The 50,869-nt window shown below is 71.8% G+C and carries 56 protein-coding genes and 1 pseudogene (1 of these 57 only partly in view); 29 read left to right on the forward strand and 28 right to left on the reverse strand.

The window, feature by feature from the left end:
* Positions 1-594: the 5' portion of an MFS transporter gene (locus ABD285_RS12575; protein WP_344202843.1), read on the reverse strand. It extends 687 nt beyond the left edge of the window; only the first 594 of its 1,281 coding nucleotides appear in the window; the start codon lies at positions 592-594; its stop codon lies beyond the left edge, outside the window.
* A 60-nt stretch (positions 595-654) separates the two neighbouring features.
* Between ABD285_RS12575 and ABD285_RS12580 the strand changes: the two genes are divergently transcribed.
* Complete coding sequence (locus tag ABD285_RS12580) at positions 655-978, forward strand: ArsR/SmtB family transcription factor (RefSeq protein ID WP_284255250.1); 324 nt, start codon at positions 655-657, stop codon at positions 976-978.
* Here ABD285_RS12580 and ABD285_RS12585 read toward each other — a convergent pair.
* The 6 genes from ABD285_RS12585 to ABD285_RS12610 all read right to left on the reverse strand — a co-directional run bounded on the left by ABD285_RS12585 (position 975) and on the right by ABD285_RS12610 (position 5,465).
* The gene (locus ABD285_RS12585; protein WP_344202846.1) at positions 975-1,319 is read right to left on the reverse strand and encodes an iron chaperone; all 345 of its coding nucleotides are present in this window, start codon (positions 1,317-1,319) and stop codon (positions 975-977) included. The genes ABD285_RS12580 and ABD285_RS12585 overlap by 4 nt on opposite strands.
* 120 nt (positions 1,320-1,439) lie before the next feature.
* On the reverse strand, positions 1,440-1,655 hold the full coding sequence (locus ABD285_RS12590; RefSeq protein WP_284255248.1) for a hypothetical protein: 216 nt from the start codon (positions 1,653-1,655) through the stop codon (positions 1,440-1,442).
* A 169-nt stretch (positions 1,656-1,824) separates the two neighbouring features.
* The gene (rpsO, locus tag ABD285_RS12595; protein ID WP_284255247.1) at positions 1,825-2,094 is read right to left on the reverse strand and encodes a 30S ribosomal protein S15; all 270 of its coding nucleotides are present in this window, start codon (positions 2,092-2,094) and stop codon (positions 1,825-1,827) included.
* A gap of 134 nt (positions 2,095-2,228) precedes the next feature.
* Positions 2,229-4,502, reverse strand: a complete 2,274-nt coding sequence (locus ABD285_RS12600) for an LLM class flavin-dependent oxidoreductase (protein WP_344202849.1) — start codon at positions 4,500-4,502, stop codon at positions 2,229-2,231.
* Positions 4,503-4,545: 43 nt separating this feature from the next.
* Positions 4,546-4,935 carry a winged helix-turn-helix transcriptional regulator gene (locus tag ABD285_RS12605; protein WP_284255246.1) on the reverse strand — a complete coding sequence of 130 codons (390 nt, stop codon included), beginning with the start codon at positions 4,933-4,935 and terminating at the stop codon, positions 4,546-4,548.
* Positions 4,936-5,003: 68 nt separating this feature from the next.
* Complete coding sequence (locus tag ABD285_RS12610; protein ID WP_284255245.1) at positions 5,004-5,465, reverse strand: VanZ family protein; 462 nt, start codon at positions 5,463-5,465, stop codon at positions 5,004-5,006.
* Between the two features lie 124 nt (positions 5,466-5,589).
* On the opposite strand from ABD285_RS12610, the gene ABD285_RS12615 reads away from it, so the two are divergent.
* The 6 genes from ABD285_RS12615 to ABD285_RS12640 all read left to right on the forward strand — a co-directional run bounded on the left by ABD285_RS12615 (position 5,590) and on the right by ABD285_RS12640 (position 12,510).
* The gene (locus tag ABD285_RS12615; protein WP_344202852.1) at positions 5,590-7,239 is read left to right on the forward strand and encodes an APC family permease; all 1,650 of its coding nucleotides are present in this window, start codon (positions 5,590-5,592) and stop codon (positions 7,237-7,239) included.
* Positions 7,240-7,314: 75 nt separating this feature from the next.
* The gene (locus tag ABD285_RS12620) at positions 7,315-9,006 is read left to right on the forward strand and encodes an APC family permease (protein WP_344202854.1); all 1,692 of its coding nucleotides are present in this window, start codon (positions 7,315-7,317) and stop codon (positions 9,004-9,006) included.
* A gap of 109 nt (positions 9,007-9,115) precedes the next feature.
* The gene (locus ABD285_RS12625) at positions 9,116-9,502 is read left to right on the forward strand and encodes a YciI family protein (RefSeq protein WP_284255242.1); all 387 of its coding nucleotides are present in this window, start codon (positions 9,116-9,118) and stop codon (positions 9,500-9,502) included.
* Between the two features lie 3 nt (positions 9,503-9,505).
* On the forward strand, positions 9,506-10,801 hold the full coding sequence (locus tag ABD285_RS12630) for an RNA polymerase sigma factor (protein WP_344202856.1): 1,296 nt from the start codon (positions 9,506-9,508) through the stop codon (positions 10,799-10,801).
* Between the two features lie 4 nt (positions 10,802-10,805).
* Positions 10,806-11,984, forward strand: a complete 1,179-nt coding sequence (locus ABD285_RS12635; protein WP_284255239.1) for a MarP family serine protease — start codon at positions 10,806-10,808, stop codon at positions 11,982-11,984.
* 4 nt (positions 11,985-11,988) lie between these two features.
* Positions 11,989-12,510, forward strand: a complete 522-nt coding sequence (locus tag ABD285_RS12640; RefSeq protein WP_284255238.1) for an O-acetyl-ADP-ribose deacetylase — start codon at positions 11,989-11,991, stop codon at positions 12,508-12,510.
* A 10-nt stretch (positions 12,511-12,520) separates the two neighbouring features.
* On the opposite strand, the gene ABD285_RS12645 is transcribed toward ABD285_RS12640, so the two are convergent.
* The 4 genes from ABD285_RS12645 to ABD285_RS12660 all read right to left on the reverse strand — a co-directional run bounded on the left by ABD285_RS12645 (position 12,521) and on the right by ABD285_RS12660 (position 15,643).
* Positions 12,521-12,853, reverse strand: a complete 333-nt coding sequence (locus tag ABD285_RS12645) for a hypothetical protein (protein ID WP_284255237.1) — start codon at positions 12,851-12,853, stop codon at positions 12,521-12,523.
* Positions 12,854-13,040: 187 nt separating this feature from the next.
* Positions 13,041-14,285, reverse strand: coding sequence for a S1C family serine protease (locus ABD285_RS12650; RefSeq protein ID WP_284255236.1), 1,245 nt, complete (start codon positions 14,283-14,285; stop codon positions 13,041-13,043).
* 33 nt (positions 14,286-14,318) lie between these two features.
* A complete protein-coding gene (locus tag ABD285_RS12655) occupies positions 14,319-14,705 on the reverse strand; it encodes a nuclear transport factor 2 family protein (RefSeq protein WP_284255235.1) in 387 nt (128 codons plus the stop codon).
* The gene (locus ABD285_RS12660) at positions 14,702-15,643 is read right to left on the reverse strand and encodes an NADP-dependent oxidoreductase (protein ID WP_284255234.1); all 942 of its coding nucleotides are present in this window, start codon (positions 15,641-15,643) and stop codon (positions 14,702-14,704) included. The genes ABD285_RS12655 and ABD285_RS12660 overlap by 4 nt, the downstream gene beginning before the upstream one ends.
* A gap of 145 nt (positions 15,644-15,788) precedes the next feature.
* On the opposite strand from ABD285_RS12660, the gene ABD285_RS12665 reads away from it, so the two are divergent.
* On the forward strand, positions 15,789-16,850 hold the full coding sequence (locus ABD285_RS12665) for a hypothetical protein (RefSeq protein ID WP_344202859.1): 1,062 nt from the start codon (positions 15,789-15,791) through the stop codon (positions 16,848-16,850).
* 14 nt (positions 16,851-16,864) lie between these two features.
* Here ABD285_RS12665 and ABD285_RS12670 read toward each other — a convergent pair whose 3' ends face one another.
* The 4 genes from ABD285_RS12670 to ABD285_RS12685 all read right to left on the reverse strand — a co-directional run bounded on the left by ABD285_RS12670 (position 16,865) and on the right by ABD285_RS12685 (position 20,646).
* The gene (locus ABD285_RS12670) at positions 16,865-18,088 is read right to left on the reverse strand and encodes a PrsW family intramembrane metalloprotease (RefSeq protein WP_344202861.1); all 1,224 of its coding nucleotides are present in this window, start codon (positions 18,086-18,088) and stop codon (positions 16,865-16,867) included.
* Positions 18,089-18,158: 70 nt separating this feature from the next.
* Positions 18,159-18,506 carry a hypothetical protein gene (locus ABD285_RS12675; protein ID WP_284255231.1) on the reverse strand — a complete coding sequence of 116 codons (348 nt, stop codon included), beginning with the start codon at positions 18,504-18,506 and terminating at the stop codon, positions 18,159-18,161.
* A 32-nt stretch (positions 18,507-18,538) separates the two neighbouring features.
* Positions 18,539-19,165: an MDR/zinc-dependent alcohol dehydrogenase-like family protein gene (locus ABD285_RS12680; protein ID WP_284255230.1), complete on the reverse strand. Its 627-nt coding sequence runs from the start codon at positions 19,163-19,165 to the stop codon at positions 18,539-18,541.
* Between the two features lie 74 nt (positions 19,166-19,239).
* Complete coding sequence (locus ABD285_RS12685; protein ID WP_284255229.1) at positions 19,240-20,646, reverse strand: FAD-binding oxidoreductase; 1,407 nt, start codon at positions 20,644-20,646, stop codon at positions 19,240-19,242.
* Between the two features lie 77 nt (positions 20,647-20,723).
* Between ABD285_RS12685 and ABD285_RS12690 the strand changes: the two genes are divergently transcribed.
* Positions 20,724-22,214, forward strand: coding sequence for a DNA-3-methyladenine glycosylase 2 family protein (locus ABD285_RS12690; RefSeq protein WP_344202864.1), 1,491 nt, complete (start codon positions 20,724-20,726; stop codon positions 22,212-22,214).
* A gap of 330 nt (positions 22,215-22,544) precedes the next feature.
* A complete protein-coding gene (locus ABD285_RS12695; RefSeq protein WP_284255228.1) occupies positions 22,545-23,363 on the forward strand; it encodes a glycosyltransferase family 2 protein in 819 nt (272 codons plus the stop codon).
* Here ABD285_RS12695 and ABD285_RS12700 read toward each other — a convergent pair.
* Together ABD285_RS12700 and ABD285_RS12705 are read right to left on the reverse strand one after the other, a co-directional pair.
* A complete protein-coding gene (locus ABD285_RS12700; protein ID WP_284255227.1) occupies positions 23,348-24,211 on the reverse strand; it encodes an alpha/beta fold hydrolase in 864 nt (287 codons plus the stop codon). The two genes, ABD285_RS12695 and ABD285_RS12700, sit on opposite strands and share 16 nt — an antisense overlap.
* Before the next feature lie 17 nt (positions 24,212-24,228).
* Complete coding sequence (locus ABD285_RS12705; protein WP_284255226.1) at positions 24,229-24,570, reverse strand: DUF7882 family protein; 342 nt, start codon at positions 24,568-24,570, stop codon at positions 24,229-24,231.
* A 98-nt stretch (positions 24,571-24,668) separates the two neighbouring features.
* Between ABD285_RS12705 and ABD285_RS12710 the strand changes: the two genes are divergently transcribed.
* Positions 24,669-24,938, forward strand: coding sequence for a DUF7218 family protein (locus tag ABD285_RS12710; protein WP_284255225.1), 270 nt, complete (start codon positions 24,669-24,671; stop codon positions 24,936-24,938).
* A gap of 73 nt (positions 24,939-25,011) precedes the next feature.
* Here ABD285_RS12710 and ku read toward each other — a convergent pair whose 3' ends face one another.
* The gene (gene ku / locus ABD285_RS12715; RefSeq protein WP_284255224.1) at positions 25,012-25,839 is read right to left on the reverse strand and encodes a non-homologous end joining protein Ku; all 828 of its coding nucleotides are present in this window, start codon (positions 25,837-25,839) and stop codon (positions 25,012-25,014) included.
* 58 nt (positions 25,840-25,897) lie between these two features.
* Between ku and ABD285_RS12720 the strand changes: the two genes are divergently transcribed.
* Complete coding sequence (locus ABD285_RS12720) at positions 25,898-28,390, forward strand: ATP-dependent DNA ligase (protein ID WP_344202867.1); 2,493 nt, start codon at positions 25,898-25,900, stop codon at positions 28,388-28,390.
* On the opposite strand, the gene ABD285_RS12725 is transcribed toward ABD285_RS12720, so the two are convergent.
* From ABD285_RS12725 to ABD285_RS12740, 4 genes are all read right to left on the reverse strand, one after another.
* On the reverse strand, positions 28,366-29,523 hold the full coding sequence (locus tag ABD285_RS12725) for a hypothetical protein (RefSeq protein ID WP_284255223.1): 1,158 nt from the start codon (positions 29,521-29,523) through the stop codon (positions 28,366-28,368). The genes ABD285_RS12720 and ABD285_RS12725 overlap by 25 nt on opposite strands.
* Positions 29,524-29,525: 2 nt before the next feature.
* Positions 29,526-31,001 (reverse strand): aspartate ammonia-lyase, encoded by a 1,476-nt coding sequence (locus ABD285_RS12730; protein WP_284255222.1) that lies wholly within the window; start codon positions 30,999-31,001, stop codon positions 29,526-29,528.
* Between the two features lie 69 nt (positions 31,002-31,070).
* Positions 31,071-31,283: a hypothetical protein gene (locus ABD285_RS12735; RefSeq protein ID WP_284255221.1), complete on the reverse strand. Its 213-nt coding sequence runs from the start codon at positions 31,281-31,283 to the stop codon at positions 31,071-31,073.
* Positions 31,280-32,431 carry an inorganic phosphate transporter gene (locus ABD285_RS12740; protein WP_344202869.1) on the reverse strand — a complete coding sequence of 384 codons (1,152 nt, stop codon included), beginning with the start codon at positions 32,429-32,431 and terminating at the stop codon, positions 31,280-31,282. Before ABD285_RS12740 ends, ABD285_RS12735 begins: the two co-directional genes overlap by 4 nt.
* Before the next feature lie 156 nt (positions 32,432-32,587).
* Here ABD285_RS12740 and ABD285_RS12745 point away from each other — a divergent pair, with 156 nt between their 5' ends.
* Positions 32,588-32,875, forward strand: coding sequence for a hypothetical protein (locus tag ABD285_RS12745; RefSeq protein ID WP_284255220.1), 288 nt, complete (start codon positions 32,588-32,590; stop codon positions 32,873-32,875).
* A gap of 136 nt (positions 32,876-33,011) precedes the next feature.
* On the opposite strand, the gene ABD285_RS12750 is transcribed toward ABD285_RS12745, so the two are convergent.
* On the reverse strand, positions 33,012-35,519 hold the full coding sequence (locus ABD285_RS12750) for a DEAD/DEAH box helicase (protein ID WP_284255219.1): 2,508 nt from the start codon (positions 35,517-35,519) through the stop codon (positions 33,012-33,014).
* 115 nt (positions 35,520-35,634) lie between these two features.
* On the opposite strand from ABD285_RS12750, the gene ABD285_RS12755 reads away from it, so the two are divergent.
* The 4 genes from ABD285_RS12755 (at position 35,635) to ABD285_RS12770 (ending at position 38,879) form a co-directional block, all read left to right on the forward strand.
* Complete coding sequence (locus ABD285_RS12755; RefSeq protein WP_344202871.1) at positions 35,635-36,864, forward strand: DUF2510 domain-containing protein; 1,230 nt, start codon at positions 35,635-35,637, stop codon at positions 36,862-36,864.
* Between the two features lie 79 nt (positions 36,865-36,943).
* Positions 36,944-37,843, forward strand: a complete 900-nt coding sequence (locus tag ABD285_RS12760; RefSeq protein WP_284255217.1) for a DUF2510 domain-containing protein — start codon at positions 36,944-36,946, stop codon at positions 37,841-37,843.
* 52 nt (positions 37,844-37,895) lie between these two features.
* A complete protein-coding gene (locus ABD285_RS12765) occupies positions 37,896-38,150 on the forward strand; it encodes a hypothetical protein (protein ID WP_284255215.1) in 255 nt (84 codons plus the stop codon).
* 45 nt (positions 38,151-38,195) lie between these two features.
* Complete coding sequence (locus ABD285_RS12770) at positions 38,196-38,879, forward strand: histidine phosphatase family protein (protein WP_284255748.1); 684 nt, start codon at positions 38,196-38,198, stop codon at positions 38,877-38,879.
* Between the two features lie 12 nt (positions 38,880-38,891).
* On the opposite strand, the gene ABD285_RS12775 is transcribed toward ABD285_RS12770, so the two are convergent.
* Positions 38,892-40,466, reverse strand: a complete 1,575-nt coding sequence (locus ABD285_RS12775; protein WP_344202874.1) for an AMP-binding protein — start codon at positions 40,464-40,466, stop codon at positions 38,892-38,894.
* A 123-nt stretch (positions 40,467-40,589) separates the two neighbouring features.
* On the opposite strand from ABD285_RS12775, the gene ABD285_RS12780 reads away from it, so the two are divergent.
* Genes ABD285_RS12780 through ABD285_RS12795 form a run of 4 tightly spaced genes read left to right on the forward strand, consistent with a single transcriptional unit; the run spans position 40,590 to position 41,605 of the window.
* Positions 40,590-40,772 carry a hypothetical protein gene (locus ABD285_RS12780; RefSeq protein WP_284255214.1) on the forward strand — a complete coding sequence of 61 codons (183 nt, stop codon included), beginning with the start codon at positions 40,590-40,592 and terminating at the stop codon, positions 40,770-40,772.
* A complete protein-coding gene (locus ABD285_RS12785) occupies positions 40,772-41,065 on the forward strand; it encodes a hypothetical protein (RefSeq protein ID WP_344202876.1) in 294 nt (97 codons plus the stop codon). The genes ABD285_RS12780 and ABD285_RS12785 overlap by 1 nt, the downstream gene beginning before the upstream one ends.
* A gap of 47 nt (positions 41,066-41,112) precedes the next feature.
* Positions 41,113-41,337: a hypothetical protein gene (locus ABD285_RS12790; protein ID WP_284255213.1), complete on the forward strand. Its 225-nt coding sequence runs from the start codon at positions 41,113-41,115 to the stop codon at positions 41,335-41,337.
* A gap of 40 nt (positions 41,338-41,377) precedes the next feature.
* The gene (locus ABD285_RS12795) at positions 41,378-41,605 is read left to right on the forward strand and encodes a hypothetical protein (protein ID WP_284255212.1); all 228 of its coding nucleotides are present in this window, start codon (positions 41,378-41,380) and stop codon (positions 41,603-41,605) included.
* Between the two features lie 15 nt (positions 41,606-41,620).
* Here ABD285_RS12795 and ABD285_RS12800 read toward each other — a convergent pair whose 3' ends face one another.
* On the reverse strand, positions 41,621-42,385 hold the full coding sequence (locus ABD285_RS12800; protein ID WP_284255211.1) for a DarT ssDNA thymidine ADP-ribosyltransferase family protein: 765 nt from the start codon (positions 42,383-42,385) through the stop codon (positions 41,621-41,623).
* Positions 42,386-42,436: 51 nt separating this feature from the next.
* The gene (locus ABD285_RS12805) at positions 42,437-42,979 is read right to left on the reverse strand and encodes a TetR/AcrR family transcriptional regulator (protein WP_284255210.1); all 543 of its coding nucleotides are present in this window, start codon (positions 42,977-42,979) and stop codon (positions 42,437-42,439) included.
* 71 nt (positions 42,980-43,050) lie between these two features.
* On the opposite strand from ABD285_RS12805, the gene ABD285_RS12810 reads away from it, so the two are divergent.
* Positions 43,051-43,974, forward strand: coding sequence for an aldo/keto reductase (locus tag ABD285_RS12810; RefSeq protein WP_344202879.1), 924 nt, complete (start codon positions 43,051-43,053; stop codon positions 43,972-43,974).
* Position 43,975: 1 nt separating this feature from the next.
* On the opposite strand, the gene ABD285_RS12815 is transcribed toward ABD285_RS12810, so the two are convergent.
* Entirely contained in the window at positions 43,976-45,175 is a 1,200-nt protein-coding gene (locus ABD285_RS12815) for an MFS transporter (RefSeq protein ID WP_344202881.1), read from the reverse strand.
* A gap of 5 nt (positions 45,176-45,180) precedes the next feature.
* On the reverse strand, positions 45,181-46,011 hold the full coding sequence (locus tag ABD285_RS12820; protein ID WP_344202883.1) for a potassium channel family protein: 831 nt from the start codon (positions 46,009-46,011) through the stop codon (positions 45,181-45,183).
* Positions 46,012-46,096: 85 nt separating this feature from the next.
* Between ABD285_RS12820 and ABD285_RS12825 the strand changes: the two genes are divergently transcribed.
* From ABD285_RS12825 to ABD285_RS12855, 7 genes and pseudogenes are all read left to right on the forward strand, one after another.
* On the forward strand, positions 46,097-46,492 hold the full coding sequence (locus ABD285_RS12825) for a VOC family protein (protein WP_284255746.1): 396 nt from the start codon (positions 46,097-46,099) through the stop codon (positions 46,490-46,492).
* A gap of 9 nt (positions 46,493-46,501) precedes the next feature.
* Entirely contained in the window at positions 46,502-47,095 is a 594-nt protein-coding gene (locus tag ABD285_RS12830) for a GNAT family N-acetyltransferase (protein WP_284255203.1), read from the forward strand.
* A gap of 44 nt (positions 47,096-47,139) precedes the next feature.
* Entirely contained in the window at positions 47,140-47,658 is a 519-nt protein-coding gene (locus ABD285_RS12835; RefSeq protein ID WP_284255202.1) for a PadR family transcriptional regulator, read from the forward strand.
* Between the two features lie 4 nt (positions 47,659-47,662).
* The gene (locus tag ABD285_RS12840) at positions 47,663-49,375 is read left to right on the forward strand and encodes an ABC1 kinase family protein (RefSeq protein WP_344202885.1); all 1,713 of its coding nucleotides are present in this window, start codon (positions 47,663-47,665) and stop codon (positions 49,373-49,375) included.
* Between the two features lie 76 nt (positions 49,376-49,451).
* Positions 49,452-50,078: a nucleotidyltransferase family protein gene (locus tag ABD285_RS12845; RefSeq protein WP_284255201.1), complete on the forward strand. Its 627-nt coding sequence runs from the start codon at positions 49,452-49,454 to the stop codon at positions 50,076-50,078.
* Positions 50,071-50,478: a hypothetical protein gene (locus tag ABD285_RS12850; RefSeq protein ID WP_284255200.1), complete on the forward strand. Its 408-nt coding sequence runs from the start codon at positions 50,071-50,073 to the stop codon at positions 50,476-50,478. Before ABD285_RS12845 ends, ABD285_RS12850 begins: the two co-directional genes overlap by 8 nt.
* Positions 50,479-50,585: 107 nt before the next feature.
* Positions 50,586-50,869, forward strand: a pseudogene (locus ABD285_RS12855) (transglycosylase domain-containing protein); the annotation flags it as partial.

Raw genomic sequence — 50,869 nt, forward strand, 5'->3', positions numbered from 1 at the left:
CGGCGCGCCGAGCGGCACGCGACGCACGCCGAAGGCGAGCAGCGGCATGGTGAGCGCGGCGAGAGCCGCGACGATGAGCATCGCGGCGCGCCAGCCGATCACGGCGGACAGCGCGGTGCCGAGTGGAGCGCCGACCGCGCTGGCGAGGGTGAATCCGATGCCGACGACGGCGATCGCCTGCCCGCGGCGCTCGGGCGACGTGATGGCCGCTGCCGCCGCGGTGGCGGTCGGCACGAGCGCCGCTCCGCCGACAGCGGCGACGACCCGGCCGATCGCGAAGATCGCGTAGTCGGGCGCGATGCCGGCGATGACGACGCCGACGAGGAAGGCGGCGAGCCCCGCGACCATGAGGGTGGTGCGCGAGAGATGCGCGAGAGTGACGGCGGCCGCGGGAGCGAGCACCGCCACGACGAGGGCGTACGCGGTGATCGTGAAGCCGATGTCGGTGGTGCGCACCTGCAGGTCGTGGGCGATCTGCGGCAGGACGCCCGCGATGACGAAGCTGTTGGTGCCCATCAGGAACAAGGCGAAGGCGAGGATCGCCCATCGCATCATGAGCCCCGAGCGGGAGTAGGATTGTTCGACGTTCGTCATACTGTCAACCTAGCGCGATAGTTCGATGTTCGTCAAACTATTTTACCCAGGAGGGCCGACATGGGCGACGACGCCCCTCACCTGCCGCCGGATCCGCCGGCCGCCGAGGACATGCAGCTCACCGACGTGCTGCAGGCGATGGCCGACCCGAACAGGCTGCAGATGCTGACCGTGCTCGGGGACGATCAGTGGCATTCCTGCGGATTGGACAACTGGGGTCTCGACCTGCAGAAGTCGACGGTGTCGCATCATCTCCGGACCCTGCGCGAGGCGGGCCTCGTCGAGTACCGCCTCCGCGGCCGCAACAAGGACGCGCGACTGCGTCGCGACATCGTCGAGTCGCGGTTCCCCGGACTGCTCGACGGGGTGCTGAACAGCGCCTAGCGAGGCGTCGCCGCGAGGTGCTTCGCGAGATCGCCCAGCACCTCGAACGGCACCTCCTTGCGGTACGCGAACTGCAGCACGTCGCCGTCGCGGTACTCCCCCAGCTCCCGCTCGAGCGCCGACGGCAGGCCCGCGGTGTCGTGGATGTCGAAGCGCTTCTTGGAGGCCGTCCACTGGATGGCCGGGCGGCCCTCGACCATGACGGTCGGCATCCCGTTCACCATCGTCTCCACGCCGTTCGGCACGGCCTGGCGGATCGTCTCGCGCAGCCGGAGCAGCAGCACCCTGACCTCGGGAGGAAATCCTCCGATGTACTGCTCGACGGTGCTCGCTGCGGCCATGCTCCGAGGGTATCGCGCGCAGCGTCAGCACCGGCGCGCGCTGAGGCCGCCTTCATCGAGCTGACGCGAATGCCCGGTGTGCGGAGCCTGCACAGGGCATTCGCGTCAGATGGATCGGCGTCAGCGCCGTCGCGCGCGCTGAATGCGCACGAGGAGCGGCCAGAGGTAGCTGACGGCGAAGGCGAGCACCCCGAGGAACAGGATGCCGCGGAACAGGTAGCGGAAGATCCCGAAGAAGGGGTCGAACGCGAGGAAGGCGAGCATGACGACGCCGGCGAACATCACCGTGCGCAGGATGCTGATCCGCCGCAGCGGAGGGCGGCGCTCGTCGGTCACCCTCCGAGCGTAGGTGCTCGCGTGCAATCCCTCGCCGAGAACGACGAACGGGCCGCCCTCCCGCAGGAGAACGGCCCGTCGAAGAAGGTCGCGGTATCGATCGACTATCGACGCATCGAATCGGCCGTGGCCGATTCGATCAGACAGCGCTGCCCGACGGTCTTCGCCGCTAGCGGCGAAGACCCAGCCGCTCGATCAGCGAGCGGTAGCGCTCGATGTCGATGTCCTGCAGGTAGCCCAGCAGGCGGCGGCGCTGTCCCACGAGGAGGAGCAGACCACGACGCGAGTGGTGGTCGTGCTTGTGCTCCTTGAGGTGCTCGGTCAGGTCCTTGATGCGCTTGGTGAGCATCGCGACCTGGACCTCCGGGGATCCGGTGTCGCCCGGCGTGGTCGCGTACTCGTCGATGATCGCCTTCTTGGTCTCAGAATCGAGTGCCATAGATGGGATCCCCTTCCTCTCGTTGCGCGGTGCCTGCCCCCGGGTGGGGCGGCTCTCTCATTCCGCGGCCGTCGTGACGGCAACCTTGCGAGAATAGCAGAGCACACGAGGGTGCCGCGTGGCCCGACCCGGCCTCAGCGCAGCGCGAAGTTGTCGCGGAACACTCCCTGCGGGTCCCACTCGCCCTTGAGGGTCCGCAGCCGCGCGAGCGTCGCCGCCGGCCAGGCGCGCTCGATGCGCGCGACATCGCGGCTCGTCTCGAACGAGATGTACATGCCGTCGTAGAGGGGCAGCAGCTCCGCATCCCAGTACTCGTCGAGCCCCCGGCCCGGCGCTCCCAGGGCGACCACCGAGAAGTTGGCGGAGCGGGTCGAGTAGGCCGTCGCGTCCTGCGGTACGTCGGCGACGGCGCCGCCCACCGACCGCAGCTGGAAGAAGTAGCTGAGGCCGCGATCCAGCAGCTCGGTCGCGCGCTGCGCCCAGTCGGCGCTCAGGTGCTCGATGAGGCCGGAGCGAGCGTGCGGTTCACCCTGCCCCTGGTGCGGCGCCGGCGAGACATTCTGCGACATCACCGAGGCGTACGGTGCGATCTGCACTGACTGCTGAACGAGCGGTCCCAGCTCGGCGAAAGGTCGGAGCCGGGCCACGACGGTGTCGGGGTCGTCGCTGTGCACGACCCCGAAGACCTGGACGATCCGCTGCTCGCTGCCGGACCGCCCGCCGGTCAGCAACGACAGCGTCGTGTCGCGCGGCGCCGCCTCCATGAGGCGACCGAAGGTCTCGAGCACGCCCGCCGGTCCCCCGGGCGCCGCCGATGCGTCGAAGGCCAGCTGCGCCCAGCCCACGTCGCCGCCCTCGTGGGCCTCGAACTCGAACGACGTCGCGATCCCGAAGTTGGCGCCCGCTCCGCGCATCGCCCAGAAGAGATCGGGATTCTCGTCCTCAGACGCACCGAGCAGACGCCCGTCGGCGGTCACGAGCTCCACGCGCCGCAGGCGGTCGATCGTGAGCCCGTGCTCTCGTGCGAACCAGCCGATCCCTCCCGCGGTGGCGAGACCCCCCACCCCGACCCCGCCGTAGTCGCCGCTCGTGAGCGCCCAGCCGTGCGGCTCGAGGGCGGCCGCGACATCCATCCAGCGCGCACCGGCACCGACGCGCACGCGCCGCGTCGCCTCGTCGAGCACCTCGATCGCGTTGAGCGCCGAGACGTCGATCACGATGCCCCCGTCATTGGTCGAGCGGCCGCTGATGCCATGCCCGCCGCTGCGCAGGCTCAGCGGTCCCGCCTGGGCTCGCGCGAAGCCGAGCGCCTCGGCGGCCTGCTCCGCGTCGCGCACGGGCAGCACGAGACCCGGACTGCCGCCGCGCAGGTAGGTGTTGCGCACGGTGGCGTAGCGGACGTCGCCCGGTTCGATCGCGGCCTCGGCGAGCGATGCCGGCACCGCGTCGTAGTCGATGCCCGAGCGACGCCGCGCGAGCGCCGCCGCCGGGCGGACGCGGCCGGTGCTCGTGCCGGCGCCGGCACGAGCCTCCTCCACGGCGTCGCGCAGCAGCGGGATCACATCGAGCGCGAAGTTCTGGATCGTCGACGGGTCGTCGCTCGCGAGGATGAACGTCGAGACGCCGTCCTCCACGACCAGCGGGAGCAGGTCGTGGACCCATGACGAAGGCGGGCCCTGCAGTGTGTCACGGCGCTCGGGAAGGAAGGAGCCGCCGATATTGAGCAGGCGCCGCACCTCCCGCGGGTCGCGCCCTGCACCCGCTGCGGCGGCGTCGATGATCTCGTTGCCGCGCGCCAGGTCGCCGGGCTGCAGGTAGAGGTACGTCGGCAGCCAGCCGTCCGCCTTGCGCCCGATGAGGCGCTGCATCCGTGGCTTCATCGCGCCGAGCCAGATCGGGATGTCATGGGCGGGTGCCGGCCCGCGCTTGGCGCCGTCCACGTGGTGGTACTCCCCCGCGATGCGCAGCGGTCTGCGCTCGGAGACGTCCCAGATGCCGCGGATGATGTCGATCGCCTCGTCGAGTGCCGACACGGCCTCGCCCGCGGTGCGCAGCGGCATACCCATGGCGGCGACGGCGTCGGAGAAGCCCCCCGCGCCGAGGCCGAGCTCGAAGCGGCCATGGCTCAACAGGTCGAGACTCGCCGCGCTCCGTGCGAGCATGGCGGGCTGGCGCATCTGCCCGTTGAGGACGTTGCCCGACACGTGGATCGTCTCGGTCTCGGCCAGGACCCAGCTGATGAGCGTCCAGGTGTCGAGGAACGCGGGCTGGTAGGGGTGGTCCTGGAACGTCGCGAGGTCGTAGCCGAGGCTCTCGCTCAGCTGCGCGAGGGCGACCGGCTGCTCGGGCGCGGCGTTGGTGGGGGTCAGGAAGGTTCCGAAGCGCAGAGGGTGACCGTAGTCGGGCATGCCTTCAGCGTCGACCCGACCCACCGCCGGGTCAAACGGAGCGTTAGCCGCTTACCTCATGTAAGCGAGGACGCTCCGCGTCGGTCTCGTCGATGCCCCATCGCACGATCGGCTGCAAGACCCGCATGAGCGACCGACCGCGCTCGGTCAGGCGGTACCGCACCTGCACGGGCGTGGTCGGCACGATCGTGCGCACGATGAGGCCCTCGCGCTGCAGCTCGGTCAGGCGCTGGGCCAGGAGACGGTCGGAAATGCCCGTCACCATCGCACGGTATTCGCTGAACCGCGTCGCCCCCCGCGCCCCGGCCAGCAGGATCGCCGAATTCCATCGACGGCCCACGACCTCGAGATGCGCCTGGAAGGCACGGCAGAGCGCGTCGTCGATCTGTTCGAAACCGGGATCGGGCGCGGCATCCGCCGGGAGAGAAGTCACTTACGCATCGTAAGGCGCGTCGCACTCGGACGCCCGATGCCCCTCGACCCCGACCGATGGGTCGCCCCTCAGGCGAGCCGGACCTCTCCGGTCCGCGGCCGCGACGCCCGCCGGCGGCGCAGAGCAGCCGGCAGGGTGATGACGAGCGCGAGGAGCACCCCGAGCGCCGTGCCGAGCGAGTTGGCCACGAGATCCCGGATGTCGCTGACCCGCCCCGGGAGGAACAGCTGGGCCGCCTCGATCGCGACGCTCAGCACGAAGCCGGTCAGGATCGCGGCCCACCAGCCCCGGCGCCCCATCAGCAGCAGGAGCAGCACCCCCACGGGCAGGAACATCGCCACGTTCGCGCTGAACTCGATGAGCGCGTAGGTGATCCACGACAGCGACGGGTGCTCGCGCACGAACCCGAGCAGCTGCCAGACCCCCGCGGCGCGCACCAGGCCGGTCGGCTGCGGTCCGAGGGTGACCCAGCCGACGACCGCGAGGTAGAGCGCGGTCGCGGTCGTGAGGAGGGGATGCTGGCGGATCACGGCATCCACTCTTCACGGCGCACCTTATCGGCCGCGTATCGAACGCCCCACTCCGGCTGGGAAGCATCTCGGAGCCATCCTCGACACGGGCGGCGACCCGCCACTGTCGCAGCGGAGGATCCCCATGACGACAGCCGCCCGCCCCCACCACCGTCTGCGCCGCGACGTCGGTGGGCTCGGCCTGCTGTTCGCCTCGGTGGGCTGGATCATCGGATCGGGCTGGCTGTTCGGCGCCTACACGGCATCCACGATCGCCGGACCCGCCGCCGTCTTCTCGTGGCTGATCGCGGCGGTCATGATCATGCTGCTCGGGCTCACCTACGCCGAGCTCGGGCCGATGTTCCCGATCTCGGGCGGTGTCATCCGGTTCCCCGACATGGTGTGGGGGCAGTTCACGAGCTACTCGCTCGGCTTCATCACCTGGATCGGCACGGTCACCGTGCCCGCCGTGGAGACCGAGGGGGCGCTCACCTATGCCACCCGCTTCCTGCCCTTCACCGTGCAGGCCAAGGGCGGCGGCACCGCCGAGCACGTGCTGACGCCGCTCGGGTACGTCACGGCGGTCGTGCGGCTGGCCGTCTTCGTCGTGCTCAACTACTTCGGCGTCAAGCTGTTCGCGCGGGTGAACAACGTGCTCGTGTGGTGGAAGCTCGCGATCATCGCGCTCATCATCGTCGTCTTCCTCATCACGGCGCTCGGCACCACCAGCATGGGCAGCCCGGCGAACTTCACGAGCCACGGATTCGCGCCCGAGGGGGTCGGGGGCGTCTTCGTCGCGATCTCGACCGCGGGCATCGTCTTCTCCTACGGCGGGTTCCGGCAGAGCATCGAGCTGGCCGGCGAGTCGCGCAACCCGAAGCGCAACGTGCCGCTCGCGGTCATCGGCTCGATCACCATCACGGCCGTCATCTACGCCCTCCTGCAGCTCGCGTTCACGCTCGGCGTGCCCCAGCACCTGCTCGGCCACGGCGGCTGGGAGAAGCTCACCTTCGCCAACGACGCCGGACCGCTCGCCGCCATCGCCACGATCGCCGGGCTCGGCTGGCTCGCGTTCCTCCTCTACCTGGATGCGGTGGTTTCCCCGCTCGACACGGCGCTCATCACGACGGCGGCCACCGCGCGCGTGTCGTACGCCCTCGCCCGCAACCGGAACGCCCCCGAGGTGCTCGCGCGCACCAACCGCCACGGGGTGCCGTGGGTGGGTCTCGTCGTCACCTTCGTCGGCGGCCTCGTGCTGCTGCTGCCGTTCCCGAGCTGGCAGCAGCTCGCGGGCTTCATCACGAGCTCCACCGTGATCTCGTTCGGGGTCGGCCCGCTCGCCGTCGGGGCGCTGCGGCGGGCCGAGCCGAAGCGCGAGCGGCCGTTCCGGCTGCCGTTGGGCGACGTCATCCCGGTGCTCGCCTTCTACGCGGCGAACATGATCGTGTACTGGGCCGGCTGGGAGACCAACTCGAAGCTGTTCGTCATCGTGCTCATCGGGCACGTGCTGCTCGTCGTGCTGCGGATCGTCGGACGCGTCCGCGGCACGAATCAGCACCTCGACCTCCGGGTGGGTGCTGTCTGGCTGCTGCCGTGGCTGGCCGCGATGGCGCTCATCAGCCGGCTGTGTGATCCGACCACCCATCCGGAGCTGTTCGGCTGGGTCTTCCTGATCAACATCGCCGTGACGGTGGGGATCTACTTCCTCGCGATGCGCTTCCGGCTGCCGAAGGAGAGCATCGACGAGCACATCGCCGTCGCCGTGAAGGAGGCCGGCGACACCGACGCTGCCTGAGCCCCTGCTGGCAGTCCGGTGCGACGCTCCCCCACGGGAGCAACGTCGAGAGCGAGACCGGAGGGGAACTCGACGATGACGACCGCACACCACCGCCCGACGTACGACGTGACCGGCACCGGGGGCGGCCCCAAGCTCAAACGGGACATCGGCGCTCTCGGGCTGCTGTTCGCCTCCATCGGCTGGATCATCGGGTCGGGCTGGCTGTTCGGCGCGTTCAACGCGTCGAAGATCGCGGGGCCGGCCGCGATCTTCTCCTGGCTGATCGGCGGGGTGCTGATCCTGCTGCTCGCGCTCACGTACGCCGAGCTCGGGCCGATGTTCCCGGTGTCGGGGGGCGTCATCCGGTACCCGCATCTCGTCTGGGGCTCGTTCACGAGCTTCTCGCTGGGCTTCGTGACGTGGGTCGCGACCGTGACGGTGCCGGCGATCGAGACGGAGGGCGCGCTCACCTACGCGACCAGGTTCCTGCCGTTCACGACCGCGGCGACGGCCGGCGGCGAGGTGCAGCACGTGCTCACGCCGCTCGGCTACGCGACCGCCGTGGTGCTGCTCGCGGTGTTCGTGCTGCTGAACTACTTCGGCGTCAAGCTCTTCGCGCAGATCAACAACGTGCTCGTCTGGTGGAAGCTCGCGATCATCGTGCTGGTCATCGTCGTCTTCCTGATCACCGCGCTCGGCACGACGCAGATGGGCAGCCCCGCGAACTTCACGAGCCACGGGTTCGCGCCCGGCGGCGTCCCGGGCGTCTTCGTCGCGATCTCGACCGCGGGCATCGTGTTCTCGTTCGTCGGGTTCCGGCAGGGCATCGAACTCGCGGGCGAGACGCGCAACCCGAAGCGCAACATCCCGATCGCGGTGATCGGCTCGGTCGGCATCACGGCGATCATCTACGCGGCGCTGCAGGTCGCGTTCACGCTGGGGGTGCCCGAGAAGCTGCTCGGCCACGGCGGCTGGGAGAAGCTGAGCTTCACCAACGACGCCGGCCCGCTCGCCGCCATCGCGACGATCGCCGGCCTCGGCTGGCTGGCCTTCCTGCTCTATGTGGATGCCGTCATCTCCCCCGCCGACACCGGCCTGATCACGACCGCGGTCTCCTCGCGCGTGAGCTACGCCCTGGCCCGCAACGGCAACGCGCCCGCGTTCCTGGCCCGGCGGAACCGGCACGGCGTTCCCTGGATCGGGCTCCTCGTGACGTTCGTCGCGGGGCTGATCGTGCTGCTGCCGTTCCCCAGCTGGCAGCAGCTCGTCGGCTTCATCACGAGCGCCACCGTGATCTCGTTCGGGGTGGGCCCGCTCGCGGTGGGCGCGCTGCGGCGCGTGGAGCCGCAGCGCGAGCGGCCGTTCCGGCTGCCGGGCAAGGACGTCATCCCGCTCCTCGGCTTCTACGCCGCGAACATGATCGTGTACTGGGCGGGCTGGCAGACCAACCAGAAACTGTTCGCGACGATCCTCCTGGGGTACCTGATCCTGCTGATCTGGCAGCTCGTCGGCCGGGCGCGCGGCTCCCGCCCGACGCTCGACTTCCGGTCCGGTGCCGTGTGGCTGCTGCCCTGGTTCGCGGCGATGGCGCTCATCAGCTGGCTGTGCGATCCGGAGGCGCATCCGGAGCTGTTCGGCTGGGTCTTCCTGATCAACGCCGTCGTGACCGTCGTCATCTACGTGCTCGCGCTACGGTTCCGGATGCCGAGGGCGCGCACCGACGAGCTGATCGCCGAAGCGGAGGAGGAGGGTGCGGAGGAGGCCACTTCCTCGCCCACGAGCTAGGCCGAGTGGACTAGAAAAAGATCGTCGGCATCCTGTCGATTCCGCGTCGGCGGTGCGTCATCCCTGCGAGAGGCGGGAGGATCCCGCCGACGACCGAAAGGAAACGCACATGGAGTACATGCTCATCCTCGCCGCCGACGCCGAGGCGAACGCCAAGATGTCGGTGCCGGGTCAGCCCGGGTTCGAGGAGCAGATCGCCGGCTGGGTCGCCTTCAACAAGAGCCTCATCGCCGACGGCAGCTTCATCGCCGGCGGGCGCCTGCAGGGAGTCGAGACGGCGACGACCGTCACCTTCTCGGACGGCGCGACCTCGCTCACCGACGGTCCGTTCGCGGAGACGAAGGAGCTGTTCGGCGGGTACTACGTGATCCGCGCAGACGACCTCGACGCGGCGCTGGCCGTCGCGAAGCGGGTGCCGTTCGTCGACGGCGTCGTCGAGGTGCGGCCGCTGCTCGCGCGCACGGCGGACGACGGCGCGATCAGCCCGTCCGTCTGACGCGTGGCGACGTCGGACGCCGGCATCCGGCTGCGGGTCAGCCGCCTCGCTCGTGAGGAGGGCGGTCGCGTCATCGCCCTCCTCGCGGCGCGGTTCGGCGACCTCGATCTCGCCGACGAGAGCGTGCAGGACGCGCTCGTGCGGGCGATCGAGACCTGGGAGGACGACGGCGCCCCCGACAATCCCGCCGCCTGGTTGTACCGGGTCGCGCACAACATCGCCGTCGACCGGCTGCGTCGCGCCGCGAGCGCCGCGCGGCGGCTCGAGCGAGCGGCGCCCGACCTGCTGCGCGAGCCCGATGTTCCGGAGGAGGTGCCGATCGTGGAGCAGACCCCCGTCGGCGACGAGCAGCTGCGGCTGATGCTGCTGTGCTGCCATCCGGCCCTCGACCGCGACACGCAGATCGCGCTCACGTTGCGACTCGTGGGCGGCCTCACGACCGACGAGATCGCCGCCGCCTTCCTCGTGCCCGAGGCGACGCTCGCCCAGCGCATCGTGCGGGCCAAGCGCAAGATCCGCGACGCGCGCATCCCGCTCACGATCCCCGCCGATCTCGGAGAACGCGTCGGTGTGCTGCTGGCCGTGCTGTACCTCATCTTCAACGAGGGCTACCTCGCGCGCGGGTCCGCGGGCTCCGCGGGAGACGCCGTGCGCCTCGACCTCGCCGACGAGGCGATCCGCCTGACCGCCACGGCGGCCGACCTGCTGGGGGGCGACCCGGAGGCCGGCGGACTGCTCGCGCTGGAGCTCTACCATCGGGCTCGGATGGACACCCGGCTCGACGCATCCGGCGAGCTCGTGCTGCTCGAGCAGCAGGACCGCACCCGGTGGGACCTCGCGACCGTCGCCCGCGCCGACCGAGCGCTGGAACAGGCCCTCGAGGGTGCGGAGCCGCCGGGGCCGTATCGGCTGCAGGCGCTCATCGCGGCCGCGCACGCCCACGCGCGCACCGCCGACGAGACCGATTGGCCGCAGATCGTGCGGCTGTACGAACTGCTCCTGCGGCGCTCACCGACCCCCGTCGTCGCGCTCAACCGCGCCGTCGCGATCGCGATGGCCGACGGACCACGCGCGGGTCTCGCGGCGCTCGACGAGGTCCAGGGCCTCGACGCCTACCACCTGCGACACGCGACCGAGGGCGAGCTGCTGCTGCGTGCGGGTGAGCCCGCCGCGGCCCTCGCGGCACTCGAACGCGCGCTGCCGCTCACCGTGAACGCGGCCGAGCGCCGTCATCTCGAGCGACGGATCGCCGAGGCCCGCGCGCGGGCAGGAACGGCCCAGCCCGGTACGGCACACTGAGCGCATGCTCGCCGCCCGCCTGCTCGACGTGCTGCTGATCCTGGTCCTGCTGGTGTACCTCGGCGAGGGCGTGCGCAACGGCTTCGCCCGCAGCGTCAGCGCGATCCTGGGGGTCATCGCGGGCGGCGCGATCGCCTTCTTCCTCATCCCCCTGCTCGCCGGCATCGTGCCCGATCCGTTCTGGCGCACCTTCCTCGTCGTCGCCAGTTCGGCCGCCCTGCTCCTGGGCGGGCATGCCCTCGGCGCCGCCGTCGGGCGGTCGCTGCGCGGGCGCCGGAACCACCTGAATCCACTCGACCGCTTCTTCGGCGGCCTCGCGAACTTCGTGGTCGCCGCGCTCGTCGTCGGGATGATCGCGGGCGGGATCGGCGCGCTCGGCATCCCGCTGCTGTCCCGCGCCGTCGCGAACTCGTATGTGCTCAGGGGGATCTCGGCGGTCACACCGGACCCGGTGGAGGCCGCGCTCGCGCAACTGCGCTCGACCGTGCTCTCCGAGGGCCTGCCGAGCCTGCCCGACCCCGGCGGCGTCACGGCTCCCCCGACGGCTCCGACCGGGCCGACCGACACCACGGCGCTGCAGCGCGCGGCGCAGTCGGTCGTGCGGATCAGCGGCACCGCCTACGCGTGCGGGCAGAACCAGTCCGGATCCGGCTTCGTCGTCTCGACCGGCAGGGTCGTGACGAACGCCCACGTCGTCGCCGGCGTGACCCAGCCCGTCGTCGAGGCGCCGAACGGGCAGGCCATCGAGGCGAGCGTCGTGTACTTCGACCCGCACCACGACCTGGCGGTGCTCGCCGTCCGCGGGCTCGACGTCGCGCCGATCGCGATGGGCGATGTGCTCGGCACCGGCGACCACGCGGTCGTCGACGGCTACCCGTACGGCGGACCCTTCACGACCGGCCCCGCGCGCGTGCTGGCCGTCACGCGCTCGAGCATCGACGACGTCGGCGACGACGGCCAGACGGTGCGCGAGATCTACTCGCTTTCGGCCGACGTGAAGCCCGGCAACTCGGGCGGCCCGTTGCTGGCCGTCGACGGCCGGATCGCCGGGATCGTGTTCGCGCGCAGCTCCGACCAGGCGAACCTCGGCTACGCCATGACCGACGATGAGCTCGCCCCGGTGGTGCAGCGTGCGCCGGCGCTGAGCTCGTCCGTCTCCTCGGGCGCCTGCACGAGGGGATGACCGGATGACGCACCTCCAGACCCGGCGCGGCGACATCACGACCGTCGCGGTCGACGCGATCGTGAACGCCGCCAACAGCTCGCTGCTCGGCGGCGGCGGGGTGGATGGCGCCATCCACCGGGCGGGCGGCCCCGAGATCCTGGCGGCGTGCCGTGAGCTCCGAGCCACCACGCTGCCGGACGGACTGCCGGCCGGGCGGGCGGTCGCCACGACGGCGGGTCGGCTGCCGGCGCGCTGGGTGATCCACACGGTCGGCCCCGTGTACTCCCGCGCCGAGAACCGGTCCGCGACCCTGGCCTCCTGCTATCGCGAGTCGTTGCGCGTCGCCGATGACCTCGGCGCCCGGACGGTCGCCTTCCCGGCGGTGAGCGCGGGCGTCTACGGATGGCCGATGGACGACGCCGCGCGCATCGCCGTGCGCACCGTCGTCGATGCGGCGACTGACGTCGAGACGGTCGTCTTCGTGCTCTTCGGCGACGGCGCGAAAGCCGCCTTCGATCAGGCGCTGAGCGAGCTCGCGCGCTGACGCGTCCGCGCTAGAGGGCCCCGAGGTACATCGTCAGGACCGCCGCGAACGAGAGCACGAGCGTGAGCAGCACGAGCGCGGCGAGCACGATGCCGATCACGCCCCAGACGCTCATCCGCGTTCGGCCGTCGCGGGTCAGACGCACCGCCCGGATGCCGAATCGGAGCGTCTGGGCCGCCAGCGCTCCCACGACGATCACGTGCAGGGCCTCCAGCACCATGGCGGCGAACAGCAGCCGCGATGCGTCGGAGACGGCGTACACGACGCCGAAGCCGGCGGCGCCGACGACGATGTTGGCCAGGATGGTCAGCGCGCCGAACTGGATGGTGCGACGCGTCGCCACATCCAGGGGCGCGACGACCCGATCCGCCGCTAGGGCGGTTCCGCACGCTGAGCAGAAACGGGAGTCGGCAGCAGCCCCCCAGCCGCATCGCGCACAGCTCGAGCGCAGCGGGACAGTGAGTGTCGCTGCGGTCATCCCCACATCCTAGGAAGCCTGTACCCCCGAAACGGGGGGGGTTGGCTGGGAATCAGGCCGCCGGCCCGGCGATGAGCGCGACGGTCGCCTGGTGCGCGGCGCCGGTCGCGTCGGTCCAGGCGATCTCCACCCGGTCGCCGACGCGGTGCGCCGCGATGGCCCCGGCGAGCGAGGTCCCGTCGACCTCGGTGCCGTCCACCGCGGTGATGATCGAGCCCGCGCCGATGCCCGAGGCCGCGGCGGGGGTGCCGGCGACAACGCCCGCGATCAGCGCGCCCGTCGCGGGCTGCTCGGTCGCGACCTCGACGCCGAGGAAGGCCGGGAGGCCGATCACGACTCGGTCGCTCGCGTCGCCCGCGACGATCCGCTCGGCGACCGACAGGGCGGTCGAGATCGGGATGGCGTACCCGGTGACCTCGGCGCTGCCGCTCGAGGCGGCCGTGGCGATCCCGGTGACCTCGCCCTGGGCATCCAGCACGGGTCCGCCGGAGTCGCCCGCGACGACGTCGGCGTCGAGTTCGATCAGCCCGCTCAGTGTCTTCGGGCGACCCGTCGTGTCGTCGGTGACCTGGATGCCCTGATCCAGGGCCGCCACCGTGCCGTTCGCGGCGACCAGGTTGCCGGTGCCCTTGGCGTTGCCCACGTCCGTGATGGCATCGCCCACCGCCAGCCGGTCGCGGTCGATGCGGGCGGGCGTCAGGCCGGTCACGTTCGCACCGGTGCCCGTGACCAGCTGGAGCACGGCGATGTCGTCCGTCGCGTCGGTGCCGACGACCTCGGCGCGGTACGTGACGTTCGTGCTCTCCACCGTCACCTCGATCGCGGTGGAGCCCTCGACGACGTGGTTGTTGGTCAGCATCCGACCGTGCGAGGTCAGGATGACGCCCGTGCCGGCGGCCTCCTCCCGGCCGTCGAACCCGATCTTCGAGACCACCGTGACCACACCCGCCTTCTGCGCGGCGATCGCCGGCGTGGCGCCGGCGGGCGCGCGGTCACCCTGCCGGAAGCCGTAGCCGCCGAATCCGCCGCGTGAGCCGTCGCCCCCGCCCGCGCCGCCGTCGCCACCGTCGCCCTGCCGGTAGAGGCCCGGCAGCGTGGAGGGCGAGGCACCCGGGTTGTCCGGTTGGCGGCCGATGGCACCCGCGAAGAGGGCGACGCCGATGCCCGTGCAGCCGATCCCGACCGCGAGCGCCGCAACGCCGGCGATGAGCATCGCGCGGGCGCGCCGGCCCGAAGCGTGCTGCGGGGGCTGCGGGGGCTGGGACTGCTGATCGAGGCCGGGGGTGCTGTCATCCATGAGCCCATGTCAGCGCCGGCACCTCGGTGAACCCTATGACGTGGCTGCGTCCTGTACGGGAGGTCGCTTCATGAACCATTCGGTGAAGGTGCGCGCCCGCCCGTCGTCGGCGAACTGGATCACCCAGAGGTTGTCGTACACCCTGGCCAGGCGCAGGTAGTCGGTCACGCCCTGCACGAAGCCCGTGTCGCCGTCGACGTGCACGGCCCGCACCTCCCACGTGGTCGTCTCCGGCTCGTCGCGGTTCTCGAGCCAGCTCGCGAGGATCGCGTCGATGCCGACGACCGGTTCGTCGTCGTACGGGTGGTATCGATACGCGGCGTCGTCGGTGAACAGGGCCCGGATGTCGGCCTCGGCGTTCGACTCCCAGGCCCGGCGGTAGCCGGCGACCCAGTCCTGCACATGCTGTCGGTCGGTCATGGCTCCGGTGTAGCGAGCGCCACCGACACCGGCGCGTCGCCGGTGATCACGACCTTGCCGCGCAGGTGGCCGGTCTCCAGGCGCTCGAACGCCTCCCGCACCCGCTCGAACGGGTACGACGCCGCGATCGGCAGCTCGATCCGGCCGCTCACGACCAGTGCGGCGAGGGCGCCGAGGGTGTCGAGGTCGGTCGGGCCACGGCCGACCCGCCGGATGCCGAACGGGCCGGGATCGGTCGCGTTCGTGTTGATGCGCTCCGGCGCGATGCCCAGCTCGAGGAACTGCCGGATCGCCTCGGGGCCGTGCAGGTCGAAGGCGGCCGTCGCGCCGTCGGGCGCCCGTTCGCGCACCGCGGCCACGAATCCGTCGCCGTACTCGACGGGCTCGACGCCCCGCGACGCCAGCCAGGCGTGATTGCCCCGCGACGCGCTGCCGATCACCCGGATGCCGCGGTGCACCGCGAGCTGACCGAGGACGACGCCGACGCCGCCCGCCGCCGCGCTCACGAGGATCGTGTCGCCCGCGTGCAGGTTCTGCGATCCGAGCGCGTCCCACGCCGTCTGACCGGCGAGGGCGAGTCCCCCGGCGACCTCCCACGACATGTCCTCGGGCTTGCGGGCGAAGAAGGTCTCGGACTGCACGAGGCGCTCGGCGAAGGCGCCGTCGGGCACCGAGCCGAACACCTGGTCGCCCGCGACGAGCCGTTGCACGCGGGGGCCGGTCGCCTCGACGACGCCTGCGAGCTCGCGGCCGATGCCGGAGGGGAAGCTCACGTCGTACGCTCCCGGTGCGCTCCGACGCTTGGCGTCGGCGGGATTCAGGCCCGCGGCGCGGAGGGCGATCCGCACCTCTCCCTCGCCGGGTTCGGCATCCGGCTCATCGACGACCCGCAGCACGTCGGGGCCGCCGAACCGATCGAAACGGACGACGCGACTCATGCTCCGATCGTACGCAGGGGTTGACGCTCGTCCCCGACGGTCGCATCCTGGTCGTAGGTCAACTGATCGCCCAGAAGAGCCGGAGTCTTCGACCCGCCACTGGGCGATCAGTCTTTAACCGCCCCGCGTCGGCTTGGATGGCTCCATGCCCGCCCCGCTCGACCTCGCTCCGCTCACGGCACCGATGCCGCCCTCGGCCGTGCAGGCCTGGCGGGCTCGGGCCCGCGCGTCTCGCGCTCCGTGGGCCACGATGGGCGCGCAGCAGATCGTCGCGATCGTCATCGCGGTGCTCGTCGGCGGCTTCTTCGTGCTGACCTTCGGCGGCGTGATCGGCGGTGTCCTGGCCGACGCGGCGCACGGCGGGGCCTCGTTCCCCGTCGGGGGCCTCGTCTTCATCGGGGGGATCGCCGTGGCCGCCGTGTTCGTCGTCCGCGCGATCTTCCGCAGCACCGGCCGCTGGGGTCGCTGGGCCCGTATCGATGCATTCGCCCGCGCGAACGGCTTCGCGTTCTCGCCCCAGGACCTCCCGCCCGCCTATCCCGGGCTGATCTTCGGCCTGGGCTCGTCGCGGCAGGTCCGGGAGCACGTCATGTCGACCAGCGGCCGGTTCTTCGACATGGGCGGCTACGTCTACACCACGGGCTCCGGCAAGAATCGCTCGACGCATCACTGGAGCTTCCTCGCGGTCCGGCTCGACCGGCGGATGCCCAACATCGTGCTCGACTCGCGCGCCAATAACGGCATCATCGGTTCGAACCTTCCGGTCGCCCTCGCGCGCGACCAGGTGCTGCACCTCGAGGGCGACTTCGACCGGTACTTCACGCTGTACTGCCCGAAGGACTACGCGACCGACGCCCTGTACGTCTTCACGCCGGACCTGATGGCGTTGCTGATCGACGAGGCGGCGCCCTTCGACGTGGAGCTCGTCGACGACTGGTTCTTCGCCTACTCGTCGCGCCGGCTCGACATGAGCGCCCCCGGCACGTACCAGCGGCTGTTCCGGATCATCGACACGGTCGGGGCGAAGACGCTGCACCAGACCGAGCACTACCGCGACGATCGCGTCGCGAACTCGATCACGGCGAACGTCGTGGCACCCCAGGGGGCCCGGCTCCGGCATGGCGTGTCGGTCGGCGCCGTCATCGGCGTCGTCGTGGTCGCGGGATGGGTCGGATGGTGGATCGTGTCGGGATTCCTCGACCTCTGACGCGCCGCGACCCGCTAGCCCGCCGCCCGCGCAGCCCGGTCGCCCGCGGCCGCCGCGCCGATCCGCCCCCGCTCGGCGCTGAGCCGGGTGAGCAGGGCTGCCTCGTCGAGTTGCGCGGCCGCGCGGTTGCGCCCGATGACGATGCGGTTGCGGGTGAGGGCGAGCCGCGTCGCGTCGCGGATGTAGCGCTTCATGACGGGGCGCAGACGGTGCTGCGCGGCCCAGGTGAGCGCCTGGCGACGTCCGCCCGGGGTGGCCAGCGACACGATCTCGCCCGCATGGAACCAGCCCGCGGCGACGTAGTCGCCGAGCCGCAGCTGGGTGAGCCGGATCTCGCGCCGGCGCAGCAGCACGACCATGACGACCGCGAGCACGAACAGCGGCACCTGCACGACCACGTAGTAGCCGAAGAAGTCGGAGACGAACGACAGGCTCCCGTTCCAGAAGGCGTGCAGCAGCGCCGCCGGCACCCAGCCGATGATCGCGAAGAGCACGCCGAGCCAGCGGCCTCCGCGCAGCGCCGCCAGGCCGATGAAGAATCCGGTCAGCGACGTGAACATCGCGTGGGCGAACGGGGAGAGCAGCCCGCGCAGGATGAAGAGCTGCACCACCTCCCCGCTGGTCGCGTGCGGGTCCGCCAGCTCGAGGCCGAAGTACTGGATGTTCTCGCTGAACGCGAATCCCGCCGCGACGGTGACGGCGAAGACGATGCCGTCGACCGGCCCGTCGAAGTACTTGTTGGCCACCAGGAAGATCAGCAGCACGCCGAGCCCCTTCGCGCCCTCCTCGACCATCGGCGCCTGCACCACGGCCTGGAACAGGTCGGTCGCACCATTGGCTCCCCCGTGCGCCTTGACGAAGATCTGCACCGCCGAGTCCACGACGAGCGCGATGACGATCGACGACCCCGCGCCCCACAGGAACGCGAAGATCCGGATGCCGATCGGCTCCGGCTCCCACCGGTCGATCCAGTGCGCCCCCAGCAGCACGATCGCGAGCGGCACGAGCGCCATGAGGCCGGCGACGAAGAACGCGGGCGGTCCGAGCACGATCCCGAGATAGGCGATCACGAGCAGGAGGGCGACGCCGACCACGAGGAAGCCGACGATGCCGCCGACCAGGATCCCGACGCTGCGGGGACGGCGCGGAGGCGGTGTCAGCGGGTGCCGCGTGCTCGCGCGCACCTCGTCCGGGGCGGTCTGCGGGGCGGTGGTCGCGGGCTCGGTCGGGCTCGTCATGCGCACACGATATCCGCGCCGCGCGACCGTGTCGGCCGACGGGACACGGAAGGCTCCGGCGTTCCCGGGCTCAGGGGTGCTCGACGTCGGCGCAGCGCCCGCGGATCGTGCCGGCGTAGTCGGCGAGCAATTCGCGCAGGCGGGGCTGGAAGGTCTCGGCGACGCGCGCATCGAGCTCCGGCCGGTCGGCCCGCCTGCCCGCACCGAGCTGCCGGCCCCAGTCGATCAGCAGACGCTCGGCCTCGGTCACCTGGGGCTCGAGCGGGTCGTCGCCGGAGTCCTCGATCTCGCGGCGCAACGGCGTCGCGACCTCGTCGCACGGGTAGCCATCGGCGACGGCGAAGGCGAACATCGTCACCGCGCGTTCGCCGAGGAACGGCACGAGCTCGTCGCGCAGCTCCTCGCCCTGCTCGGCCATGCGCTCAGCCTACGGCGAGCGGCCGACGCGGGTCAGGCCGCGATGCGCGAGTCGGCCTCGCCGAGCGTCGTGACGCCCTCGAACACCCCGCGACGGATGGCCTGGAACACCTCGACCGCGGCCTGGGCGAGGCGCCCGTGGCTGCCGAAGCCGGCGCGACGCGAACGCACGTCGTCCTCGATGGCCACCGCCGCCGAGGCGGCCGGCTCGACGACGCGCGCCCCGAGCGAGCGCGCCCAGGCGCCCGTCATCTCGGCCACGAGCGGATCGGTGGAGACGACGCGCACGTCCTCTCCCCGGGCGAACGGGCGGGTGCGCACGAGAGCGCGGGCGATGAGGCCGGGCCCGAGGTAGCTGACGACCTGCTCGTCGGTGATCCATGACGGCACGCCCAGGACGTCGTCCTGGTCCATCAGCAGCAGCTCGGGCAGCTCCTCACCGCGATCGCGCCAGGCGACCCGGTCGCGCGGGGCGAATCCGTTGGTGTCGGGCCCCGCGGCATCCACGATGCCGACGATGAAGCCGCGACCGCGCCGGGTCGGGCGCAGGCGCAGACGCCCGATGGACGGACGCGGCACGACCAGGTGCGTGCCGGCGTGCGACGACGCCGGCACGGCCGTCAGGGTGCCGGTTCGCGGGCTCGAAGTGGTTCGGTGCATGTTCATCTGATTCGTTGTGGTCACGTCATTCAGGTGCAACCGGTTCATGCGGACCGGTATTCCACGGCGTGCACTCAGATGGCCTTGCCCGGATTGAGGATGCCGAGCGGGTCGAACACGGCCTTCAGCCGCCGTTGCAGGTCCATGACGTCGTCGCCGAGCTCGTCGCGCAGCCAGCGGCGCTTGAGGATGCCGACCCCGTGCTCCCCTGTGAGCGTGCCGCCGAGCCGCAGGCAGGCCTGGAACAGCGCGTCTGCGGCATCCCAGACGTGGTCGGGCACCTCGACGAATCCGTCGACCGTGTCGGCCTCGAACACGAAATTGGGGTGCAGGTTGCCGTCGCCCGCGTGCGCGACGGTCGGGATCAGGATGCCGTACTCGGCCTGCACCCGTTCGATCGCCGCGAACATGGCCGGCAGCGCGCTGCGCGGCACGGCGACGTCCTCGATGAGCACCGCGCCGCGCGCCTCGTTCGACGAGTGGAACGCGCGGCGGATCTCGAACAGCCGCTCCGCGTCCGCGGCATCCGCGCTGCGTTCGGGGCGGCCGCCGAGCGAGCGGATGACGGCCTCGGCATCCGAGGCCTCCCGCTCGGACGCATCGCCGTCGGTCTGCACGAGCAGCTGGGCACCGCGACCGCCGAGGTCGATGCCGAGGTGCGCGCTGAGACCCTCCAGCGCGGTCGCGTCGAGCAGTTCGAGGATCGCGGGCCGGATGCCGCTGGCCACCATCACCGATGCGGCGCGCGCCGCCTGCTCCACCGAGTCGAACGCGGCCGAGATGGTCACCTTCTCGCCCCGCGGCAGCGGGCGCAGACGCAGGGTCGCCTCGGTGATGACGCCGAGCGTGCCCTCCGACCCGATCATCAGGGCCGTGAGGTCGTAGCCGGTGACGCCCTTGACGGTGCGATGCCCGACCCGCACAGCGCGCCCGTCGGCGAGCACCACCTCGAGTCCGAGCACGGCCTCGCGCGTGACGCCGTACTTGACGCAGTGCAGGCCGCCGGCGTTGGTGGCGATGTTGCCGCCGACCGTGGAGATCGCGCGGCTCGCGGGATCGGGCGCCCAGAACAGGCCGTGGCCCGCGAGGCGCTCGTTCAGATCGGCGTTGATGACGCCCGGCTCGACGACGGCGAGCTCGTCGTCGCGGGACACCTCGAGCACGCGCGTCATCGCCGCCGTCGAGACGACGAGCTCCCCGCCGCCGGCCTGCGCCGCGCCCGCGAGGCCCGTTCCGGCGCCGCGCGGGACGACCGGGATGCGGTGCTCCGTCGCGAAGCGCAGGGCCGCCTGCACGTCGCCGGTGCTACGCGCCTCGACGACGGCGAGCGGCACCGTGGCGGAGACCTGACCCGAGCGGTCGCCCTGCGCGGCGCGGAGCGCCGCCGGGTCCGTGCGCACCACCTCGTCGCCGAGCGCCCGGCGCAGGGCCTGCTGCAGCTCGGGCGCTGGCGGGGTGACGGGCGCAGCCTCGGTGCTCATCCGTTCAGGCTATCCACGGCATCCTGATGTCCGATTCCCGCCAGGTGATGTCGGTGGCCACTGTCAGGCTTGGGGGCATGACGGCACGGGACGCGTCGAGCGCGCGAGGCTTCGACGAGATGTACGGCGCGCTCGCGTCGCGCGATGCCCGCTTCGACGGGCAGTTCATCGCCGGCGTGCACTCCACCGGCATCTATTGCCGCCCGAGCTGCCCGGCGGTCACGCCGAAGCCCGGCAACGTCAGCTTCTACCGCACGGCCGCCGCCGCCCACGAGGCGGGGCTGCGCGCCTGCAAGCGCTGCCAGCCGGATGCCGTGCCCGGCTCCCCCGACTGGAACCTCCGCGACGACCTCGCCTCGCGCGCGATGCGGCTCGTGCAGGACGGTGTCGTCGAACGCGAGGGGGTCGGGGGTCTCGCGCGCCGACTCGGCTACACGAGCCGGCACCTGACGCGGGTGCTGACGACCGAGCTCGGAGCCGGCCCGCTCGCCCTCGCGCGCGCCCACCGCGCCCAGACCGCCCGCGCGCTCCTCGCCTCGACCGACCTGCCGGTGAGCGACATCGCGTTCGCGGCCGGATTCGGCAGCCTCCGCCAGTTCAACGACACCATGGCCGAGGTGTACCGCGCGACGCCGACCGAGCTTCGGGCCATCACCCGTCGGGGACCGCGAGGTTCCGCGGTCGCCCACCCGGCCGGCGGGAGCGCCTCGATCTCCCTGCGCCTGCCGGCACGGCCGCCCTTCGACGGCGCGGGTGTCCTGCGCTTCTTCGCCGACCACGCCATCCCGGGACTCGAGAGCGGCGACGAGACCGCCTTCGAACGCACCCTCGCCCTGCCCCACGGGCCGGCCGCCGTGCGCGTCGCGCTCGACCCGGACCAGCCGGGCGTGCTCGTGCAGGCGCGGCTCGCCGATCTCGCCGACGTGCCGGCACTCTCCGCGCGCGTCCGGCGCATGTTCGACCTCGACGCCGACTCCGTCGCCATCGACGAGGCGCTCGGCGCCGACCCCGCGCTGCGGCCGCTCGTCGCGGCGGTGCCCGGCATCCGGATCGCCGGGGTCGCCGACGGCGAGGAGGCGCTGTTCCGCACGCTCGTCGGGCAGCAGATCTCGGTCGCGGCGGCCCGCACCGTGCTCGGGCGGCTCGTCGCCGACCTCGGCGGCGGCGCCTTCCCGTCCGCCGCCGCGATCGCCGAGCGCGGCCCCGAGGTGCTGCGCGGGCCCGCGACCCGGATCGCGACGATCATCGGCGCGGCCGAGGCCGTCGTGCGCGGCGACCTCCGGCTCGACGTCGAGACCCCCGCGGTCGAACTGCGGGAGCGGCTGCTCGCGCTGCCCGGCATCGGGCCCTGGACCGCGGACTATCTCGCGATGCGCGCGCTCGGCAATCCCGACACGCTCCCGGCCAGCGACCTCGTGATCCGGCAGAGCGCCGGAGCGCTCGGGCTGCCCGACGGCGTGCGCCCCCTCGCCCGGCGGGCAGCCGCCTGGGCGCCGTGGCGCTCCTACGCGGCGCTGCACCTCTGGCGAGCACGTCCGGCGCGGATCGCGCGCCGCGACGCGGCCTGACCCCACGGCATCCTGCGCCCTGGCGGCCTGTCCCCCTCCCCCTCCCCCGCCCCCTCCCCCCTCCCCCGCCCCCCGTCAAAAGTTCAGGAGTTCGGCGGCGCGTCGTCGCGTGATCCGTCGGGACAGGCGCCGGGCTCCTGAAGTTTTGACGGGCGGCGTCCCGGTGGCGCGCCGGCGGCGCTACCGCGGCGTCTCGGCGGCGCGCCGGCAGCGTCCCGGCGGCGCGACCGCGGCGTCCGGGTCCCAGCGGCGGCGCATGCGTGACGCGACGGGGCCTGACCCGACGGCATCCCGAGCACTGCTCGACGTGCGCGTAGGCTGTCGTCGCTCATGTTCGTGTCCGTCGTCATCCCGGTCCGCAACGACGGCCCGATGCTCCGCCGTGCGCTCGACGCGCTCGCCGCGCAGACCCGTCGCGCGGACGAGATCGTGGTCGTCGACAACGGGTCGACCGACGACTCCGCGGCGATCGCCGCCGCCGCCGGCGCCCGCATCGTCACCGAGCCGATCGCCGGCATCCCGCGCGCGTCCGCCGTCGGGTACGACGCCGCCCGGGGCGACATCATCGCGCGCATCGACGCCGACACGGTCGTCCCGCCGACCTGGCTCGAGCATGCCCTCACCGACTTCGACGACGCGCAGGTCGACCTGCTGACGGGTCACGCCACGTTCTACGGCGCCGGAGCGGTCACCCGCCGCCTCGGACGCGCCTGGTGGGTCGGCGGCATGTACTGGTCGATGAGCATCTACCTCGGGCATCCGCCGGTCTTCGGATCGAACTTCGCGATGCGCCGCCAGGTCTGGACGCAGTTGGGTGACGAGGTGCACCGCTACGGCCTCGGCATCCACGACGACCTCGACCTCAGCCTGCACGTGAAGCCGTGGATGACGGTGCGCCACGACCCGAGCTGGACGGCCGAGATCTCCGCGCGTCCGTTCGCCACCGTGCGGGGGCTCGCCCGGCGGCTGCGCTGGGTCATCCCGACCCTGCGCGGACACGGCTCGCCGTGGCGCCGCAAGGCGCTCTGGCGGCGCTGGCACGAGGAGGGCACCTGGGGCCCCATCTCCGCGGGGGCCGCACCGGACTGGGCGGTCGACGGCTGGGCCGGCGACGACGCCGAGCCCGGCGAGGGTCACGCCATCGCGTAGAGCTCGAGCAGGTCGCGCGTGAGCTGGTGGGGCGCGGTCTCGCTCGGCGAATGCCCCGTGTCGTAGCCCGCGAATCGTGCGCCGATGCGTTCGGCGAGGGCCTGCGAGCGCTCCACCGGCCACAGGTCGTGGATGCCGACCACGACGAGCTTGGGGATCGGGAGCTCCCGCAGCTCGGCCTCCACATCGGGCGCGTGCATCATCAGGTCGATGATGTCGTCGACGCTGCGCCGCGAGGTGAGCGCGAACCGGGAGCGCACGAACGCGTGCCTGCCGGGGTCGACCTTGGTGGCGTTCAGCTTGACGCCGTTGACCATGAAGAAGGCGCCCACCCGTGCGCCGGCGACGCGGGCCAGCCACCCGACCCGCTTCATGCGGGCGAAGCCGTTGCCCGGGTCGGGCGGCGTCGCGAGCAGCGTGAGTGAGCGCACCAGGTCGGGTCGGCGGACGGCGACGAGCTGCGCCACCGTGCCGGCGAAGGAGTAGCCGAGAAGGTGCGCCGGGGTCGGGCCGGCCTCGAGGAGGGCGACCATGTCGTCCACGAACAACGTGTAGGTGTACCGCGCACCGGGCGGCGGGCCCGCGCTGCCCGACTCGTACTGGCCGGCGATGTCGACGGCCTGCACATGGAAGCCGGCCTCGGCGAGCGCCGGCATGATGAGGATGAAGTCCTCTTTCGACCCCGTGACCCCCGGCGCCATGAGGATCCGCGGATGGCTCGGGTCGCCGAGCGAGATCATCGCGATCTCGCCGCTGGGCGCGACGAAACGCGAGGCGATGGCGCCGGGTGGGAGCACCGACCAGTCGATGTCGGGCAGGGCGGCGTCGAGTCGCGCCGCGTCATCCACCCGCTCAGGCTAGCGAGTCAGGCAGGCGCTCCGTGACCATCGCTCACCGTCGGTGTGGGCGTCGTGGGGGTCGGCTCGGCGCCCAGTTGAAGGCCCCCGTTGCTGTTCGCCCCCATGGTCATCACCTCGAGCCAGTGCCGGTTCAGTTCGAGGTTGCGGCCGCCGTCGTACTCGAAGAACAGCGGGATGTCGGGAGCGATCCAGGCGGCGCTGTGGGCGTCGTCGGAGCCGCCTTTCCAGTTGAGGAAGAACCCTTCGCCACGGCGCAGCTTATTCGCGATGACCGCCTGCAGGTGGGCCATGGCGCGATCGTCCAGCTCGATCGGCGTGCCGTGGCCGCCGTAGAGGATCCTGCCCACGCGATGACTGTACTGGGCGCCCCGCGCGCGGCGGCCGAGGCGCTGGGCATTGACTGGAGGTGCGGCCCGGCTCGGGCATCCCGGAGTAGGCCGGGAGCATGCCAGGACAACGCAACCGGGCGCTCAAGAAGCCCGACATGTATGAGGAACTCCGCAAGGAGGGCAACAGCAAGGAGAAGGCCGCGCGCATCTCCAACGCCGCCGCCCGCGACGGCAAGAAGGCCGTGGGGCGCCGCGGCGGCGAGTCAGGGTCGTACGACGACTGGACCGTGCCGGAGCTGCGCAAGCGCGCCAAGGAGCTCGGCCGCCACGGCTACTCCGGCAAGCCCAAGAAGGAGCTCATCTCCCTCCTCCGCGACGGCGACTGAGTTCGCGAGTGACCAAAATGGGCGGGCGCGAACTGTTCGCACCCGCCCATTTTGGTCACTCGCGATTCGGCGCCTAGGCGGACTTCTTCTTCGCGGCCGGCTTCTTCTTCAGGGCCGGCTTGGCGCGCTTCTCGTCGACGGAGCGGCGAAGCGCCTCCATGAGGTCGAGCACCTCGCCGCCGCCCTCGGTCTCGCGCCCGAAGGTCGCCTCGGTGTCGATCGTGTCGCCCTGCTCGAGCTTCGCCTCCACGAGGGTGCGCAGCTGCTCCTGGTAGTCGTCGGTGAACTTCTCGGGCTGGAAGTCGCTCGCGAAGCTGTCGACGAGCTGGCGCGACATCTTCATCTCGGCGTCGGTGATCCGCGGGGTCTCGTCGAGCTCGGGGAATCGCGCCTCGCGCACCTCGTCGTCCCAGAGCAGCGTCTGCATGGTGAGCACGCCATCCCGCACCCGGAGCGCCGCGAGCCGCGTGCGCTGGCGCAGCGCGAACTGCACGATCGCGGTGCGGTCGGTGTCCTCGAGGGTGCGCATGAGCAGCACGTACGCCTTGTTCGACTTCGAGTCGGGCGCGAGGTAGTAGCTCTTCTCGAACATGATCGGGTCGATCTGATCGGTGGGCACGAACTCGACGACGTCGATGTCCTTCGACCGCTCGGCGGGCAGCGACTTCAGGTCGTCGTCGGTCAGGATCACCGTGTCGTCGCCGTCGACGTACGCCTTGGCGATGTGCTCGTAGTCGACCGTCTCGCCGTCGATCTCGCACACGCGCTTGTACCGGATGCGGCCGCCGTCCTTGTCGTGCACCTGGTGCAACGGCACGTCGTGGTCTTCGATCGCGGAATACAGCTTCACCGGCACGTTCACGAGCCCGAAGCTCAGCGAGCCCTTCCAGATCGACCTCATGCTGAGCATTCTCCCCGGCGATGTGGACGGTGTACACCCCTGTGGTTAGCGTCAACTCATGGCGAAGGACTCCGAACAGTTCGTCTCGGTCGGCGGGCACCGTCTGCGCCTGACCAACCTCGACAAGGTCATGTACCCCGAGACGGGCACGACCAAGGGCGAGGTCATCGACTACTACTCGCGCGTCGCCGAGTACCTCATCCCGCACGCGGCCGACCGGCCCGCGACCCGCAAGCGCTGGGTGAGCGGCGTCGACGGTCCGATGTTCTTCGAGAAGAACATGCCGGATGGCGCACCCGACTGGGTGAAGGTGCGCAGCATCCAGCACAAGGACCACGTCAACGAGTACCCGATCGTCAACGACCTCGCCACCCTGGTGTGGATCGCGCAGCAGGCAGCGCTCGAGATCCACGTGCCGCAGTGGCGGTTCGGCCGCAACGGCGCCCGCAAGAACCCGGATCGCATGGTGCTCGACCTCGACCCCGGCGAGGGCGCGGGCCTGCCCGAGTGCGTCGAGGTCGCGAAGCTCGTGCGCGGCATCCTGAAGGGCATGGGGCTGGATCCGATGCCGGTCACGAGCGGCAGCAAGGGCATCCACCTCTATGCCGCCCTCGACGGATTGCAGTCCAGCGACCAGGTGAGCGCGGTCGCGAAGGAGCTCGCGCGGGCGCTGGAGGCCGACCACCCCGACCTCGTCGTGAGCGACATGAAGAAGGCCGTGCGCGGCGGCAAGGTGCTGCTCGACTGGAGCCAGAACAACGGGTCTAAGACCACGATCGTGCCGTATTCGCTGCGCGGGCGGGCGCATCCGACCGTCGCGGCGCCGCGCACGTGGGCGGAGCTGAGCCGCCCGGAACTGCGGCATCTCGAGTTCCACGAAGTGCTCGAGCGGCTGAAGAAACGCGGCGACCCGCTCGCCGACTTATCGGTGGGCAGCCTCGACGAGTCGCTCGGGCAGTACCGCTCGATGCGCAACAGGAGCGTCACGCCGGAGCCGTTCGGCGACGTGCCCGGCAGCGACCCGAGCTGGAAGCCGGACCCCGCGAACCCGCACTTCGTCATCCAGGAGCATCACGCCAGCCGACTCCACTACGACTTCCGCCTGGAGCGCGACGGCGTGCTCGTGAGCTGGGCGGTGCCGAAGGGCGTGCCGACCGACCCGAAGCAGAACCACCTCGCGGTGCACGTCGAGGACCACCCCTTCGACTACGGCACCTTCGAGGGAAGCATTCCGAAAGGGGAATACGGCGCGGGCGAGGTCGCGATCTGGGACCGCGGCCGGTACAGCCTCGAGAAGTGGCGCGACGGCACCGAGGGCGATGGCAAGGGCCAGGGCCAGAAGGCAGAGCAGGGCGAGGTGATCCTCACCATCCACGGCGAGAAGCACGGCTCGCACCGGCTCGCGCTCATCCAGACCAGCACCGGCGACGACGCCAAGAACTGGATGCTGCACCTCATGAAGGACCAGGATCCGGTCGACTGGGATGCCGAGGGCGGCCCCGAGAACGTGCGCACCGGGGAGAAGTGGCACGGCCACCGCTCCGTGCCGTCCGGCCGCAAGGGACTCACGCGCGGCAAGACGGTCATCGGCGGCCGCTCGAGTGCGAACACCATCGCGCCCATGCTCGCGACCCTCGGCTCGGCGCAGGAGTTCCAGGGCGGGCGCGACTGGACGTACGAGATGAAGTGGGACGGCATCCGGGCGGTCGCCACGATCCAGGGCGACGAGGTGACGCTGCGCACCCGCAACGGCCTCGACGTGACCGGCAGCTACCCGGAGCTCGCCGAGACGCTGCGCGAGGCCGTGCACGGCGCCGCGACGCTCGACGGCGAGATCGTCGCGCTCGACGCGAAGGGACGGCCGAGCTTCGGCCTGCTCCAGCAGCGCATGGGACTCAGCAAACCGGGCGACGTCGAGCGCGCTCGCGGGCGCACGCCGGTGAAGTACTTCGTCTTCGACGTGCTCGACGACCCGAAGCAGCCATACGCCGAGCGCCGGGCGCGCCTGGAGCGGGAGGTGCACGACACCGGTCCGATCGTCGTGCCCCCGGATGCCGGCACCGACCTGAAGAAGGCCCTCGCAACGAGCGCCAAGCTCGGCCTCGAGGGCATCATGGCCAAGCGCCTGGACAGCCCGTACCGGGTCGGCAAACGCAGCCGCGACTGGATCAAGCTCAAGCACCACAAGACCCAGGAGGTCGTCATCGGCGGCTGGCGCCCCGGCAACGGCGCCCGCGCGAGCACGGTCGGCTCGCTGCTGCTCGGCGTCAAGGACGGCGACACGTTCCGGTACGTCGGCCGGGTCGGCACGGGCTTCGCCGACCGCGAGCTGCAGCAGCTGCGGGCGCGCCTGGATCGGATCGAGCGCAAGACCAGCCCGCTCGAGGGCGTGCCCGCCGCCGACGCGCGCGACGTGCACTGGGTCACGCCGAGCCTCGTCGGCGAGGTGGAGTACGCCGAACTCACCACCGACGGCCGGCTGCGGCAGCCGAGCTGGCGCGGGTGGCGCACCGACAAGGATCCGGATCAGGTGGTGCGCGAGTTCGCCTGATGCCGGCTCCGCGACCGCAGGGCGACGCTCGTCCCGCGCCAGAGCAGCACGGCGAGCACGGCCCCGCCGAGCGCCACCAGCACGACGAGGGCAACCGGGAAGGCGGGTCCGATCGGTGCCGCCGGATGCGCGCTCACGGTGAGCGGAAGCCGGGCGATCGCGATACCGGCCTCCAGGATCGTGAGGGTCGCGGGCCCGGACCTCACGAGCGGCATGGCGAAGACGAGTCGCTGCGGCGTGGAGGCGGTGTCGAGGCCCACCGGCCGCGATCCGACGCGCACGACGAGCCCGCGCAGGTCGCGATCCGTGAGGCCCTGCGCGGCGATGACCGTGCGTTGCCCGACCACCGCGTGCGGATCGGTCAGACGGAAGGCCGCGCCGGTGGCGACGACCGAACCGCGCAGCTGGATCCATCCGGTCGAGACGCCCGGCGCACGCAGCATGAGCGCCCGCCGGTATTCGGCGGCGAGCGATGCGACCGGCCGGGGTCCGGTGATGGAGCAGGCGATCGAGTCCCCCGGCTCGACGATCCCGTCGCGGCATGATCCGTGCACCTGCACCGGCAGGTCCCCGACGTTGCGCATGACGTAACGGACGCTGCTGAGCGTGGTGGCCGGGAGCCGGAACCGACCCCCGTCGGGGATCCGCTGCCAGCTGCCGGCGGCATCCCGAGCCTCCAGTCCGGTGCTGAAGCGGAACACGCCCCCGGTGATCCACCCCTGCTCGACGTACGGGCGCTCACCGGGCCGGTCGACCGTGAGCGTCAGCGCGTTGACGCCGCTGCCGACCGCCAGGCGGAAGATGCAGTTGATCGGGTCGGGCGTGGTCTCCGCGACGCAGGCCGCGGGCTGCTGCCCGCCGACGGCCTGCGCATCGACGAGGGTCGCCGTGAATGGCTCCGGCGCGTTGCTGCGCAGGTCGATGAGCGCATTGATCGTGGTCGACGGCTGCTCGGGACCGATCTGCGCGTACCCGGGTCGGTTGGGGTCGGTCAGCGAGACCGCCTCGCCCCAGTTGTTGACCCACAGTCGCACCGTCGCGCCGGCCGCCGTCGGTGTATCGGGAAGCGCCGGCCCGGCGCCCGCCGAGAGCGCCGCGAGCGCGAACAGGAGCACCGCGGCGATCGGGAGCATGGTCAGGGCGTGGGCAGATGGATGACCCCGGTCATCGCCTCGAGCCCGCTCAGCCGCTCGGGCGAGAGCACCTTGCGCACCTGCTCCTGCGACATGAGACCGGAGTCGACGACGAGGTCGGCGATCGAGGCGTTCGTCGTCAGGGCGGTGTGCGCGAGCGACGCGGCGGCGGCGTAGCCGATGTAGGGCGTGAGGGCCGTGACGACGCCCACGCTCGTCTCGACCTCGCGCGCTAGCCGCGCCGTGTTGGCGGTGATGCCGTCGATGCAGTTGACGCGCAGTGTGCGGCACGCGTTCGTCATCCACGACAGCGACTGCAGGATGCTGTGCGCGATGACCGGCTCGAACGCGTTCAACTGCAGCTGGCCGGCCTCCGCGGCGGCGGTGACGGTCGCATCCGCCCCGATGACGCTGAAGGCGACCTGGTTCACGACCTCCGGGATCACCGGATTCACCTTGCCCGGCATGATGCTCGACCCCGCCTGCCGCGCCGGCAGCGAGATCTCGCCGAGACCGGCCTGCGGGCCGGAGGAGAGCAGTCGCAGGTCGTTGCAGATCTTGCTGAGCTTGACGGCGGCGCGCTTGAGCGTGCCGCTCAGGGTCATGAAGATGCCCGCGTCGCTCGTGGCCTCGATCAGGTCGGGCGCGGTCTCCTGCGGGATGCCGCTGAGGTCCTCGAGGTGACGCCGCACGGCCTCGGCGTAGCGCGGGTCGGCGGTGATGCCGGTGCCGATCGCGGTGGCACCGAGGTTGATCTCGTTGAGCCACGGGATCACCTCCGACAGCCGGTCGAAGTCCTCCTGCAGCGTGTGCGAGAACCCGCTGAACTCCTGGCCGAGCGTCATCGGCACGGCGTCCTGCAGCTGGGTTCGGCCGACCTTGAGCACGGCGGCGAACTCGGCGCCCTTGCGCGCGAAGCTCGTCGTCAGCAGCGCGTGCTCCTCGAGCAGCCGCTGCAGTCCGAGCACCATCGCGAGCTTGATGGCCGTCGGGTACACGTCGTTGGTCGACTGGCTGCGGTTGACGTCGTCGATCGGATGCAGCGCCGAGTACGTGCCGAACGGCAGCCCCATCGCCTCGAGCCCCGCGTTGGCGATGACCTCGTTCGTGTTCATGTTGGTGCTGGTGCCCGCGCCGCCCTGGATGGCGCCGACGACGAACTGGTCGTGCAGCTCCCCCGCGACGATCCGCTCGCACACGGCGTCGATCACGTCGGCCTTCGCCGCCTCGAGCACGCCCAGGTCGCGGTTCGCGCGCACGGCCGCCTGCTTGACCAGGGCCAACCCCCGCACGAGGTCGGGATAGTTGCTGATGGAGCGTCGCGTGATCGGGAAGTTCACGAGCGCGCGCGCGGTGTGGATGCCCCAGTAGACCCCGGCGGGGATCTCCATGGAGCCGAGGGAGTCGGTCTCGGTCCTTGTGGGGCCGTCGCCGTTCAGCAGGTCGGACGCTTCGTCGGGTCCGGTGGTGGTCACCATGCCCCTACTTCACCACGTCGCGCCGTGCCGCGGCGCCGCAGAGCGGATGAACGTTGCGGATGCGGTGGATCAGAGTCCGGGATGCAGGACGGGCACGACGAGCCAGATGCCCCCGAGCACGAGCACACCGCAGAGCACGAACATGAGCACCGCCAACGGCCGGCGCCAGCGCTCCTTGCCGTCGTTCAGGCGCAGGCCCACGGAGAACAGCGTCATGAGCGCCGCGGCTGTCACGAGCGCCGCGACCACGACGGTGACGAAGGCGAGCCAGTTGATGCTCACGCGGCGGCCGCCTTCTTCTTGCGGCGCTTGGGCTTGACGAAGACGCCGGGGTCGGGTGCCGAGAACTGGGCCGCGTGGATGCGGTTGCGGCGCGCGAGCAGGAAGATCACGAGCACGATGGCCCCGCCGACGACCACGTCGATCGCGACGCCGATCGGTCCGAGCCCGGCCAGGAAGGCGGCGAGCGCGCCGATCACGCCGGCGACCGGGATGGTCACGACCCAGCCCAGCGCGATCCGGCCCGCCGTGCGCCAGCGCACCGAGGCTCCCTTGCGGCCGATCCCGGTGCCGATCACGGAGCCCGACGCGACCTGCGTCGTGGAGAGGGCGAAACCGAGGTGCGTGGAGGCGAGGATCGTCGCCGTCGTCGCGGCCTCCGCGGCGAACCCCTGCGCGGGCTCGATGTCGGTGATGTCGCGGCCGAGCGTCTTGATGATCCGCCAGCCGCCGCTGTAGGTGCCCGCGGCGATCGCGACCGCGCAGGCGCAGATGACCCACAGCTCCGGGCCGCTGCCGACCGGCTGGAACCCGCCGGCGATGAGCGCGAGCGTGATGACGCCCATCGTCTTCTGGGCGTCGTTCGTGCCGTGGGCGAGCGACACGAGCGACGACGTGAAGATCTGGCCGACCTTGAATCCGTCGCGCTCGCGCTTGCGGGTGACCCCGAACGCGATCTTGGTGGCGATGTACGACACGAGTCCCGCCGTGAACGGTGCGAGCACCGCCGGGATCAGCACCTTCGTGATGAGCACGCCGCCGTCGACGGCGCCGAACCCGGCTCCGACGATCGCGGCGCCGATGAGCCCGCCGAACAGGGCGTGGCTGGACGACGAGGGCAAGCCGAGCAACCAGGTCACGAGGTTCCACAGGATCGCGCCGATGAGCCCCGCGAGGATGAACACCGGCGTGATCTGCACCCCGCCGTGCCCCTCGCGGATCAGCCCTCCCGAGATGGTCTGCGCCACGGTGGTGCTGAGGAACGCCCCGACCAGGTTGAGCACCGCGGCGATCGCCACGGCGACCTTGGGCGAGAGCGCCCCCGTCGCGATGGGGGTCGCCATGGCGTTGGCCGTGTCGTGGAATCCGTTGGTGAAATCGAAGAAGAGCGCCAGCGCGATGACCAGCACGACGGTGAGGGTGACGTCCACTGCGCGCGAGTCTAAGCGCCCCGCGGCCCTCGTCGGAATGCCTCCCGTCGTTCCGCGGCCCGGCCCGTGGACGAGCGCCCCCAGCACGGGGGAATGTCGCCTCGTCACCACCGGCCCGTAGCGTGAGCGCGGGGGTATGACATGCACTCATATCGGGTGCTGGGAATCATCGCGCTGGGTGCGATCGTGTTGGCGGCGATCTGCTTCACCGCCGTGGACATCACGATCGACAGCGCCAATGGATGCCTCGGCGTGCGACGGATCTGCAGCGAGCATCAGGTGCCGTCGACCGCGGTCGGCTACGCGGCCCTCGGCGTGCTCTCTCTGCTGATCTCGACCCTGTTCGCGGCCGGCTGGCTGATCGGGATGCTGCGCCATCCCGAGCCGGACGAGCCGCTCCCGCGCGTCCGGCTGCTGCCCCGGGTGGTCGAGGAGGAGCTGTGACGATCGTCACCGGGACCCCCGGCGGCGCGCACTGCGCAGGCGTCGGCTGCGAGCACGATCCGTACGCCGTGGCCGTGCCGGCTCCCCTCGACGCACCGCGGCATCGTCGCGCCGACCTGGCGCGGCACCTGCCGGCTCAGCCGCCGAGCCGGCCGACCTCGAGCACCCGGAGGACCGGCACGCCCTGATCGGCGGAGGCCTCCAGGTCGACGGATGCCGTGATCCCCCAGTCGTGATCGCCCGCCGGGTCGGCGAGCACCTGCCGCACCCGCCAGGTTCCGGGCTCGCCCTCGGGGTGCTCGTCGACCTGCACCATCCGCGCGCTCCGCGCGTCGGCGTCGGTGCGCAGGTCGTCGTGCTCGGCGTAGTAGCCGTCGAGCGCCTCGGGCCATCCGGCGTCAGGGTCGAGCGCGACGAGCTCGTCGTCGCGCTGCAGCGCCGCGAGGCGCACCCGGCGCCACAGCTCGTTGCGCACCAAGATGGCGAACGCCCTGGGGTTGAACCCGTCGAGACCAGCCACGTCGGAGGCGCCGCGCGACGGGGCGGCAGGCTCGCCCAGCGGGTTGCTCAGCGCCTCCCACTCCTCCAGCAGCGACGAGTCGGTCTGCCGCACGAGCTCGCCGAGCCAGTCGATCAGGTCCTGCAGCTCGGGGGTGCGGGCATCCTCCGGGATCGTCTGCCGCGCCGCGCGGTACGCGTCGGAGAGGTAGCGCAGCACGAGCCCCTCGCTGCGCCCGAGCTGGTAGTAGGCGACGAACTCGGGGAAGGTGAACGCCTTCTCCCACAGGTCGCGCACGACCGACTTGGGCGAGAGCTCGAAGTCGTGTACCCAGGGCTGACTCGCGGCGAACGTCTCGAACGTCTGCTCCAGGAGGTCGGCGAGCGGCTTCGGCCAGGTCACGTCCTCGAGCAGCTCCATGCGCTGGTCGTACTCGATGCCCTCGGCCTTCATCGCGGCCACGGCCTCGCCGCGCGCCCGGAACTGCTGCTGGGCGAGCACCGGCCGCGGATCGTCGAGGGTCGCCTCGAGCACGGAGATCATGTCGAGCGGGTACTCGGACGACGCCGGGTCGAGCAGCTCGAACGCGGCGAGCGCGAACGGCGAGAGCGGCTGATTGAGGGCGAAGTCCTCGGGCAGGTCGACCGCGAGCGAGATGACGGCCGTGCCGTCGAATCCGCCGCCCTGCTGCTGCACGACACCGGCGGTGCGCAGCGTGCGATACAGCTGGATCGCGCGGCGGGCGAGCTCGCGCCGGCGCGGCACCGGTTCGTGGTTGTCGAACACGAGGGCGCGCACGTCGGTGAACGGGTCGCCGTGCCGACGGCCGATGACGTTGATCATCATCGCCGCCGTCATGCGCATCGACGGGGCGAGCGTCTCCGGCACGGCCGCGATGAGCCGCTCGAACGACGCCGGCCCCCACGAGACGAAACCCTCGGGGGCGCGCTTCTTCGGCCCCTGCTTCTTGTTGCGGGCCTCCGCCTTCGCGGCCGCGATGGCGTTCTCGATCTCGTGCTCCGGCGCCTCGGCCACGACCTCGCCCTCGGTGTCGAAGCCGGCGCGACCCGCCCGCCCCGCCACCTGATGGAACTCGCGGGCGGTGAGCTGCCGCATCCGGGTGCCGTCGAACTTGGTGAGCCCGGTCAGCAGCACGGTGCGGATCGGCACGTTGATGCCGACGCCGAGCGTGTCGGTGCCGCAGATCACACGCAGCAGGCCGCGCTGCGCGAGCTGCTCGACGAGCCGGCGGTACTTGGGGAGCATGCCGGCGTGGTGCACGCCGATGCCGGCCCGGATGAGCCGCGACAGCACGTTGCCGAAGCCGGGGGCGAACCGGAATCCGGCGATCTCGTCGGCGATCCGGTCGCGCTGCTCGCGCGTGGCGACCTTCGCGGAGAGCAGCGCCTGCGCCCGCTCGACGGCGGCGGCCTGCGAGAAGTGCACGACGTACACCGGCGCGAGCCCGTCGCGCAGCAGCTCGTCGATGGTCTCGTGGATGGGCGTGATCACGTAGCGGTAGCGCAGCGGCACCGGCCGCTCGACCCCGGTCACCTGCGCCACCTCGAGGCCGGTGCGGCGCTCGAGGTCGTCCGCAATCGCCGTGACGTCGCCGAGGGTGGCCGACATGAGCACGAACCGCGCGCGGTTCAGCTGCAGCAGCGGCACCTGCCAGGCCCAGCCGCGATCCGGGTCGGCGTAGAAGTGGAACTCGTCCATGACGACGACCTCGTCGACGTGCCCCTCCTCGCCGTGCCGCAGGGCACGGTTGGCGAGGATCTCGGCCGTGCAGCACAGGATGGGCGCCTCGGGGTTGACCGACGAGTCGCCCGTGATCATGCCGACGTTGGCCGGGCCGAAGATGTCGACGAGCTGGAAGAACTTCTCGCTGACGAGCGCCTTGATCGGCGCCGTGTACCAGGATCGCCGACCCTGGGCGAGCGCCGCCGCGTGCGCCGCGACCGCCACGAGCGACTTGCCGGTGCCGGTGGGCGTCGAGAGCACCAGATGCCGGTCGAGCACGAGCTCGAGCACCGCCTCCTCCTGCGCGGGGTACAGCGGCAGGCCCTGCTCGCGGGCCCAGTCGTCGAACGCGCCGACGAAGGCATCCGGATCCCACGGGTCCGGCAGCACGTCGATCAGCATCCGAGAAGTCTCTCGTGCTCGCGCCTCAGCCCGTGAAAGGGGGCGGACAGAACGGGTATCTTACGTCGCGCCGTCCCCGTAGAATCCGTGAGGACGCCGAGTCTCGGCGTGTCGCGTGTCGAGCAACGAGGAGGCGTTCGTGGCCGACGACGACGTCCGCGTGCCCGCGGGCTGGTATCCCGATCCTCTCGGGCTGCCCCAGCTGCGCTGGTGGGACAACCACGCCTGGACCGAGCACGTCTCCGACGCCCGGCAGCCGATGGTCGTGCCCGAGACCGCGGCCCCGACGGCCACCGCGACGTCGCTGCCCTACGCCGATCCGGCGGACGAGCCCGACGAGGCGGCCGACGAGCGGACCGTCCAACTCAGCCGGCGCGCGCGCCGCGAGCGCGAGCGGCTCGCCGACGAGCCCGACGACCGCCTGCCGCGCGACGGGCTCGCGTTCGGCGACCCGTCGCTCGAGCTGGAGGCGGCCGAGCGCGGTCAGATGTCGGTCAGCGAGCCCTCGCCCGCCGCGCGGCTCGCCGCCACGGGCCTCGCCCAGGAGGCGCCCTCCGGGGTCTCCTACGACCTCGGCAGCCGATTCGACGATCTGCTCGGCGAGCCGGCGTCGCCGCGTTCCGCGTTCGCGCATGCGGGCGCGTCGGCGGCGGCGTTCGTGCCGGAGAGCGCTCCGGAACCGGATGCCGCCCCGCTGCGAGCGCGCAGCGCCCACCGGGCCGAGTCCGACGTCCGGCTCGGCACCGCGGCCGTGTGGATCATGACGCTGCTGCCGCTGTACATGCTCATGGTCGGCCTCGTGCTGCTGCTCGCCGGGGGCAGCACCGACCAGTCGATCGTCGCCCTCGCCGCGATGTTCGGGGTGACCTGGGTCGCCGGGCTGGTGCTCGCGATCCTCGACTACGCGCTCCTGCGCCGCCAGGGTCTGCAGGCGCCGGCGAGCTGGGCGTGGGCGCTGCCCGGGGTGCTCGTCTACCTCGTCGCCCGCCTGATGCGCACGGTGCGCGAGACCGGCACCGGCTTCGGCCCGCTGCTGACGTTCCTCGTGCTCGGCGGATTCCTGATCGGCGGCGTGCTCGCGGTGCCCGGGCTCGTGATGCAGCTCGCGCCCACGACGTTCTCGCAGCAGGCCGAGCTGGCGGTCGAGGGCGACGCGTCGGTCATCGGGGCCGACGTGCGGGTGGACTGCCCGACGGTGCCGCCGCTGCTCGTGCAGCAGACGATGGTGTGCGACGCGCAGAAGTCCGGGGGCTCGGGGCAGCGCTTCCAGGTGACGGTGAGCCTGCAGCGTCAGAACGGCTGGATCGACTGGCGGGTCGACGACTGGGGCGTCTTCACCAGCTGACCGACACCCCGAACGGGGACGGCGGCGCCACGCGCGCGGATCCGTAGACTCACAGCGCACCGAGGGGAAGGGACGGCGGATGACCGATCAGGCGATCCGCGTGACGCCCGCCGGGTGGTACGAGGATCCCGCGGACGCCGCGCTGGTGCGCTGGTGGAACGGCGTCGCCTGGACCGAGCACACGAATCCGAAGCCGGGGCTCGATCCGTCAGCGTCGGGGTCGACCGCGGCGGTCGCGCCCGCCGTCGTGGCCGAGCCGGTGTCGGCGGCCGAACCCGTGTCGGCGGCGGAACCCGTGTCGGCGGCCGAGGTCGCGCCGACGGCCCAGACCCCGCCCCCGCTCACCCGCCGCGAGGCGATCGCCGCCGAGGGCGGACGGCAGGCGCCGGATGCCGGCCGCAGCGCGACCGGGGTGGCCTGGCTGATCGCACTCCTGCCGGTCATCACGTTCGTGATCGTGATCGCCGGCCTGTACGTGTTCGCGTATGTGGCCCCGAGCCCGTGGGTCGCGCTCGCGGCGGCGCTGCCTTACCTCCTGGGACTGCTCTGGGCGGTCTCCGACAGCCGCCAGCTCGCGGCCCGCCGCTTCACCCCGCCGAGCGCGCTGTGGGCGCTGCTCACGCCGCTCGGCTACCTCATCGCCCGCCGGCTCCGGGTGCCCGGCACCGGGCCGCTGGTGCTCTTCGCCGTCACCGCCGTGGCCGCGGTCGCCGCCCCGCTGCTGTTCTGGGTCTCGGGCGCGTCGACGGTCGTCACCGTGCCGGTGCGCGTGCAGCACGCCGCCCAGACGCAACTGGTCGACTCCGGCCGGCTGAGCTCGGTGAGCTGCCCGCCGGTGCTGGGGTCGCTCGCCCCCGGCACGCTCTTCACCTGCGACGCGGTGACGAACGACGGTCACCCGACCCAGGTCTGGGTCAGCATCGACTCGCCCGACGGCACCTTCAGCATCGCCCCTTCGATCGCCCACGGAGCGTCCTGAGAGACCGCTGAACGGGAATGCGTCGTCCGGGCCGCGCCCGTACCCTGACGGGATGGTTGGACGACACCGCGCCTCCGCGCGCGATCGCGAGGCGATCGACTACCCCGCGGGCATCCCGAACGGCGGCAGCACGGGCCACGGCCGCCGGGAGCACCTCGTCGACCCGGGCGCCCGGATCTCCGACGACACGAACGTCACCGTCGACATGGAGGCGATGCACTCGCATCCGCAGGTCGAGCGCTCGCCGGCCCGCCCCGAGGAGCTCGTGCGCTACGGACGCGTCGGCGACGGGACCGAGCTCGAGTAGGCGCGGATTCCGCGCACGTCGCCGGCAGGTGCGAGGCTGGGCGTGATGCGACTGCTCCTCATCCGCCACGGCCAGACACCGTCGAACGTCATCGGCTCGCTCGACACGGCCGCGCCCGGGCCCGGGCTGACCGCCCTCGGGCTCGAGCAGGCCGCGGCGGTGCCCACCGCCCTGCAGAACGAGGCGGTCGACGGGGTCTACGCCTCGATCCTGACCCGCACCCGGCTGACGTCGCTGCCGCTCACCCGAGCGCTCGACCTGCCGCCCGCGAGGGTGCTGCCCGGCATCCACGAGATCGAGGCCGGCGAGCTCGAGCAGCACACCGATCGCGAGTCGGTGAAGCGCTACATGGAGACCGCCTGGGCGTGGGGGCTCGGCGATCTGGCGCCTCGGATGCCGGGGGCGGGCGACGGCAACGCCTTCTTCGCGAGGTTCGACGAGAGCATCGCCATGATCGCGAGCACCCACCGCCGGCGGACCGCCGTCGCGTTCAGCCATGCCGCCGCGATCCGCGTCTGGTGCGCCGCGCGCGCCCAGAACCTGCCGCCGGAGTACGCCGCGTTCACCGCGCTCGACAACACGGCCGCGGTCGTGCTCGAGGGCGATCCCGACGCCGGCTGGAACGTGGAGAGCTGGGGCGGTCAGCCCGTGGGCGGCCTCGAGCTGCAGGACCCGCGGGCCGACGACGTCACGGGCGAGCCCCTCGACGAGGCCGAGCGGATCGAGTAGCGCCGACCCGCGCTATCTCCCCTTCAGGTCCTTCCGCAGGATCTTGCCCGACGACGACTTGGGCACCGCGTCGATGAACGCGACCGCCCGCACCTTCTTGTGCGGCGCGACGTGCTCGGCGACGAACGCCATCACACGGTCCTCGTCCAGCTCCGCGCCCTCGCGCCGCACGACGAACGCCTTCGGGATCTCCCCCGACTCCTCGTCCGCCGCGGCTACCACCGCGGCATCGTCGATGTCGGGATGCGTCAGCAGCAGCGCCTCGAGCTCGGCCGGCGGCACCTGGTAGCCCTTGTACTTGATGAGCTCCTTCAGCCGGTCGACGATCTGGAAGCTGCCGTCCGGGTTGATGAGGGCGATGTCGCCGGTATGCAGGTAGCCGTCGGCGTCGACGGTGCGGGCCGTCGACTCCGGGTCGTCGAGGTAGCCGAGCATGACGTTCGGCCCGCGCAGCCAGAGCTCGCCGCTGCGGCTCGGACCGTCGGGCGAGGCCTCGATCTCCTCGCCGGAGTCGACGTCGATGATCCGGCCCTCCTGGTTGGGGATCAGCACGCCGACCGACCCCACCGACATCGTGCCGACCTGCCCCGCGGGGATCACGTGCGAGACGGGGCTGAGCTCGCTCATCCCGTACCCCTGCTGCATCGTGATGCCGAGCCGCGTCGCGACCGCATTGCCGAGGGCCTCGTCGAAGGGCGCGGCGCCCGACATCATGCCGCGCAGGCTCGACAGATCGAACTGGTCGACGATCGGGTGCTTGGCGAGCGCGACGGCGACCGGCGGGGCGATGAACACGAAGGTGATCTTCTGGTCCTGGATGAGCTGCAGGAACTGCTGCAGGTCGAACCGCGGCATCGTGACGAGCGCCGCGCGGCGCTTCAGCGCGATGTTCAGCAGCACGGTCATGCCGTAGATGTGGAAGAACGGGAGGAATGCGAGCACCCGGTCGTCGGGCCGGATGTCGAGCAGCTCCGGCGTGCACTGCACGACGTTCGCGACCAGGTTGCGATGGCTCAGCTGCACCCCCTTGGGGAAGCCGGTCGTGCCCGACGAGTACGGGATCGCCGCCACGCGGGTGGCCGGGTCGATCGTCACGTCGGGCGCGGCGTGGCCCTCCCGCAGCAGGTCGGCGAGGCCGGGTGACCCGTCGAGCACGATGACCGACTCGGGCCGAAGCCCGGCTCCGGCGGCGGCGGCCGTCGCGGTCTCGGCGAGCGGGCCCACGGTGAACACGAGCTTCGCGTGCGACGCCTCGAGCTGGCGCTGCATCTCCTGCGCCGTGTACAGCGCGTTGACCGTCGTCGCGGCGGCTCCGGCGCGCAGGATGCCGTGGAACACGGTCGCGAACGCCGGCACGTTGGGTGCGTGCAGCGCCACGACCTCCCCCGGCGCGATCCCGCGGGCGGCGAGCGCACCCGCCAACAGCTCGATCTGGCGCTTCAGTGCACCGTAGGTGGTCTCGGCCCCCGACGGTCCGTCGACGAGGGCGACGCGCCGGGCATCGGCGTCGCTCAGGTCGCCGAACAGGAAGTCGAAGACGGATTGGTCGGGGATCGTCTCGTCGGGAAAGGGGCTGCGGAACGTCATGCGATCTCCTTCGATCGGGTGCCGCCAGCCTCCCGCCACCCTGGGCATTGGCGCAATGGTCCCGTCCGGGGGTTGTCGCGCCGCGCCGCCGGGGCGACGGTGGAGGACACGGAAGGGACCACCATGAGCGACATTCCGCACCCGCGCACCCACGACATCGACTTCCACCGCGAACACGACGACATGACCGAGGACGTCGGGCCCGACCTGCAGTCGGGCGACGACCTCGGCACCGGCGCGATCGTCGGCGGCCCCGAGGTCGACGACGAGAAGCCGGACGACGGCGCCGGGGCGGAGGCGCCGTGATGTCGGACTACCCCGAGAGCATCGAGCCGGACGCCATCGATCCGGACTTCCCGCCGACGCCCGGCTCGCCGCCCGACCCCGGTGTCCCGGGGCCCGACCCCGGCGCCCCGCAGCCCGACGGCCCGTCGATCAACCCGCCGGGCCCGATCGACCCCGTCGAGCCGGACTCTCCCCCGGCCGGCCCCGACCCGACACCGGACGAGCCGACCTTCCCCGCGAAGGACGGCGCGCCCTTCGACGACACCGACCCCAACCCGCCGACGGAGCAGTTCATCCCCGGCTCGTTCAACTGACGGGCGCGTTCACCCGACCGGCTCGTTCACCCGAAGGAGGTCTCCCGATGTCCGATACCCAGAGCGACGCCGACCTCGCCGCGTCGCAGTTCGACGACGCGAAGCGCAGCATCGACAGCGTCGAGCAGTCGGCCCTGCCGGGTGCGGAGCCCAGCGATATCGACGACCGGCCGGCGCTCGACGTGGATCCCGGCGACGCCGGTCCCGTGCAGGAGGACGACGACCTGCCCGAGCCCGACGAGCACCAGGGCGAGAACGACGACGACGAGTGACGACGACCACCCGACACGACCGCGAGCCGAAGGAGCAGCGATGACCGACACCACGCCCGAACCGCACGACGCCCAGCGCCGCGAGAACGACGCCGCCGAGGCCGAGGAGAAGCGCCTCGATCAGGAGACGCCAGACGCCCTCAACACCTTGAGCGAGACCGCCCGGCAGTTCCTGAACGATCCCGACATGGACGCCGTGCGCGGCTCCGACCTGCCCGACGACACGAGCGGCGAGGAACCGCCGCAGGACGGCGACCCCGGCCGCTGAGCCGCGGGCGCCCGCTCAGTCGCGCTGGAACCAGGGCGGGTAGACCGCGACCTTGGGCACGTGCCCGCCGACCTCGCGCAGGATGTCGCGCACGCGATCCCGCATCGGCTCGTGCGGCACGCCGATGAGCGCGACCCCGGAGAAGGGGAACGGGTTCGGCGCGAGCAGCTCGCCCGTCGCGTAGCCCGCGTCGAGCGCGCGCATGCGGCGCAGCTGCTGGGTGCCGGCCTCCATGCCGAACGCGAACCGGGTGGCGGGTGCCGCGGCGTCGCCGTCGGCGAGCACGACGTCGTCGCCGGCCGCACGCGCGTCGGCGACGAGCACGACGAAGTCCGTCGGGCGGGTGGCGCGGGCGGCATCCGACCAGTGCGCGCCGGCCGCTCCGTCGCGCAGCTCGCGCCAGCGCTCCGCGTCGGGGCTCAGATAGAACGGCACACGGTCGGCGACCACGCCCCCGCCGGCGAGCGGGGCGCTCTCACGCATCTCCCGCGCGAGGGCGCTGCTGACGTCGACCTCCGGCTCCGCGTCGACCCGCAGCGCGCCGTCGATCGCGATCATCTCGAGATTGCGGATGTGGGTGACGTGGTAGATCCGCTGCGCGCTCAGCAGCACGGGCGGCGCCGTCGCCACCCGCGGAGCCCCGGCGGTGCGGCTCGCGGCGGGGGCACGCGTCGCCCGCGGCGCGCGCGTCGCCGCCGTCCGCGGAGCGGATGCCGGAGCGCTGCGGGGGTAGCAGATGTCGCAGAGACCCTCGTCGAAACCATGGATGCACTCGGCCATCGGCATCCACGCTACGTCAGGTTCGGGGGAGCCGGCCGGCGCGCGGCGCGATCAGCCGGCGCGCACACCCCGCACCAGGAGGTCCATGAGGCGCGCGGCACGGGCGGGGTCGGCGGGTGAGGCGACCGTGATCCCGACGAGTGCCGTGACGATGTCGTCGGCATCCACGTCGGGAAGCAGCGACCCGTCGGCCGCCCCGCGGTCCAGGATGATGCGCACGCCCGCCGCGAGCCGCTCCCGGGTCTGCTCGACCCGGCCCTCGCCATGCAGCACGGAGCGCAGGGCGTCGATCATCGCGCGCTTGCCGGCCATGCGCTCGGCGAAGCGGTCCATCCAGGCCCGCAGCGCGTCCGGCGGGGCGAGGTGAGCGGCCAGCTCCGCGGCGGCGTCGGCGACGCGCGCCAGGTCGTCCTCGTACACCGCGGCCGCGAGGTCCTCGGCCGTCGGGAAGTGCCGGTAGAGGGTGCCGACGCCCACCCCCGCCTCCCGCGCGACGGCCTCCGGGCCGTGCGGGCGCGCTGGGTCGGCGAACACCCGCTTCGCCGCCTCGACGAGGCGGGCGCGGTTGCGCACGGCGTCGGCGCGATCGGCCAATACGGAAGTCCTTCCGGTTAAGTGCTACCGTCGAAGAGGAATGGATTCCGTTTTACCAGAAGGAGACCCGGATGTCCGCTTCCCCCGCCATCTCCCCCACGTTCCCGCTCGCCGGCCGCGACGTCGGCCGCGTCGGATACGGCGCGATGCAACTCACCGCGGGGCAGCAGCCCGACCGGCGGGCAGGGCGCGACCTGCTGCGGCAGTTGATCGCCATGGGCGTGCGGCACCTCGACACCGCCCAGTTCTACGACGGGGTCAACGACCTCATCCGGGAGGCGCTTCACCCCTACGGCGACGACCTCGTGCTGGCGACCAAGGTCGGCGCCGTCGGCGGGGAGGGAGCGCTGCGGGCCGCGCAGCGGCCGACCGAGCTGCGCGAGCAGGTGGAGGACAACCTGAGCACCCTCGGCATCGAACGCCTCGGCCTGGTCTACCTCCGGCGCACCGACCGCCGACCCGGCATCGTCGGCGAGGGCGACCAGGTGGTGCAGCTCGACGACCAGCTGGCCGAGCTCGCCGCGCTGCGCGACGAGGGCAAGCTCGACGCCATCGGGCTCTCCGCGGTGACGCTCGAGCAGCTGCGCCGTGCGCTGCCGGTCGGGATCGGCGCGGTGCAGAACGCGTACAACCTCGCCGACCGCACCCGCGAACCCGAGCTCGAGCTCGCGGCCGCGAACGGCGTGGCATGGGTGCCGTTCTTCCCCCTCGGCAGCGCCTGGAGCGCACGCGCCGACATCCCGGACTTCGGTCGCCTGATGACGGTGACATCGCTGCCGGAGGTGACGTCGGCAGCCGAGCGGCTCGGCACGACGCCGGCGCAGGTGGCGCTCGCGTGGCTGCTCCAGCATCGCGAGAACGTGCTGCTCATCCCCGGCACCCGCAGCGCCGCGCACGCCGCCGAGAACCTCGCCGCCGCCTCGCTCGACCTGCCGGCCGACATCCTGGATCGGCTCGACGCCGTCCCGGCGCCCGGCCGGGCGCGGCGGCCCTGACTCAGACCAGCACGACAAGCCGGCGCGCGGCCATCAGTCCCGTGACCGTGAACGCGACGAGCATGAGCAGGATCGCCAGGAGCGGCACGGTCCACGCCCCCGTGGCGTCGTGCAGCGCGCCCACGAAGGTGGGGCCGACCGCCCCGATCGCGTAGCCGATCCCCTGCACCGCGCCGGAGCGCGACGCGACCACGCGCTGCCCCCCGCCGAGGCCGACGATCATGCTGAAGACGAGCGTGATCCCGGCTCCCTGGCCGACGCCGCCGAGCACGCACCACAGCCACCACAGGTCGGGCGTGATGAGGAATCCGATCGGCACGACCGCCCAGCACGCCATGCACACGGCGACGCCGACGACCATGTTGGCCCGGGCGATGGCGACCGGCACGAGCAGGGCGCCGGCCGCCCCGAACAGCTGGAACACCCCCGTGATGTCGCCGGAGATCGTCGCCGGGTAGCCGTGGTCGTGCAGCAGCGTCGGCAGCCACGCGCTCACCGCGAAGAACCCGAACGACTGGCTCCCGAACGCGACGACGAGCAGCCAGGTGGTCGACGAGCGCAGCGTCGAGGGTGCGCGCGGCTCGTCGGGGTCCGGGGCGGCGGGGCGGGTGGGGGTGAGGGTCGCCCGGATGCCGTGGGTCGCCGCCCACACGGCGAGCGCGGCGACGCCGAACGCGCCCCACACGACCAGCGCGCCCTGCCATCCCAGCGACGGCGCGAGCGGGGCGGTGCCGACGACCGCCGTGGTCGCCCCGATGTTGATCGCCGCCGTGTACACCGCGGTCATCAGGTGCACCCGGTGCGGGGGGTACTCGTGGGCGATGATCACCGGGATGATCACGTTGCCGATCGTGATCGCCACCCCGAGCAGCGCCGTCCCGGCGAGCGCGAACCCGAGTCCGCCGGCGGAGCGCACGAGGCACGCGACAACGACGCCCGCGAGGCACAACGTGAGCGCGAACTCGGCGCCGAACCGGCGCGAGAGCCACACGGCCAGCGGCGAGCTGACCGAGAACAGCAGCACCGGGATCGTCGTCAGCAGGCCCACGACGCCGGCTCCCACCTGCAGGTCGTGGGCGATCGTGTGCGCCACCGGCCCCACCGACACGAGGGGCGCGCGGATCGTCGCGGCCGCGAGCACGACGGCGATCGTGAGCAGCGCGAGGCGCCCGCGACGGACGGGGATCGTGGCGGGTGTCATCCCCCTCAGTCTGGCAGCGCCGCGCCCTCCCCTTGAGCGGGTCGAGCAGCCGCCCCGGGCGGCGTATCGAGGCCTCCCCCGCGCTCGCCCTCCAGCAGCTCCGTGACCTTCGCCAGCTGCGCCCCCATGGCATCCAGCCGCTCCCGCAGGTCGTCGTCGGAGCGCTCCGCCTTCTCCAGCTGCGTGTCGACCCGGCTGCCCACCTGGTCGATCAGCCAGGTCGCCATCGTCGCCGCGGTCACGCCGACGAGCGCGACGCCGCCGACCATGAGACCGACGGCGACGATCCGTCCCACGAGGGTCACCGGGTAGTAGTCGCCGTATCCGACGCTCGTGATCGTGGTGGCCGCCCACCACCATGCGTCGCCGATGCTGTGGATGTTGGCCGCGCGGTGGTTCTGCTCGGCGTCGAGCACGGCGAGGGCGGCGAGGTAGGTGATGAGCGTCGCACCGCCGAACGCGTAGACGAGCACCCGCCCGCGCAGGTGGCGCTCGGCGGCACGATGCGTGATCCGGAGCACGAACAGCAGGCGCAGCAGTCGCAGCGGTCGCAGCACCGGCAGCACGAGGATCGCCAGCTCGTGCAGGTTGCGCACGAACCACCACCCGCGGCGCTCGGCGAGCACGAGGTTGACGACGTAGTCGGCGGCGAACAGCACCCACGTCGCCCAGATGGCGATGTCGTACGGGCGGGCGGCCGCCCCGTGCAGGTCGTCGATCACCTCGATCGAATACGCCACGACGAACACGACGCCGATCGCCACGAGTGGCCACTCGGAGTACGTGCGCCACGCGGTGGCGGTCAGGCGCCGCGAGGGCTCTTCGGTCGTGCTCATGACGTGGAGACTAGGGCGTTCTCGCCCCTCGGCGGTGTCGGTGGCCGGGCCTATTTTCGAGGCGACGACGAAAGGAAACACCATGGTGGACATGCGGATCGAGCTCGTCTTCGTGCCGGTCTCGGACATCGACCGCGCCCTCGACTTCTACGCCGGGATCGGCTGGAACGTGGACTTCGATCAGACCGTGAGCGACGAGATCCGGTTCATCCAGATGACGCCGCCGTCCTCGGCGTGCTCGATCGCGTTCGGCCGCGGCCTCGCCGAGGGCGAGCCGGGGTCGCTGCGCGGCGTGCAGCTCGTCGTGCGCGACGCGGCCGCGTCGCTCGAGATGCTCCGGTCGAAGGGCGTCGACGCCGACGACGTGCAGGAGCTGCCGTGGGGCAAATTCGTGACGTTCCGCGACCCCGACGGCAACGCGTTCACGCTGCAGGAGCTGCCGGAGTGGTCACGCGGGTATGCGAACCGGCCGGAGAACTAGCCTCGACGGGTGGCGATCACCGACCCCGACTATCCGGTGCCATCCCGGCTGACGACCGACGAGTTCGTGCTGCGCCCGATCCGCCCGACCGACGCCCTGGCCGACTTCGAGGCCGTGATGGAGACGCGCGAGCACCTGCGCCTCTGGGAGCAGTCCGCGTGGCCGGCCGACGACTTCACGGTCGAGGGCAACCGCGACGACCTCGTCGGCCTCGAGGAGCGCCACGACGCGCACTACGCATACACGTATACGGTCGTCGACCCGGCGGGCGCCGAGGCGCTCGGGTGCGTGTACGTCTTCCCGACCGGCGCGAAGTTCCTGGCCCGATCGGAGGTGACCCCGCTCGGCGACGAGCGGTGGTCGGACGTCGAGGCGGTCGTCTACCTCTGGGTGCGACGCTCCCGGATGGACGCGGGGCTCGACGCGCGCCTGCTCCCCGCCCTGCGCTCCTGGTTCGCCGACGAGTGGAAGCTGTCGCGCGTCGTGTTCGTCACGAACGAGCGGTTCGAGCAGCAGGTCGCCCTCATCGAGCGCACCGACCTGCGGCGCCGGTTCGAGCTGCGGGAGCCCGGCAAGGCGGGCACGTACCTCGTCTACGGCTGAGGATTTCCCCGCCGCCACCCATCCCGCCGTCGTATCGTGGCCGCATGCGCACCTCCTCCGCCGGATTCGATCTGCCCGGCTTCGATCTCCACGCCGCGGTCGACGGTCTGCGCGAGGCGTTCGCGCCCCGCGAGGCCGGCCGCGACATCCGGGCCGCCATCCTCACCGAGCTGCTGGCCGAGCCGATGCACGGATACCAGCTCATCCAGGCGATCCAGGCGCGCTCCGGCGGCGCCTGGACGCCCACGCCCGGCACCGTCTACCCCACGCTGCAGCTGCTCGCCGACGAGGGCCTCGTCACCGCGACCCAGACGGGCGAGCGCAAGGTCTACGCCCTGACCGATGCAGGTCGTGAGCAGGCGACCGTGGCGAGCGCCGAGTCGAGCGGGCCGCGCCGTCGTTTCGACCCGGAGCGCGACCTCGCCCTGCCGAAGGCGGGCGCGAAGCTCGCGCAGGCGATGTCGGGCTTCGGCCCGAGCGCCAGCTCGGAGCAGACCGAGCGCGCGGTCGCGATCATCGACGAGGCGCGCCGCAAGCTCTACGCGATCCTCGCCGAGGACTGACGGGATGCCGCCGCGAAGCGGCAGCCCCACGGCATCCACCGCGTCACCCGCCTCCCGCGCGCGCTACCGGCGCATCATGCGCTTCGCCGGCCGCACGCTGACGCAGCTGTGGTGGTTCGAGCTGGTGCTGCCCGTGCTCGGCCTGCGCGGACTCGCGGCGCGCGGCCGCACGGCGCGCCTGCAGCGCCTGGCCCGCCGCTTCCACGTGCTCGCGGCCGATCTCGGCGGGCTCATGATCAAGGTCGGCCAGTTCATGTCGTCGCGCCTCGACGTGCTGCCCCCCGAGGTCACGAAGGAGCTCGAGGGCCTGCAGGACGAGGTGGCGGCCGAGCCGTTCGAGGCGATCCGCGCGGCGGCCGAAGCGGAGCTCGGGATGCCGCTCGACGTCGCCTACGCCTCGTTCGATCCGACGCCGATCGCCGCGGCATCTCTCGGCCAGGCCCACCGCGCACGCCTGACGCCTGCGATTGGCGCCGACGTCGGCCTGATGGATGTCGTGGTCAAGGTGCAGCGCCCCGGCATCGAGGAGGTCGTGGCGGTCGATCTGGCCGCCCTGCGTCGCGTCGCCCGCTGGCTCATGCGGGTGCGCGTCGTGCGCAAGCGCGCCGACGTTCCGGAGCTCGTCGAGGAGTTCGCGTCGACGAGCCTGCAGGAGATCGACTACCTCCACGAGGCCGCGAACGCCGAGCGCTTCGACGCCGATTTCGCATCCGATCCGCGGGTCACCGCGCCGCTCGTCGTCTGGGAGCGCACCTCGCTGCGCGTGCTGACCCTCTCGGATGTCACGGCCATCAAGGTCACCGACGTGGCGGCGCTGGAGGCGGCGGGCATCTCCCCCGCCGCCGTGGCCGACGAGCTGGCCCGCGTGACGTTCCAGCAGATCTTCGTGCACGGCTTCTTCCACGCCGATCCGCACCCGGGCAACATCTTCGTCACCCCGGTCACCGATCCCGGCGGACCCGGCGAACCGCCGTGGCGCCTCACCTTCGTCGACTTCGGGATGATGGGCGAGATCCCCGACACGCTCCGCGCGGGCCTCCGCGACTTCATCCTCGCCGCCGTCGGACGCGACAGCCGCGGCCTCGTCACCGCCCTCGAGCGCCTCCACGTGCTCATCTCGGCCACCGACACCGACGAGCTCGAGCACGCCATGACCGCCCTGTTCGCCCGCTTCGGCGGCATGGGAATCGCCGAGCTCCAGCGCGTCGACCCGCGCGAGCTCGAGGCGTTCGCCCGCCAGTTCGGCGAGACGATCCGCGCCCTTCCGTTCCAGCTGCCCGAGAACTTCCTCCTGCTCCTGCGCACCATCTCCCTCGTCTCCGGCGACACCAGCGCACTCAATCCGGAGTTCAACATGTGGGATGCCGTCGACCCCTTCGCGCGCGACATCCTCAGCCCCAGCGGCATCGACTCCGTGCGCGCCCTCGGAAAACAGGCCGTCTCCTACGCCACGACACTCGCGCGCCTCCCCCGCCGCATCGACGAACTCGCCGAACGCATCGACCGCGGTCAGGTCGCGGTGCGCACCCCCGACGTGGACCGCCGCCTCGGCTCGCTCGAGCGCACCATCGGCCGCGCCGTCTCGGCGGTGGTGTTCGCGACGCTGCTGTTCGCGGGCGTGCTGCTGATGCCGACGGTTCCGGTGCTCGGGTGGGTGCTCATGGGCGCGTCGGTGCTACCCCTGTTGCACGTCGCCCTGACGTGGCGGGGTCGGTGACCGCATCTCTTGCGACTAGAGTTGTGCTCGCGCTACTGTAGTTGCATCAATGCAACTCAAGTAGCAAGGGTAGTCCATGGACCTCGAATCACCCCTGCGCACGATCGCCTCGCCGGTCGAAGCCGAAGTGCTGCGGGTACTCGCCGGAGCCGCGACCGAATTCAGCGCGGCTCAAGTGCAGCGGATTGCGGCATCCGGGTCTCCGTTCGGAGTGCGCAAGGCGCTGATCCGGTTGGCGGCCGCCGGGCTCGTGAACTCCCATCGGCACGGGTCGGCCCAGACCTGGAGCGCGAACCGGCAGCACGTACTGTGGCCGGCCATCGAAGCCGCCGCCAACGCGCGCACCGTTCTGCGCGACCGCATCCAGCGACACGTGGAACAGCAGGAGGGCGTTGCCGCCTACCTTTATGGCTCGTTCGCGCGCCGCGAGTCGTCGCCGGAGTCCGATGTCGATGTACTCCTGGTCTTTCCCGATGGCCACGACAGAGAACAGATCGTCGACGTCGCCGATGCCCTCAGCACCAGCATCCAGACCTGGACCGGCAACCACGGGCAGATCTACAGTGTCACCCGATCCGAACTAGCCGACATGGTGCGCCGCGGCGACTCGATCGTTCCGTCGCTACGTGCTGACGCGGTCCCGCTCGTCGGCCCCGAATTCGCTCGACTGCTTCTCGGCCTCGGGCTCGGCGCGCGTGGCTAAGAAGTCGGCGACGTCCCCTCTGAGCAACGGCGAGGCGCGAGCCCGATTGGGCGAGGCGCGCGCCTACCTCGAGGCGGCGGAGCTGTACGCATCGAGTGACTCTGCTGCTGAGCGCAAGGTATCGGGCTCCAACTCGATCCTCGCCGGCATCGCAGCGGCCGACGCCATCTGCGGCCTCCTCCTCGGCGAGCGAAGCTCAGGCGAAGACCATGGCCAGGCGGTAGACCTGCTGACCCGAGCCTTGAGTCCGGCGAAGAAGGCGCCGAACAGCTTGAGACGCTTGCTCTCCGAGAAGACGCCGGTCCAATACGGTGTGCACCCGGTCTCCGCCGCCGATGCGGCTCAGCTCGCGAAGTGGGCGCGCGACCTCGTGAACGAGGCGATCCAGCGAGCTCGCTGACTCAACCACGTCTGTCGTCGACGCTGAGCTACGGCATCCGGAATCTTTTCCTTGTAAACGCCTGGCACGGCGCCCTCACCACCGGCGACCAACGTACGGTCGATGACATGGCCGATCGAAGGGCGGGCGTCGGCAGGCTCATCTCCGGGGCCGTCGGCATGATCGTCTTCAGCGCCATGGCGGGGGTGCTCGTGGCGCTGCTGGCGCTTCCCGCGATCGCGGTCGGCGGCGTGACAACGAGCAACACGGTCGGCGTCTTCGACTCGCTGCCCGAGTACATCGAGCTGAGCCAGCAGCACGAGGCCAACGAGGTGCTGGCCAAGAATCCCGACGGCTCCGACTTCCACATCGCGACCCTCTACGACCAGAACCGGCAGTCGCTGCCGCTGGA

Source organism: Pseudolysinimonas kribbensis (assembly GCF_039531715.1).
GTDB classification, from domain to species: domain Bacteria; phylum Actinomycetota; class Actinomycetes; order Actinomycetales; family Microbacteriaceae; genus Pseudolysinimonas; species Pseudolysinimonas kribbensis.

What these genes read in the sequence shown, in the direction of transcription:
- ABD285_RS12580 (WP_284255250.1), top strand. Translation starts at nt 655, where the DNA reads ATGGGCGACGACGCCCCTCACCTGCCGCCGGATCCGCCGGCCGCCGAG.
- ABD285_RS12585 (WP_344202846.1), bottom strand. Translation starts at nt 1,319, where the DNA reads ATGGCCGCAGCGAGCACCGTCGAGCAGTACATCGGAGGATTTCCTCCC.
- rpsO (WP_284255247.1), bottom strand. Translation starts at nt 2,094, where the DNA reads ATGGCACTCGATTCTGAGACCAAGAAGGCGATCATCGACGAGTACGCG.
- ABD285_RS12600 (WP_344202849.1), bottom strand. Translation starts at nt 4,502, where the DNA reads ATGCCCGACTACGGTCACCCTCTGCGCTTCGGAACCTTCCTGACCCCC.
- ABD285_RS12615 (WP_344202852.1), top strand. Translation starts at nt 5,590, where the DNA reads ATGACGACAGCCGCCCGCCCCCACCACCGTCTGCGCCGCGACGTCGGT.
- ABD285_RS12620 (WP_344202854.1), top strand. Translation starts at nt 7,315, where the DNA reads ATGACGACCGCACACCACCGCCCGACGTACGACGTGACCGGCACCGGG.
- ABD285_RS12625 (WP_284255242.1), top strand. Translation starts at nt 9,116, where the DNA reads ATGGAGTACATGCTCATCCTCGCCGCCGACGCCGAGGCGAACGCCAAG.
- ABD285_RS12635 (WP_284255239.1), top strand. Translation starts at nt 10,806, where the DNA reads ATGCTCGCCGCCCGCCTGCTCGACGTGCTGCTGATCCTGGTCCTGCTG.
- ABD285_RS12640 (WP_284255238.1), top strand. Translation starts at nt 11,989, where the DNA reads ATGACGCACCTCCAGACCCGGCGCGGCGACATCACGACCGTCGCGGTC.
- ABD285_RS12650 (WP_284255236.1), bottom strand. Translation starts at nt 14,285, where the DNA reads ATGGATGACAGCACCCCCGGCCTCGATCAGCAGTCCCAGCCCCCGCAG.
- ABD285_RS12655 (WP_284255235.1), bottom strand. Translation starts at nt 14,705, where the DNA reads ATGACCGACCGACAGCATGTGCAGGACTGGGTCGCCGGCTACCGCCGG.
- ABD285_RS12660 (WP_284255234.1), bottom strand. Translation starts at nt 15,643, where the DNA reads ATGAGTCGCGTCGTCCGTTTCGATCGGTTCGGCGGCCCCGACGTGCTG.
- ABD285_RS12665 (WP_344202859.1), top strand. Translation starts at nt 15,789, where the DNA reads ATGCCCGCCCCGCTCGACCTCGCTCCGCTCACGGCACCGATGCCGCCC.
- ABD285_RS12670 (WP_344202861.1), bottom strand. Translation starts at nt 18,088, where the DNA reads ATGACGAGCCCGACCGAGCCCGCGACCACCGCCCCGCAGACCGCCCCG.
- ABD285_RS12675 (WP_284255231.1), bottom strand. Translation starts at nt 18,506, where the DNA reads ATGGCCGAGCAGGGCGAGGAGCTGCGCGACGAGCTCGTGCCGTTCCTC.
- ABD285_RS12680 (WP_284255230.1), bottom strand. Translation starts at nt 19,165, where the DNA reads ATGCACCGAACCACTTCGAGCCCGCGAACCGGCACCCTGACGGCCGTG.
- ABD285_RS12685 (WP_284255229.1), bottom strand. Translation starts at nt 20,646, where the DNA reads ATGAGCACCGAGGCTGCGCCCGTCACCCCGCCAGCGCCCGAGCTGCAG.
- ABD285_RS12690 (WP_344202864.1), top strand. Translation starts at nt 20,724, where the DNA reads ATGACGGCACGGGACGCGTCGAGCGCGCGAGGCTTCGACGAGATGTAC.
- ABD285_RS12695 (WP_284255228.1), top strand. Translation starts at nt 22,545, where the DNA reads ATGTTCGTGTCCGTCGTCATCCCGGTCCGCAACGACGGCCCGATGCTC.
- ABD285_RS12710 (WP_284255225.1), top strand. Translation starts at nt 24,669, where the DNA reads ATGCCAGGACAACGCAACCGGGCGCTCAAGAAGCCCGACATGTATGAG.
- ku (WP_284255224.1), bottom strand. Translation starts at nt 25,839, where the DNA reads ATGAGGTCGATCTGGAAGGGCTCGCTGAGCTTCGGGCTCGTGAACGTG.
- ABD285_RS12720 (WP_344202867.1), top strand. Translation starts at nt 25,898, where the DNA reads ATGGCGAAGGACTCCGAACAGTTCGTCTCGGTCGGCGGGCACCGTCTG.
- ABD285_RS12725 (WP_284255223.1), bottom strand. Translation starts at nt 29,523, where the DNA reads ATGCTCCCGATCGCCGCGGTGCTCCTGTTCGCGCTCGCGGCGCTCTCG.
- ABD285_RS12730 (WP_284255222.1), bottom strand. Translation starts at nt 31,001, where the DNA reads ATGGTGACCACCACCGGACCCGACGAAGCGTCCGACCTGCTGAACGGC.
- ABD285_RS12750 (WP_284255219.1), bottom strand. Translation starts at nt 35,519, where the DNA reads ATGCTGATCGACGTGCTGCCGGACCCGTGGGATCCGGATGCCTTCGTC.
- ABD285_RS12760 (WP_284255217.1), top strand. Translation starts at nt 36,944, where the DNA reads ATGACCGATCAGGCGATCCGCGTGACGCCCGCCGGGTGGTACGAGGAT.
- ABD285_RS12765 (WP_284255215.1), top strand. Translation starts at nt 37,896, where the DNA reads ATGGTTGGACGACACCGCGCCTCCGCGCGCGATCGCGAGGCGATCGAC.
- ABD285_RS12770 (WP_284255748.1), top strand. Translation starts at nt 38,196, where the DNA reads ATGCGACTGCTCCTCATCCGCCACGGCCAGACACCGTCGAACGTCATC.
- ABD285_RS12775 (WP_344202874.1), bottom strand. Translation starts at nt 40,466, where the DNA reads ATGACGTTCCGCAGCCCCTTTCCCGACGAGACGATCCCCGACCAATCC.
- ABD285_RS12780 (WP_284255214.1), top strand. Translation starts at nt 40,590, where the DNA reads ATGAGCGACATTCCGCACCCGCGCACCCACGACATCGACTTCCACCGC.
- ABD285_RS12785 (WP_344202876.1), top strand. Translation starts at nt 40,772, where the DNA reads ATGTCGGACTACCCCGAGAGCATCGAGCCGGACGCCATCGATCCGGAC.
- ABD285_RS12790 (WP_284255213.1), top strand. Translation starts at nt 41,113, where the DNA reads ATGTCCGATACCCAGAGCGACGCCGACCTCGCCGCGTCGCAGTTCGAC.
- ABD285_RS12795 (WP_284255212.1), top strand. Translation starts at nt 41,378, where the DNA reads ATGACCGACACCACGCCCGAACCGCACGACGCCCAGCGCCGCGAGAAC.
- ABD285_RS12800 (WP_284255211.1), bottom strand. Translation starts at nt 42,385, where the DNA reads ATGGCCGAGTGCATCCATGGTTTCGACGAGGGTCTCTGCGACATCTGC.
- ABD285_RS12810 (WP_344202879.1), top strand. Translation starts at nt 43,051, where the DNA reads ATGTCCGCTTCCCCCGCCATCTCCCCCACGTTCCCGCTCGCCGGCCGC.
- ABD285_RS12815 (WP_344202881.1), bottom strand. Translation starts at nt 45,175, where the DNA reads ATGACACCCGCCACGATCCCCGTCCGTCGCGGGCGCCTCGCGCTGCTC.
- ABD285_RS12820 (WP_344202883.1), bottom strand. Translation starts at nt 46,011, where the DNA reads ATGAGCACGACCGAAGAGCCCTCGCGGCGCCTGACCGCCACCGCGTGG.
- ABD285_RS12835 (WP_284255202.1), top strand. Translation starts at nt 47,140, where the DNA reads ATGCGCACCTCCTCCGCCGGATTCGATCTGCCCGGCTTCGATCTCCAC.
- ABD285_RS12840 (WP_344202885.1), top strand. Translation starts at nt 47,663, where the DNA reads ATGCCGCCGCGAAGCGGCAGCCCCACGGCATCCACCGCGTCACCCGCC.
- ABD285_RS12845 (WP_284255201.1), top strand. Translation starts at nt 49,452, where the DNA reads ATGGACCTCGAATCACCCCTGCGCACGATCGCCTCGCCGGTCGAAGCC.